Genomic DNA, 57,671 nt, shown 5'->3' on the forward strand with positions numbered 1-57,671 from the left:
TATCGACGAGAGAAGGAAGGGGATGAAGGGAAGGAAAGACGGCGCCGTGGCAATGGCGTAAGGCAGGAAGGAAAGGAATGGCAGGTCGTTTGCGGAGGCCGGGATATCCGTGATGCCGGAGCTGCTCAGGGCACGGCAATACGCGAGGTCTGCGTCATTGGTCTCTCGGTCTCCCACGATGGACCCGGATTGGAAGCCTTCGTCCATGAGCGCGTAGTAGCTCTCGGCAGAATCGAGAATGGCGGCGTCGGTTTGAGCGGCAAGGGCGGCGTTCGCGTATCTTGCAAGCTCCGCGTCAGCTTGCTGCTCTGGCGATAGGTCTGTGCCGCTGGCCTGGGGCGCGCGCGTATTGAATGCGTCGACAAAGCTCTGCATGCCCTGCTTCATAAAGAAGGGCCCGTAGATGGGTGAATTGAACGCAATGGGGACGGAAAAGGCTGCAGCGAGAACGAGCGTACAAATCCATGCGGCCCTGTCTCTTAGGATCAGTTTGAGAAGAAGTCGACAGTACATTTGGAAGCACCTACGTTCCTCAAAGAATCGTTAGATTAAAAGTAACAGACCGGATGAAGATACGTGCGACGGGGGCGAGGCGAATGGCTGAGCGGTATCGATACGCGGGTTCAACGGTATTATATTGACCACATAGATTTTTAACTTGCATTTCTACCCGCCCTTTTCGTAGAGTCGCCGATACGTGCTTAGCGCACCCTCGGCGCGTCCGGCAGGCTTTGCGAAATGGGATCCAGGAGACTTCGGCGCAGCATCATCTTGCGGAATGCTTCTAATGAGCCTCCCATCCTTCAAAAACAGAATCTCATCGCACAGCCTATCGACCGAATCCAAGATGTGGGATGACATGATGATGCACGTACCAGAATCGGCCAGCTTCCTGAGAATCTCGGAATGCAAGTCCACCCTGCTGGGGTCGAGCGCGTTCATGGGCTCATCTAATAGAAGGTACCGCGCGCCCGTCGCATACGCAATCGCCAGGGTAAGCTGCTGCTTCATGCCCTGGCTCAGAGTGCGGATCCTCATCTTCGCGAACTCGCCTATCTGCGTTTGTTCCACTATCTCTTCGATATCGCGAGCATGCGGCCACATATCGCAAACCATCTTGAGGTGATCTTCCGCACGCAATCCGGGATACAGCAGCGTCCCCTCACCAGGTGCATAGAAGATCATAGAACGGACCTCTCTCGCACCCGTACCCTGCACCTCATCCAGAACGATGCTCCCGTCCACGCGAGGACCCGGCAAACCTGCCATCGCACGCAGCAACGTCGTCTTTCCATGCCCGTTCGGAGCGACGAGACCGTAGACCGTACCCGGGGCAAACTCAGCGTTCACCGAATCTACGAGCACCTTCTTTCCATAAGAGATCGTCAGCGTTTGAAGGTCAATCATCGAGATCATCCCCTTTCGATCTTTGGAACACTCAGGCGCACCATCAACGGAGATACGGCGCCCAAGACCACCAGCAGAGCGCCCGATGCGCCGACGACCTCTCCAAAAGGCATCGCGTTCGTCCCTCGCCCAAGGAACCCAATCGTCCCCACCTGGGAAGCGGGATCAAACGAGGCGAATGGAGCCAGCAGCGCGACGCCCATGCCCACGCTTTCAACATGAGCGCTCAACGAACCCAACACCAAGAGAACCGCGCAAACCATTCCGGTGACAACGGGGTTGCGGCTAATCGCTGCTGTCAACGCAGCGACGACGGAAATCACGCCGTATGCCATGACCAGCAACGGAATACTGCACAACACCGCCTCCCCCACCATGGACGTTGTCGAAGCTCCCGCCCGAATGAGAGCGACGGGATACTCCGATCCACCCGCACCGTTCTTAATCACGGACACAACGACAGCGGGAACCATCGACACCAAAAGCAGCACCAAGCCAAGCAGGAGAGCCAGCGCAACAGCCGTCAGAAAACGCACATGCGCTGTTGCGGGGATCTGGAGAACCAGAAGGGAACGACACTGCAGGTGGGTGCACGCGAGCGATGTGACAACCACGGGCAACAGCAAAAATAAGGAGGGAAGCGCTGCCTGGAGATACGAAAGGAGGATTAATGGGGGCATCTTCGTACTTAACTCGTAAACCTTGGGGTCCGGCAAGCTCGCGATCGACTCAAGCAGAAGGGCGCGCGCCTCCGCACGAGAAGGAGTCTCCGGCTCGATTCCGATCGATTGCAGGAGAGTCGCATCTGCCGCGCCCAGCTCACCTCGAGCGCGCTCGTACGTCGCAAGGCTTCGAAACCCCTCCGCAGGCATAGGCGCGTACACGAAACCCGAAAGAGCATCCCGCATGTCTTCCAGGGCCGCTTTGCCCTCGACGTCCATATTCGCAGCGTTCTGCTCTAAATACCGATCTATTGAACGGAGCTCCCCATCCCTATACCGAACAGCGGAAACGTTATCAGCGTCAGGAAACATCTCGACCAGAGCCGGGGCCAGCATCGTCGTCGACATTGCAATCGCGCATACGGCGAGGGTAGGAGAACGCAGGAGCAGTTTCCCCATCGTTCTTACGTATGCAACGGCGGAGGCACAAGCGCTCGAACGAGTTGCCGTTCTCGATGCAGTGAAGGAACCTCTCTCAAGACAAATCGGGGATATCGGGCACGCGCAGCCGCTCTTTCCAGCAACGCAAAGCAGGCTAATTGCCAGCACCTCGATCCCGATTGCGCATACGAGGGCAATCGCGCCACGCTCGAAGCAAAGTCCAGGCAGATTCACTATCTGCGTTGTCGGGTACGGGCTATAGGCGCCGACGGTCAACTCAGTGTTCGCATACGTAAGGGGATTCAACAGGGCAAACTCACGTAAAGCGATGGATCTTCCGTAATACCCGGGAACCATCGTCACCCCCATCAGGGCACATACGAACACGATTCCAAGCGTAGGGTTATTGGCAATCTTCACGGCAAGGTGAACGACAAGCGAGATGAACGCTGCCACCAAGAATTGCAAGATGGCCGTCTGCGCGAACACCAGCCAAGCCGGTTTGATAACCGGAGTCGCATATTGAATGTAGCCTATCGGATAGAACGGCGAGCCCGGGCCATTCTTCACAAGCGCGGCGATTATCCCTGGAAGATTGATGGCGAGGACGGCAAGCATTGCAAAAACACTCGCCCATACGCTCGATGCAACAAGTCTACCCAGCTCGCCCATCGGTGCCTGGATGATGAGCTTTTCACGTTTGTTAAGACGCGCGGCAAGGAACGAGACGGCAACGGCCGTTGCGACCCATAGCAAGTACTCCTTCGATCCGTCATAATAGGTGTACTCTCCATCCGATATCTGCAGAAACGGAAGTAGGGGAGAGAGCGGTGCCAAGATAAGACGTCCCGCGGCAAGAGGGTACAGAAGCGCGGGCATGCTTGATGAAGAGGTATAGACACCGTCCTCCCCCGCATTCACAAGCGCATCCGCATAGGATGCTGACAATTCCTGCTCAACACGGGTTATTCCCGACTCGAGGTATTCGACCCGTCCGTCGATGCCAGCCGCGCTCCTGAAGACGGGCAGAGCACAAAGAACCATCAACGCAACAACGACAACACAGAGCGACCTGGAGGAGAGAAGCGACCTAAAGATCGCCTTCGAGATTTTGAGCATATTCATCGCCAACCTTAACCTCATCCAGTCGGAACAGAGGGGCCGAACAAAATGCTCGGCCCTTATTACTTGCCGGCAAAGTCAATTTAACATAAACTGTTAAAAAGTAACCTGAGTTTTTTAAATTCTTCGGAGGTTATTATGAGTTCCGACAATCGCACTCCCCGGCTTCATTCCTTCCGCATCGCATGTGCGATAGCCTCTGCGACCCTTTGCGCCACCGCCATCGCACAAGTGGCGTTCTCCTTAAAGCCAGCAATCGAAGTGCTCGACAACCCTGTAATTGCAGACTCCCCCGCGTATCCAGCCCTTGCGATCTCGACATTGGTCCCTGCCGTCATCGGTATCGCTACGACCATCCTCAGCGCCGTTCTCGTGTGGACGATCAAGAGCGGAGACCCCTTCAAGAAAGGGTCTGCGACATGCTTGAAGGTGCTCGGCATTCTCTTCGTTGTTCAAGCTGCCACCAGCCTCTACGCCGGCTCACTCAAAACCTCCGTTTCGATGTTTGGCGGCGAGGGGGCCGTCGGCGCCCAAGAGATCGCTTCATCATTCGATTGGACCTCTCTGGTTCTCGGCATCGTCCTGTTCATGCTTTCCCAGCTCTTCTTGTACGCCCGAGAGCTGTACCTCGACTCCGACGAGATTGCGTAAGGAAACGCCATGCCCGTAATTGTTCGCCTCGACAAGATCATGGCCGAGCGAAAGATTTCCTCGAACGAACTTGCCGAAAGGATTGGAACCACGCCCGTGAACCTGTCCCGTATTAAAAAAGGGCATATTCGCGGCATTCGCTTCAACACACTCGAGCAGCTATGCCTCGCCCTTCGTTGCCAACCCGGAGACCTTCTCGAAGTCATGAGCGAAGAGGATGCCCGAAAGGAGTTCGGATTCGATTGGTCCGCCGAGGATTAGAGGGCGGTCGTACTCGCCCTGCACACGGGGATGCGAATCGGCGAGGTCTGCGGCCTTCGGTGGTGCGATGTGGATTTCGAGACGGGCCTGATCTCGATCAGACACTCGGTGGCGTACGCGAAGGGAATGGGTTCGTTCATCAAGGACACCAAGACCCATGACGCCAGGGGTATCCCCATCGACCCGGTCGGCCTACTCCCCTTCCTGAAGGAGACCCACGAGATCGACTGCGGAAAGCTGCGCTTGCGCGGCCTTACCGGGGCGGTCGAGATCGGGGACTGCTACATCCTGTCGGAGCCGGGCGCGACCTTCGCGACGACAAGCTATATCCGCAGGGCGTTCAAGACGTTCTCGGAGACCAACGGCCTCATGGGCACCAACGACGAGCTGATCACGTTCCACGGCCTTCGCCACACGTTCGCAACGCAGTGGATCCGCCAAGGCGGCGATATCAAGGCGCTCCAATCGATCCTCGGCCACAAGGACGCCATGGCGACGCTCAACGTCTACGCCGACATCGAGCCCATCTCCAAAATCCATAACATGCTGCGCGCCACGCCGTGCCTTTGGCGCGGGCACCTCGGGCCGAGGGTCGATCCGGGTCCCATGTTCCAACAGAGGATCCAGGAGTCCATCGAGACGCTCCAGGCGTTCGGCTACGGCATCACCGAGCCGGACGACCGAAATATCGCCATACGCGACGTGAAGACGAACAGTTGGCTCTAGCTCACCGAGTACGCGGCAGTGCTGGGCCCATCCCAACTGAGGTCACGGTGGTCCGATAGGGGCGCCGCCCGCGGCATGCGCCGCGGAGCGGTATCCCCTACCGAAGGGCGGGGATGCCCTCCGCTTCCAGTTCGGAATCAGCCGTCGGAGGCGTTCGGCTGACTGCGGGAACGGCCTGTCCGCTCAATGTGTTCGGCTGAGATCGGAAATCAACCCAACACGAGCCGGACACGCGCCAGACGGCTCTTCCCCGTGCGGCCTTCCCCCTTACGCTCATGTTGCAGGCATGTAACGCCGCAGCGAGCGCGCCTTTTTTGCGCCAGACAGGTACAATGATGAACACTGTACCGTAGCGGAGCGCCCCGCGCGCGCCGCAATCACGCGAAAGGGTTTCCCATGGCCGAGATCTCGTCCTCCCGTATCGTCATCACCGTCCTTGGCAAGAACCGCCCCGGCATCGTCGCCGGCGTCACCCGTGTCCTAGGCGAGGCCAACGTCGACATCCGCGACATCACGCAGTCCATTATCGAGGACATCTTCACCATGACCATGCTGGCCGATACCGCCGAGTCCAAGCTCGACTTCGCCGAGCTGCAGAAGGCGCTGGCCGAGGCCGGCGAGCTTTCGGGCGTCAACGTGTCCATCCAGCGCGAGGACGTCTTCAACTTTATGTACCGCCTGTAGCGAGCAAGCCGCTGGGGATAGCCTGACGCGCGCATGCCCATGCAAGTCACCCCGATGCGGCCCGGAGAGGAGCGCGCATGGCCTACGACGCCAAGAAAATCTATTACCGCTTCGATGACCACTTGAGCCGCCTGGTTCTGGATTACGAAGCAAGCCGCCAGATTTCGCCTGAGAGCGAAAGCCTCTACCACGGCCTGCCGACCGACCCTTATGACGAGGGCCTATTTGTTGAGCACAATGTCAAGCGCGGCCTGCGCAATGCCGACGGCTCGGGCGTGGTCGCGGGCCTCACTCGCATCTCGGATGTGCACGGCTACAACAAGGTCGACGGAAAGGTCGTACCCGATCAGGGCAAGCTCACGCTTCGCGGCTACAGCATCGAGGATCTGGTCAACAATGCCCAGGCCGAGAATCGCTACGGCTACGAGGAAGTCGCCTATCTGCTTATCACGGGTTCGCTGCCCAACAAGGAAGAGCTCGACGGCTTTTGCGAGCGCCTGGGCGCCTTTAGACATCTGAGCGACGAGTACGTCAAAGAGTTCCCTATGACCACGGTGTCGTCGAGCATCATGAACGTGCTCCAGCGCGCCGTGCTGCTGCTCTACGCCTTCGATGCCGAACCAGACGTGATCACGCCCGAGCACGAAATCGACGTCGCCATTTCCATGCTCGCACGTCTCCCGCGCATCGCCGCCTTCGCCCACATGGCCTCGATTGCCAAGCTTCGCGGCTCCGAGGTTCACGTGCCGCACCCCACGCCCGGCCTCTCCACCGCCGAGACCATTCTGCAGGTCCTGCGCGGCGGCATGGCGTTCACCCGCGATGAGGCGATGCTGCTCGACGTGATGCTCATGCTGCATGCCGAGCACGGCGGCGGCAACAACTCCACCTTCGCTTGCCGTGTGCTGTCGTCTTCGGCCACCGACCCGTATTCCGCCTACGCCGCGGCTATCGGCTCGCTCAAGGGCCCGCGCCACGGCGGTGCCAATGCCAAGGTCGTGTCTATGCACGAGGACATCCGCGCGCATGTCTCCAACTGGGAGGACGAGGACGAGGTCGCGGCCTACCTGGGCAAGATCCTCGACAAGCAGGCCTTCGACGGCACCGGCCTCATCTACGGCATGGGCCACGCCGTCTATACGCTCAGCGACCCGCGCGCCGAGGTCTGCCGCCGTTACGCGCGCTCACTGGCAGCCAAGAAGGACTTGGGCGAAGAGTTCGCACTCATCGAGCGCATCGAGCGCCTGGCGCCCCAGGTCATGCGCGACCATGGCATGACCAAGCCCATCTGCGCCAATATTGACCTGTACACGGGCTTTATCTACAAGATGCTCGGCGTACCCGAGACGCTCTTTACGCCGCTGTTCGCCGTCGCCCGCATGGCAGGCTGGTCGGCGCACCGCATGGAAGAGCTCTTCTGCGCGCACCGTATTATTCGCCCGGCCTATCGTCCGGTGATCGAGCCGCTAGCGTACAAGCCGCTCGCCGACCGCTAGGACGCGAACCGTTATAGAACTCGAGCGTGGCCAGGGCATCGCCGCCCTCGGCCACGCTTTTTATGCCAGCAGAAAGGGCTGTATCAAATGATTGTGTTTTCCGATATGGACGGAACGCTGCTGACGAGCGATAAGCAAATGAGCGATGCCACCTGGTCGATGCTCGACGAACTCGCTCGACGCGGAATTGAATTTGTGCCCTGCACGGGACGTCCGCTGTCGGGCATCTTTGAGCCCATCCTCGCCCATCCCTCCGTGCACTATGCCGTCTGCGCCAATGGCGCCAGCGTCTGGCAGCTCGACGACGATGTGCCCAACGATGCCTCGCGCGCCACGCGCATTTTGAGCCGTCCGCTCGATCGCGGCATTGCTCATCGCGTCCATCGCATCGCCGCCGGCCACGATGTGACCTTCGATATCTTCGCGGATGGGCAGTGCTTCCTCCCCCGCTCGCTTTACGGGCGCCTGGATGAGTTCTGCGGCGGTGACCCCCACATCGCGGCTTCGCTCAAGCGCACACGAACACCGATCGACATGGATATCGACAGTAAGATCGACGGGGTCGAGACGCTCGAACGCATCGCCATGTACTGGCACGACCCGGCCGATCGCGACGCCATCGCGGCTGAGCTCGACACGCTCGGAGGCATTGAGGTCACACGTTCTTACGCCATGAATATCGAGGTCATGGGTGAGGGCGCCACCAAGGGAACGGCCCTCACGTGGCTATGCGAGCACCTGGGCGAGCGTCTCGTCGACGCCTGGGCGTTCGGCGACAACATCAACGACATTCCCATGCTGCAGGCAGCAGGCCACGGCATGGCCATGGTCAACGGCGAGCCCGAAGACCGCGACGCCGCCGACGCCATCACCGAGTTCGACAACGACCACGACGGCGTCGCCCGCACCATCATGGCCGCCCTCGCCTAGTCATTGGCCAGTCACTGGGGACGTTCTTGAATGACTAGTCGTTGGGGACAGTCTTCGCGAAAAAGCTGCAAGGACTGTCCCCCACTGCCGGCAGAAAAGGAACGTCCCCATCTGCCGGATTAAGCGAGACTCTCCAGCACGCGACGGAGCTCCTGCTGGACGGCGTGGTCGCGATTACAACCCACCACGCGATCGGCCACCGCCTTGAGCGCGGGGCGCGCGTTTCCCATCGCACAGCCCGTACCGACAAAGCGAATGATCTCGTAGTCGTTCATAGAGTCGCCAAACGCCATGACCTCGTCGCGTTCGACGCCATAGTGCTCCATGAGCTGTGCGATGCCCGAGGCCTTCGACACACCGGGCTGCATGGCATCGATCCACGCGTTGCCCGAAGGCGCAAAAGTAAAGAGCTGACCGAGTTCACGCTGCAGTACGTAAGCGCTGTCCATAACGGCACTGTCGTCGCAAAAGATACTCGCTTTGATGATATTTACGCTGGGATCGGGCAGCTCCCAAATACGCTCGGCATTGGGAAGGTCCTTATCGACCTCACGCACGAACTTGCACTCGTCATCGAGCAGGAAGGACTTGGTTCGGTCAAAGAGCGCAAGATGCAGATTGGGAAACGTCCTGACGGCTTGGGCGAGCCTTCGAATCGCCAGGTGGGAATACACCTCACGGTCTACCATCTTACCGTCGGCGTAGACTTGGGCGCCGTTAGCGGCGACAAAGTCCATCTTGTCGCGAACGGGCGCAAAGAACTCGCACAGGCGATCGTAGCGACGACCTGACGATGCGGCGAAATGCACGCCATGCTCGCGTAGCGCCAGAATCAGTTCGTAGGTCTCGGGAGGCACCTGGCCGTTTTCGTCAAGCAACGTGCCGTCCATATCGGATGCAATCAGTTTAAACATAGAAAAGCTCCCTTCGGGCTTGTTGGAATCGAACGTGTATCCGATTCCAACGTACCCAAAGGGAGCTCAAATAAGACTCCGCGGGCGTAAACGTTACAAGGACCTGGCAAATAGCTCACACATGCCAGAGGTCTCACGGTCGCGGCGTCAGGCGACACGCCAAAGAGTGTCCCCAACGACTAGTCGTTTAAGAACGTCCCCGATGACTAGTCGGCGTAGGTGAAGGTTGTAACGTCGAACATGCCCTCGGGGCGGATGCGGAGCGTCGGGATCACCGGCAGGGGCAGGAAAATGATGCCCATGATGGGGTCGAGCGGCGGCTCAATACCCATGGCGCGCGCCTTGACCATAAAGTCGTCGTGCTGCGCGGCAACGTCCTCGGCCGTACCCTCGCTCATAAGGCCACCGAGCGCCAGCGGAATGCGCGCCACGACCTCGCCGTTGCGCACCAGCACGTGGCCGCCCTGGCCCACGGCCTCAACGGCAGCCATCATATCCGCCGCATTGTCGCCCACCACGCACACGTTATGCGAATCGTGGCCGATCGTGGAGGCAATGGCACCACCGGTGATGGTGAAACCGCGCACCCAACCGCGACCGATATGCTTGCCGACCAAGCCCAGACCGGCGGGGCCGTCGCCGTCGACACCCTCGACCTGCAACGACACGCCACGGCCATAGCGCTCAATCAGCATAATGCGGCGCAAGTCCTCATCAGTCTCGGGGCGAATCATGCCCGTGATAGCCATGCCCGGGATCACATCGATAACGGCCTCGCCCGGCTTAAAGGCATAGTCGAACACATCGAGCGAAAGCTTCGGCAGCTTAACGGAGGCACGCAGCTCATCGGCAAGGGCCGCAACCTCGGCCATCTCGGGTGCAATCTCGCCCACAAAGGTGCCGTCCTGCGCCACCAGGGCACCGGCGGCATATACGCGATGCGGAGCCGTGGCAAACGTCAGATCATTGAGCACCAGCAGGTCGGCACGCTTGCCCGGGGCAATCGCACCGCGTAGCTCGTACGGGTCGCGGCAGCCGTGATCCAGGCCAAACGCCTCGGCCGTGGAGAGGGACGCCATAGAGATGGCAACCACGGGGTCAATGCCGGCCTCGATAGCCACACGGCAGGCGTTGTCGATCATACCGATCGAAAGCGCGTCGGAGGGAGCACGGTCGTCGGTCGCAAAGCAGCAGCGGCGGGCACGGGCGGGGTTTTCCAGCAGCATCGGCGACAAGTTGGCCAGGTCATGGCTGCACGTACCCTCGCGCAGCATCACATACATGCCGCGGGACAGCTTGTCGAGTGCCTCCTCGGGAATCGTCGACTCGTGGTCGGCGATAATGCCCGCCGCGGCATAGGCGTTGAGGTCCTTTCCGGCAACGAGCGGCGCGTGGCCGTCAACCTGCTTGGACGGCGTCTGGTTGGCAGCATCGATGCGAGCACAGGTCTCGGGGTCGCCCATAAAGACGCCCGGCAGGTTCATCATCTCACCCAGACCGAAGACATCGCCCGGATACTCGGCAAAAAACGCCTGCATATCGGCGGCGGTAATGACGGCACCGGCCTGCTCATCGGGCAGCGCGGGCACGCACGAGGGCATCATGTACTTGATGGAAATGGGCGCGCGACGGCCGTCCTCGATCATAAAGCGCAGGCCGTCCAGGCCGGAAACGTTGGCAATCTCGTGGCTGTCGGCAATGGCAGTGGTGGTGCCGCGCGTCGCCGCCATGCGCGCATACTCAGCAGGGCGGATGTTCGAAGATTCGATATGCAAGTGCCCGTCGATAAAACCGGGGGCAAGATAGCGGCCCTGGCAGTCGATGACTTCAGCCGCCTCGTAGGTGCCAGCAGCGTCATCGCGACCGTCGTAGAGCACGCCGACGATTACGCCATCCTTGACGGCAACGCTACCGGGCGCCACGCGCTGGCCATATACGTCGACAATCTGCGCATTGGTAAACAGCGTGTCGACGGGCACGCGACCCTCGGCAGCGTCGATCACAGACCTCATGACCTCAACGGACATACATACTCCTTTAACCGTAGAAAAAAGCTGCGGGGCGGACAGACCTTCACCGCAGCAAACCAATAGCCATTGTATGCCCAAACGATGGGTCAACAATACGCCTCTCCGCTTAACGGCACACGCCGCTTGGCGCAATGGAGACAGGTTGCTTTGCACCAATGACAAGGAGTGTCCCAAAGTGCCAACAACGGCAGCGCCGATATTTTGGCAACGCCAGCGAGCGGGCCGCATTTGAGGCAAGGTGACGCGAAATCAAAACCACCCCTAGAAGGGGTGGTTTGCTCTTAGGGTGTAACCCTTGGATTTCCGGCACGCGTCTAAAGGCGCCGGCCCTCACGGGGTTCGGGCCGCACTGCAGATTGACCCGTGACGGGCCGGTCAAACCGGCGCTATTTACGCCCCGGCCCCCTATCGAAGGGGTCCTCGTACTCCTTGGCGCTCAGCCGGTCGAGCGCGATGTCGGCCTTCTCCTGCTCCCGGATGTACTTCGCGATCGTGGCCTCGTTCAGGCCGACGGTGGACACGCAGTGGCCCTCGGCCCAGAACTTCCTGTTGCCGAACTTGTACTTCATGTTCGCGTGCCTGTCGAATACCATCAGCGAGCTCTTCCCCTTCAGGTAGCCCATCACGCTCGACACGCTGTACTTCGGCGGTATCGCCAGCAGCATGTGGACGTGGTCGGGCATCAGGTGCCCCTCGATGACCTCTATCCCCTTGTACTGGCAGAGCTTCCTGAAGATCTCCCCAAGGTCGGACCTTATTTGGTTGTAGATGACTTTGCGCCTATACTTCGGCGTGAACACGACGTGGTACTTGCACGTCCACTTCGTGTGCGACAGGCCGTAGGCCTTCTGGGCCATACGCCACCACCGCCCTCTCGACTCGGATTCCTTGCGGCCTGAACAATCGCAAGTGTCCGGCGAGGGGGCGGCTTTGTAAAGCCGTTTGGCCCCACCCGCATAGCGGGTGGTTTCTGATGCGGCGCGCTGCGCGCCCCGCACAGGCTAAAGCCTGTAAACGAAAGGGCGCTGACCTTCTGGTCGCGCCCTTGAAGTTGAACGTCAGATTGTCCAAATGCGGCCCGCGCAGCGTCGGCCGGTCCGCCGTTCGTTAGAACGGCGGAACTAAATCAACTTGAAGCCCTTGCGCTTGCCCACGGAGAGGGTGTCGCCCAGCTTGAGCGCGCTGGGGTCGATGTTGTAGCTCTTGGGAGCCACGGCCTCGCCATTAATCTTGACGCCGCCGCCGTCGATATCGCGACGGGCCTGGCCGGCGCTGGCCGAAAGTCCCAGATCCTTGAGCAGGCCGGCGAGGTAGATCTGACCCTCGTCGTTGACGGTCAGCTCGACATGCTTCTCGGGGAAGTCGGCGAGCTGGCCTTCCTTGAACACGCGGTCGAACTCGGCCTGAGCCTCGTCGCCGGCACCGGCGCCGTGGTAGGTGTCGCACAGGTCGCGGCCCAGGGCACGCTTGAGCTCATAGGGGTCGGCAGAGCCATCGGCCAAAGCGGCGTCGATCTTGTCGACCTCGGCCGGGGTGAGCGAGCTGGCCAGACGATAGTACTTGCCGATCATCTCGTCGGGGATGGACATGGTCTTGCCGAACATATCCTTGGGGGCGTCGGTCAGGCCGATGTAGTTGCCATAGGACTTGGACATCTTACGAACGCCATCGGTGCCCTCGAGCAGCGGCATGGTGAGCGCGATCTGGGGCTCCATGCCCATCTTCTCCATGAGCTCGCGGCCGGCGAGCAGGTTGAAGAGCTGATCGGTGCCACCCATCTCCACGTCGGCCTTGATCTGCACAGAGTCGAAGGCCTGCATCACGGGATACAGGAACTCATGCAGGGCGATCGGCGTCTGAGACTGGTAGCGCTTGGTAAAGTCGTCGCGCTCAAGGATGCGGGCAACGGTGAACTTGGAGCACACCTGCAGCAGACCGGCCAGATCCATCGACAGAATCCAGTCACCGTTGTGCACGATGGTGGTCTTCTCGGGGTCCAGGATCTTCATGGCCTGGCTCACGTAGGTCTCGGCATTGGCCTCGATCTGCTCCTGCGAAAGCTGCGGGCGGGTGGAGTTCTTGCCCGAGGGGTCGCCGATCAGCGCGGTGCCGTTGCCGATGATAAGGGTGACGTTGTGGCCCAGGTCCTGGAACTGGCGCATCTTGCGCAGCGGCACGGCATGGCCCAGGTGCAGGTCGGGGCTGGTGGGGTCGACGCCGAGCTTGATGTTGAGGGGCTCGCCCTTCTCAAGCTTCTTACGAAGGTCGGCCTCGGGGACGATCTTCGCAGCGCCCGAGGTGATGATACGCATTTGCTCGTCAACAGACAGCATTGGGTATCCTCCTTTTGCTATAGCACCCTCACCGGATACGGCGGTGCTGGAAGTCCATAAACTCTCATATGATAACAAACTGACGCGACGCGGCACCTACGACAGGAAAATCCTCGTCCTGCCGCACGCGTCAACGGCGACCGGCAGACGTGTACCGTCACGCTCGACCAGATAGCGTACCTGCCGACGACGCAAGCAGTCGCGGCAACGGACCTGTCCCGTCGCATCGGTAGCGCAGACGCCCTCGGCGGTCAGCAGGCAGTGCTCGCACACCATAAGCTCGGGACGATCGGCGTCGACCGGACCCCAGACGCCGGGTTCAGCAGCCAGTTCGGCAATACGCTCCGCATCATTGCCGAGCAACTCGGCCGGCAAGTACACCCGCCCCGCACCGAGTTCGCGCAGCCAGGCAAGCGTGGCCCGATTCGCGCAGAACACCGGCGCCGCCACGTCAAACGTCACGCCCAGCTCGCGAGCGATCACCACCTGTCCTAGGTTGCGGCAGACGACGCGCCCGGCACGCTGTGTCAGTGAGCGGGTCCGGTCAGCGTCACCCGTGCGGCACACCTCGTCAAGCACCACAGCGGCGTCGGACAAATCGAGTTCTCCGCGCGGGTCGGCATCCATCAGCTGCCAAGCAAAAACCATGCGAGCGGGAGCCGTGCACTCCACCAACTCCGTCGACGCACCGCCATCCACCGCAACGTCCTCAAAGGGCAGTACCTCAACGGCACGTGCAACGGGCGCAATCGCATCTGCCTCGGCCCGCATGCGCTCCAACACCGTTGCCGTTTGCCCCAGCACGCCGGCACTGCGAATCAGGTACACCTCGCAGCCCGCGTCCACCTTACGCTTGCAATGCACGACGACGCGCTTCCCCGCTGCGGCATCCACCGGGCAGGGCACCTGCGGCCAGCGCTTGGGCACATCGGGACGCGCGTCGGCACCCGGATAGAACCGAATCTCGAGCGTGTCACCCGCCGCCACGGCGGCATCGAGCTCGACGGTCACTTCCTCGTGGCCAACGGCCACCAGGCGTCCCACGCGCACACCTTGGTTGATCGCACGCTCAAAGCTCATAAGCTCGGCGCCCGAACGCCCCCGCAGATACGCGTCGGTAAACCCGCGGTTGAACGACCGGCCCAGCTCGCGTTCAAGCTCTTCCACGGCGCCGGGGTCCCACGCGCCGTCGCACAGCATATCGAGCGCCCGGCGCCACACCCGCACCACGTTAAAGACGTAGTCGGGATTCTTCATGCGCCCCTCGATCTTGAGCGACGCCACGCCGGCATCTACAAGCTCGGGCAGATGCGCAATACCCAGATAGTCGCGCGGGCACAGCAGGCGATCTCCCTCGACGGCGACAACGCTCTGTCCCGCCTCGTCCACCAGGTCGTACGCCAGACGGCACGGCTGTGTGCATTCCCCGCGCATCGCCGAGCGCCCGCGTCTCAGGGCTGAGAACTCACAAGCACCCGAGTAGCCAATGCAGATGGCCCCGTGGCAGAACACCTCGATAGGCACGCCCGTACCGCACAAGGAGGCAATCTCGTCGACCGTCAGCTCGCGTGCCGTCGTCACGCGTTCGACCCCCAGCTCATCGGCGGCAAGCCGCACGGCGCCTTCGCTATGAGCGCCCGCCTGCGTGGACAGGTGAATCTCGACCCCGGGAATCGCCGCGCGCAGCGCGCAGGCCAACCCGGCATCGGCGACAATCAGAGCATCGGCGCCCAGCTCTAGTGCATGAGCTCCCAACGCCACCGCGTCGGACAACTCGTCGTCAAATACGAACACGTTGAGCGTTACGTACACACGCACGCCATGGGCATGCGCCACGGCGCAGCCGCGTGCAAACTCGTCGTCGGTAAAACCGTGCGCACTCACACGGGCGTTAAAGCCGCCCAACCCCGCATAGATGGCATCGGCACCCGCGGCGATGGCCGCAAGCATCTGGTCGAGCCCGCCCGCCGGCGCCAGCAGCTCGGGCAGCGCCGCACCGGCAGCATCCAATCCAGTCTCGTATTGTCCGCTCGGCCCCATCGTCCGAATCGCCATCGACAAACTCCTTACCAAGGTATGCATTCACTCTGAAAAATGCCGTCTTCCAGCATACACGAGGCCTCGCGCGCCCCGTTTGGTTTATCGTGTAATAACTTATGTCCATCCTGCCCCGACGGCACATCCACCGTCCGGCACGACATACCTGGAGGTCAATATATGGGTCCTCGCCAACGACAGGGACGCAGCCGTTCAAAGACGCATGCTCTGCCCATAATCCTGCTCTCGTTTTTGGGCTTTTTGCTTATCGCGGGCGTGGCATTTGGCATCGGCATGGTCGGCAACGTCAACCGCTGGCTGTCCGATCTGCCCGACTACACCGACGCCAACGCGTATCTGGTGAGCGAGCCCACCGAGATCGTCGACTGCAACGGCAACAAGATTGCGAGCTTCTACACGCAAAACCGCAAGTCTATCACCAAGGACGAGGTCTCCCCCTACGTGCTGCAGGGCACCGTTGACGTCGAGGACGAGCGCTTCTACGAGCACGGCGGTATCGACCTGTGGGGTATCGCGCGCGCTGCGGTGGCAACCCTCGGCGGCGGTCACGAAGGCGCCTCGACTATCACCCAGCAGCTGGTGCGCAACACCATCCTGCAGGAGGAGCAGTTCGACTCGACCATCGAGCGTAAGGTGCGCGAGGCTTACATCGCCGTCAAGATGGAGGATATGTACTCCAAAGACGAGATCCTCATGATGTACCTCAACACCATCTATTACGGCCACGGCGCCTACGGTATCGAGGCCGCCGCCGAGACCTACCTATCCAAGAGCGCCGCCGACCTCACCCTGAGCGAAGCCGCGCTGTTGATCGGCCTTCCCAACTCGCCCTCGCAGTACGACCCCACGGTCAACCCCGACCTGGCGCTGTCCCGTCGCAACAAGGTCCTCGACAACATGTTGCGCCTGGGCCACATCACGCAGGAGGAGCACGATGCCGCACAGGCCGAGCCCATCACCCTCAACGTGACCGAGATTTCGGGCAGCGGCGTCGACGTATACTCGCAGCCCTACTTTGTCGCCTATGTTAAGCAGCTGCTGGAGCAGGAGTTCTCGACCGACGTGCTCTTTAAGGGCGGTCTGACCGTCAAGACCACCATCGATCCCACGATGCAGCAGGTGGCAGAGAATGCCGTTCGCGAGCAGCTCGACACGCTCTCGCTCGACGGCCTGGACATGGGCATGGTCGTCGTCGACCCCAAGACCGGCTACATCAAGTGCATGGTGGGCGGCTACGACTACAACGCCGACGAGAACCACGTAAACCATGCCACGGCCAAGCGTCCCGTCGGCTCCACCTTTAAGGCCTTTACGCTGGCAACTGCCATCCAAAACGGCATGAACCCCAACGTCACCCTCAACTGCAACTCGCCGCTCAAGGCCAAGGGCACCACGACCGAGGTCCAAAACTACGCCAACCATAGCTATGGCAACATCACGCTTAAGCAGGCGACGGCATACTCCTCCAACACCGGCTACATCCAGGTGGCGGAAGCCGTCGGCAACAGCAAGATCATCTCGCTCGTCAAAAAGCTCGGCATCGATCCCGCCAAGGACAACATCGAGGACGTTCCCGTCATGACGCTCGGCACCGGCTCGATCTCGCCGCTCGAGATGGCCGCCGCCTACGCAACGTTTGCCAATGGCGGCTACTATCGCCAGCCGATCGCCATCACCGAGATTGACTCTCGTACCGGCTCGGTGCTGTACCAGCACACTGACAATCCCTCACAGGTGCTTACCGAGGGCGAGGCCGCCGCGGTCACCGATGTTCTGTCCGGCGTCATGCAGGGCGGCGGTACGGGCGCTGCCGGTGCCCTAAGCGTCAACCAGCCCTATGCCGGCAAGACGGGCACCACCGACAACACCACCAACCTGTGGTTCTGCGGCTATACCCCGCAGCTGGCGTGCGCCCTGTGGACCGGCTATTCCGCGGGCGAGATCCCCATCCAAAAGTACGGCACGGACCTGCTGGGCGACAGCACCAACCTGCCTGTCTTTAAGCGGTTTATGAACACCGTTCTGACCGGTACCGAGCGCGAGGAGTTTGCGACCGGAACGGCGCCCACCTACAAGAACAACAGCGTCTGGAAGTTCTACGGCACCAACAACACCAAGAAGTCGGAGAACGACGACAAGGACAAGGACGAAGAGGAAGAGGAAACCACCACAACGACTACCACGACGACCACGACCACCGAGACCACGGGCGGCGACACCACCGGCGGCACCGGTACGACCGGTGGCTCGACGGGTGGCTCCACTGGTGGTTCGACCGGCGGCGATGGCGGCACGCCTACGCCTACGCCTACGCCTACGCCTACGCCTACGCCTACGCCTACGCCCACTCCCGACCCCTCGCCCACGCCTGACGATACGGTCGGCTAAGAAGTACGCGACTAAAGCCAACAAGGCCCCGAGCAGCTTATTGAACTGCTCGGGGCCTTTTAGTTTGAAGCGACCTGGTGGGCGGTCTTTATACCGGCAAACAAAAAGGGGTACCGACCAACGTCGATGCCCCTTACAAGCCACTATGTCAGCGCACACAATGCCGAGCGCACGACCCGCACACCTACTTGCGAGAATTGCTCAACTTATTGATCAGCGCCTCGAGACGCTCGCCGTCCTCGGCCGTCTGGGCAATAACCAAAATCGTATCGTTGCCGGCAAGCGAGCCAAGCACATCGGGTAACTCTGCCGCATCAACGGCGGCGGCGATGCCGGAAGCCGTGCCAGGCTGAGCCTTGATCATAACCAGATTATCAGTACGCAGAACGCCCGTTACGAGCTCGGAAACCATACGCTGCAGGTGCAGGTCCTCTGCCAGAACATAGATGCCCTCAGGGAGCTTACGCAGCCCCATATCGGCAATATCGCGAGAGACAGTCGCCTGCGTGCAATCAAAGCCCATAGCACGGAGCTCATCGACCAGCACGCGCTGCGTGCGGACATCCTTATTGCGCACAATATCTCTAATGGCATCCTGGCGCCCATTGCGTTTTTTAGCCATACAAACCCTCTCTCCAAAAGATGGCGGAGACAATCAATCAGTGATTGAATAGTTTAACGCTATTTGAAGGCTTTTGTGTATAAGAACGCATTTCGAAACAATTCTATGCAAGTTTGTTTCGTAATGAGCCGTTTAGGCGGTTTTTGCGCCCGTCCGGTTAAGAAAAGCTGCCAGATGCGTACACATCACGCAGCGCGCGGGCTTGGCGCTGGCGATCGGCCCAAACAACAGACCGAGTCCCCGATGGTTATCCTTGAGCGCGGCGACCATCTGACGGGTTCGAGGCGCCTCGAGCATATCACGCATGCGGGCGGAACGCTCGATTGACGACACCCCATGCGGGCTCAGACACAAATTCTCGATGCAGGCGACCAGTCCGGCAAAGTAGAACTTTTGGCTTGCCAGCTTGAGCCGACCACCGCTATCTGCTTCCGAGAGTGAGTCCGCAAGCTCGTCGAGCGCTCGAGTGTCATCGGATATCCTGGCATACATGGTGGGATCAAAGGCATCTGTAAGCTTAGGTGCCGCCGCGTGGAAACAAGCGTCGCCGCAGCCGGACACGAATCGTGCCTGCGAGAGCGCATAAGCCATAAACTCAACCGTACGGTACGCCTTGCCGCGCGACAGGCATGCCTCAAACAGCGGACGGCTATACATCACGCCAGAGGTCTGAGCGACTAGGCCGCCCAAAATCAACTGGGGCAGCCCAGTCACCATAGAAGACTCGTCTTCTATGGCAATAGAGGCAGCATCCAAGACGCGCGAATGACGCTCGCGATGCGCATCGTATCGATCGAGCGACACCGAGGGGAGCACAATGTCTGCCGCAGTATCGCACGCGATATCGACCATCTTGGAAAGGGCCTGCGGAGCAAACCACTCATCGGCGTTCATGGCGATGATTTGAGAGCCGCGCGAGGCATCAAAACCGGCACGAAGACAAGCGCCGCGCTTCGCGTCCTCGACGTCAATCAAATCAATATGGATGTCCCTGTCGGCAGCAACTTGAAGCGAATGGCGCACACCGGGCGCAGCATCGCGGCAGACAACGACAATCTGCAAATCGTAGAGGTCTTGGTTCTGGATACTCTCGAGCGCACGCATCGCATAGCTGGGCGAACCTTCTACCACAAGGATCACCGAAAGTCGCGGATGCGAACCACGTCGAACCAAATTATCCGTCCTCTCGACAGCAATGAATCAAACCGTGGTTCATGGTACACCCCGGCAATAAAAGCAATGAGACACCGGTTGCATTGCACGCCAAGAACAGATGTTGCACACGCGCAGCCCACAGATGACAGGTGTCGACGCACGACACGTCGAGCCCTCCCCTAGTCGAGCACGACAAGCTCGGCGGGATCGTAATCCACGCCCATAAACGCAAGGCCGCAGGCAGGAGCCGTGGGGCCCGCAGCGGTACGGTCGCAAGCATCGATAACCTCGCGCATCCACTCGGGTTCACGGCGATGCATGCCAATCTCGACAAGCGTGCCCACGATCGTACGGACCATCGAATGCAGAAACGCATTGCCCTCGATGGTAAACGTCAGGATGTCCTCGCCAAACGCAACCTCATGGCCAAATTCGGCACGAATCACGCAGCGATGCGTGGGCTTGCCAACGGCCGAGGCAACCTTGCAAAAGCTTTTAAAGTCCTGCTCGCCCAGCAGCGCGGGGCAGGCAGAAGACATAGCCTCAACATCCAAGGGATAGCGATGCCACCACACGGCACCGCGGGAAAGCACGGGGCGCGCATCGCGATCGGCAATACGGTATGTATACGTACGGGAATGCGCGTCAAAGCGTGCAGAAAAGCCTTTACGGGCCCTGTAGACCTCGTTTATGGCGATATCTTTGGGCAGCAGGGCATCCATGGCCCGCAGCCACCTACGGCGCGTCAGAGCGAGCTCAGCGTCCGTAACGGGCACGCTGATGTACTGAGCCACGGCATGCACGCCGGCATCGGTACGCCCCGCGCACGTCAGATCGATCGGGCGGCGAAGCAGCGTCTCGATGGCTCGACGTAGCTCACCAGCAACCGTCGTCTGTCCCGGCTGCTCGGCAAATCCGCTATACGACGAGCCATCATAGGCCACACGAAATACGAGTGTGGCGTCAAGCTCGGAAATCGAATTGAAATCAGACGGCGCAGTCATGGGCGCTCCCAACAAACAAGCAACGGTATCGCGACAAAAAAAGAGGGGTACGCGAACGTACCCCTCGAATATAGCCTATGCAGACGGAAAGTCTACTCAGCGGTCTCCTCAGCAGGAGCCTCCTCGACGGCCTCGACCTTCTTGGGAGCAGCGGCCTTCTTGGGGGCCGGAGCAGCCTTCTTGGCCTTAGGCGTGCAAGGCTCGGTGACGAGCTCCATGATAACGATGGGAGCGTTGTCGCCCTTGCGGTTGCCGAGCTTCATGATGCGGGTGTAACCGCCGTTGCGGTCCTGCCACATGCCCTGGGCAGCCTTGTCGAAGATCTCGGCAACGAGCTGCTTATCGCCGAGCTTGGCGATAGCCAGACGACGAGAGTGCAGGTCGCCCTTCTTGGCCCAAGTGATGATCGGGTCGACGACCGAACGCAGCGCCTTAGCGCGGGTCTCGGTGGTCTTGATGCGGTCGTTCTCGAAGAGGGCCTTGGCCAGGCTCTTCTTCATGGCCTTGGTGTGGCTCGCATCGGTGCCGAGCTTCAGGCCCTTCTTAACGTTGTGACGCATGGTCTAGTTTCTCCTCAAATATGCGAAGCATTAAGCCTTCAGGCTCAGGCCCATGGACTCAAGCTTGTCCTTCACTTCCTCGATCGACTTAACACCGAAGTTACGGATGTTAAGCAGATCGTTCTCCGAGAACTCAACGAGCTGACGGACCGAGTGAATGCTGGCGCGCTTAAGGCAGTTGTAGGAACGGACGGAAAGGTCCAGATCCTCGATCTGCTTGTCCAGCTCGGCGTTGTCGTTGGTGACCTCGGGAGCGAAGATCGAAGCCTCCTCCTCGACCTCGGGGGTCTCGGCAAGGTTCATAAAGGCAGCCATATGCTGGTTGATGATATTGGCAGCCTGGACCACGGCGTCGCGCGGAGCGATGGAGCCGTTGGTCTCGATCTCGAGGACAAGGCGGTCGTAGTCGGTGTGCTGACCGACACGGCAAGCCTCAACGAGCTTGGCGCAACGGGACACCGGCGAGTACAGCGAGTCGACGTGGATCACACCGATGGGATCGTTGTCGCGCTTGTTAGCCTCGCCAGAGACATAGCCGCGGCCATAGCCGATGCGCATGCTCATGGTGAGATGGCCACCCTCGGTAAGCGTAGCGATGTGCTGCTCGGGGTTGACCAGCTCAAACTCGGACGGAATAAAGAAGTCCGCACCGGTGACCTCGCAGGGGCCGTCAACAGAAATGGTGGCGGTCGCCTCGTCGGTCGTGCCGAGAGCCCTGAAGACAAGACCCTTGACATTCAGGACGATGTCGGTGACATCCTCGACCATGTTAGGGATGGTCATGAACTCGTGCTGTGCACCATCGATCTGAATAGCCTCGACGGCGGCACCCTCGAGCGAGGACAGAAGTACGCGACGAAGGGAGTTACCCAGCGTATCGCCGTAGCCACGCTCGAGCGGCTCGACGGAGACACGAGCAGACGTCTCGTTGATCTCTTCGACCTGAACCTGAGGCCTAATGAATTCTGACATGTATTACCTCCAGCCTCAGCAGCCCGGATGGACTACTTAGAGTAGAGCTCGACGATGAGCTGCTCGTTGATATCACCGCTGATCTGCTCACGCGTCGGCAGAGCGAGCACGTTACCAGACAGCTTCTCGATATCGACCTCGAGCCAGCCAGGGACCTCAAAGCGCTCGGAGGAAATCAGAGCCTCCTTGATGGGGAGGAGGTCACGGAACTTCTCGCCGACAGCGACGACGTCGCCGGCCTTGACGCGGTAGGACGGGATGTCCACGCGCTTGCCGTTCACGGTGAAGTGACCGTGACGGACGGACTGACGAGCCTCTTTGCGGGTGCGGGCGAAGCCAAGACGGAAGACGACGTTGTCGAGGCGAGACTCAAGGATGATCATGAGGTTCTCACCGGTGACGCCGTTCATCTTGCGGGCCTTGTTGAAGTACCCGTGGAACTGCTTCTCCAGAACGCCATAGATGAACTTGACCTTCTGCTTCTCGCGCAGCTGCATGCCGTACTCAGATTCCTTGCGACGGCGCTTGGGCTGACGGATAGATTCCTTCTTGCTGCTGTAACCGAGCTCAGCGGGATCGATCCCGAGCTGACGGCAGCGCTTAAGAACAGGAGTCCTGTCGATTGCCATATTGATACGATCCTTTCAGTTACACGCGGCGACGCTTCTTGGGGCGGCAGCCGTTGTGCGGAATGGGGGTCTTGTCCTGGATGCTCGAGACCTCGAGGCCAGCAGCCTGGAGGGAGCGAATGGCGGTCTCACGACCGGAGCCGGGGCCCTTGACGAAGACGGAAACCTTCTTCATACCGTGCTCCATGGCCTGCTTGGCAGCAGCCTCGGCAGCCATCTGGGCAGCGAACGGCGTGGACTTACGGGAGCCCTTGAAGCCCACCTGGCCAGCCGACTTCCAGGAAATGACGTTGCCCTGGGGATCGGTGATCGAAACGATCGTGTTGTTGAACGTAGAACGAATGTGAGCCTGGCCCACGGAAATGTTCTTACGGTCCGCGCGCTTCAGACGGGCAGCGCGAACGTTCTTCTTAGCAGTAGCCATCTATCTAGCGCTCCTTATTTCTTCTTCTTAGCACCGATCTGACGCTTCGGGCCCTTACGGGTACGAGCGTTAGTGTGGGTGCGCTGGCCGCGGACCGGGAGGCCCTTGCGGTGACGAAGGCCGCGGTTGCAGCCGATGTCCATAAGGCGCTTGACGTTCTGGTTGCGCTCACGGCGGAGGTCGCCCTCAACCATGATCTGGTTCTTATCGATATAATCACGGATGGCGTTAACCTCATCCTCGGTGAGGTCCTTAACGCGCGTATCCACGTTAACGTTGCACTCGACGCAGATCTTCGTCGCAGTGGTGCGGCCGATGCCGTAAATGTAGGTCAGACCGATCTCAACGCGCTTCTCACGCGGGAGGTCGACACCATTAATACGGGCCAACGTAGTCTCCTCTCTTAACCCTGACGCTGCTTATGACGGGGGTTCTCGCAAATGACGAGGACCTTGCCATGGCGCCTAATGATTTTGCACTTATCGCACATCTTCTTGACCGAAGGACGTACCTTCATCGTTCTTCCTTTCGGTAGCGCTCAAACTACTTCCCTACTATCTACTCGCCCAGCCGCAGGCGTTTAAAACTATGGCTGGTCTTCACACACAATCCGACCGTAGGTTGAGCTAAGCCTGCAGTCGGAAATGGAGTGCGCGTATCCGTGCCGCTATTTGTAGCGATAGGTGATGCGGCCGCGGGTCAGGTCGTACGGGGAAAGCTCCACGACAACCCTGTCACCGGGGAGAATACGGATGTAATTCATTCGGATCTTGCCAGAAATGTTGCACAGAACCGAATGACCGTTCTCGAGCTCGACCTTAAACATGGCATTGGGCAGCGGTTCCTTTACCGTACCCTCGAGCTCAATTGCGTCTTCCTTCTTCACAAGCAATCATCTTTCTCTAGAAAACGACAGCGATTGAGTATTCTACAACACGTATGCACGCATCGTAATAACTTCGTAATGGCTCCACAACTAAGTGGAACTTGTTACATTTCTCCGCCTTGGAGCGAACACCAAGCACCTTGGGCATCCGTGGTGATAATCACCGGACCGTCATTGGTAATGGCGACGGTGTTCTCGTAGTGTGCGGCGGGCAGGTGGTCGTTGGTCGTAACAATCCAACCGTCGGAGCCCGTGCTCACATGGTTGGAACCCATCGTAACCATCGGCTCGATGGCAATGACCATGCCGGCCTGGAGGCGAACGCCCCTCCCCTTCTTTCCATAGTTAGGAACGTTGGGGTCCTCGTGCATCACGCGGCCAATGCCATGGCCCACATAGTCACGAAGCACGCCGTAACCGTGAGACTCGGCGAGGGACTGAACGGCGTAACCAACATCCCCGATATGGTTACCGGGAACAGCCTGCTCGATGGCAGCCTTAAGGCAATCGCGCGTGACCTCGCACAGGGCCTTGGCCTCGGGCGTGGGTGTGCCGACAAAAAACGTCCAAGCGTTATCGCCAACCCAACCGTCGACAACGGCTCCCGTATCGATGGAGATGATATCGCCATCGCGCAGGATCATGTCGGGGTTGGGAATACCGTGGACCACGGCATCGTTAATCGATGCGCAAATGGTACCGGGGAACCCGCCGTAACCCTTAAAGGCCGGGGTGCCGCCATGCATACGGATAATCTGCTCCGCGAGCTGATCGAGCTCAAAGGTCGAAACACCAGGGCGCACCATGGCTCCAACGTGGCGGAGCGCCATCTTAGATAGCGCTCCTGCCTTCTTCATCTGCTCGATTTGCGTTGCAGACTTAATCTTGATCATAGACCGAGAGCCTCTTTGACATCCCCGTACACGGTCTCGCGAGCCTGGTCACCGTTGACCGACTTGAGCAGACCCTGGCCACGATAGTAGTCGACGAGCGGGCTCGTGGACTTCTCGTAGACGTCGAGACGGTTCTTGATGGTCTCGGGCTTGTCGTCGTCGCGCTGATACATCTCGCCGGCGCACTTGGGGCAGGTAGCATCGGCAGCGGTGCCGGTGTAACCGCAGGCGCGGCAAGTGCGACGCGAAGACAGACGAGCGATGATGACCTCGGGGGCCACGTCGACCAGAAGGGCGCAGTCGATCTCGCGACCCATGGCGGAGAGCTCGGAATCGAGCGTCACAGCCTGGGCGGTGTTGCGCGGGAAGCCGTCGAGGATGAAGCCCTGCTGGGCGTCATCGGCAGCAAGGCGCTCCTTGACAAGGTCGATCACGAGCTGGTCGGGAACGAGCTCGCCAGCGTCCATGTACTTCTTAGCCTGAATACCAAGCTCGGTGCCACCCTTGACGGCAGCACGCAGCAGGTCGCCCGTGGAAATGTGAGCGACGCCAAACTCGGCGACGAGCTCCTGTGCGACGGTGCCCTTACCGGCACCCGGAGCTCCGAGCAATACGAGGTTCATGAGCAATCCTCCTCTAGCCTATTTAAAGAATCCATCGTAATCATACATCTTGATCTGGCCTTCGAGCTTATCGACCGTGTCGAGCACGACGCCGACCATGATGAGGATGGACGTGCCGCCAAATGCCTGGATCAGATGGTTACCCGTGAAGGAGAAGATGATCGAAGGCACGATGGCGATGAGCGCCAAAAAGACAGCGCTGGGAAGCGTGATCTTGTTGAGCGCGTTCTTGATGTAGGCCGCGGTAGCCCTACCCGGACGGACGCCCGGAATAAAGCCACCCTGCTTCTTAAGGTTGTCGGCCGTGTCATCGGGGTTGAACACCATGGAGGTGTAGAAGTACGCGAAGAACACGATGAGGACAACGTTAAGCACCCAGTTGAGCCAACCGGTCGAAAGCGCAGAGGCAACTGCCTGAATCCAGCCGATGCCGGGGAAGAACACGGCAATCTGAGCCGGGAAGTACAGCAGCGCCGAGGCAAAGATGATCGGCACGACGCCCGCGGTGTTGACCTTGATGGGCAGGTAGGTGGTCTGGCCACCCATCATGCGACGGCCCACGACGCGCTTGGCATAGGAGACCGGGATGCGGCGCTGGCCGCGCTCAAGGAAAACAATCAGCGGGATAACCAGCAGGATGATGGCGCAGATGATCACCATGGTGATGATGCCACCGGCATTACCCTCGGTGCTGGAGAAGATAGCCTGCGGAAGGCCGGCCATGATGTTCGCAAAGATGATCAGCGACATGCCATTGCCAATACCGCGCTGGGTGATGAGCTCACCAATCCACATGATCAGCATAGCGCCTGCGGTGAGCGTACCGACGATCATGAGGTCGAAGATGATCTCGGGAGCGCCGGCGCCATTGAAGCTGATGCCGAAGCTCTTAAAGAGGAAGAGGTAACCCACGGAGTTGAGGATTGCCAGAGCCAGGGTGAGGTAACGCGAATACTGCGTAATCTTGGTCTGACCGACCTCGCCCTCGCGGGCAAGCTCATGCAGGGAAGGCACGACGGCCTGGAGCATCTGGAGGATAATCGAGCTCGTGATGTACGGCATGATGCCCAAAGAGAACACCGAGACATAGCTCAACGCGCCGCCAGAGAAAAGATTCAGGAGGGCCATAGCACCTGCGGCGACCGAATTGTTATCGGTCGAGAAAAGGCCCAGCATCCCCTGGAAGGGAATGCCGGGCACAGGAACGTGCGCACCAATGCGGTACACGACGAGCATAGCTATGGTAAAAAGAATCTTTTCGCGCAGTTCTTTGATGCGGAAAGCATTCTTAAGACCATTTAGCACGGCAGCTCGACCTTTCCGCCGGCGGCCTCGATCTTGGCCTGCGCAGAAGCGCTGACCTTGTCGACCTTGACCGTGAACTTCTTGGTGAGCTCACCATTGCCGAGCACCTTGACGGGCTCGAACTCGCTCTTGGTGATGCGAGCAGCCTTAAGAGCGGCACCGTCGATTACAGCGCCGTCCTCGAACTTACGCTCGAGACGCTCAACGTTGACAGCGGTGTACTCGATACGACGGGGGTTGCGGAAGCCCGGAAGCTTGGGCAGACGCATAGCCAGCGGAGTCTGGCCACCCTCGAAGCCGGCACCCTTGGTGCCGCCAGAGCGGGAACCCTGGCCCTTCTGGCCGCGGCCAGAAGTGGTGCCGTGACCCGAAGAATTGCCACGGCCGACGCGCTTGCGGTTCTTGGTGGAACCGGGCGCGGGAGTAAGATCGTGAAGCTGCATTTGCTACTCCTCTACAATCTCGACAAGGTGCTTGACCTTGAAGATCATGCCGCGGACGGACTCGTTGTCAGCAATCTCGCGAACCTCGCGGATCCTGTGGAGACCGAGGGCACGGACAGTACGGACCTGGTCCTGCTTGCAACCGTTGGTGCTGCGGACCTGCTTGATCTTGATGGTGTCAGCCATGCTTAGTTCTCCTTACCGACGAACATCTCGGAGACCGTCAGGCCACGGCGAGCCGCGACGTCCTCAGGGCTGGAGAGCTCCTTGAGGCCCTCGACGGCAGCCTTGATGATGTTAAGGCCGTTGTCGGTACCGAGGGACTTGGACAGGACGTTCTTGATGCCAGCAAGCTCGAAGAGGGGACGCACAGCGCCGCCGGCGATAACGCCGGTACCCTCGACAGCGGGCTTGATGATGATGCGGCCGGCACCAAAGTGACCGAGAACCTCGTGTGGGATGGTGCCCTCTTCGGTCACCGGCACGTGGAACATGTTCTTCTTGGCATCGAGAGACGCCTTGGAGATGGCCAGGGGCACCTCAGCGGACTTGCCCATGCCAACGCCGACGTTGCCCTTGCCGTCGCCAACGACGACGAGAGCGACGAGGCTCATGCGACGACCACCCTTGACGGTCTTCGACACGCGGTTGATGTAAACGACGCGCTCCTCGAACTCGGAGGCCTCGCGCTGCTGCTTCTGATTACGAGCCATGTGCTACATACCTCCTAGAACTCGAGACCGGCGGCACGAGCACCGTCGGCGAGGGCCTTGACGCGGCCATGGTAGATTCGGCCACCGCGATCGAAGGCGACCTTGGTGATGCCGGCCTCGATGGCGCGCTTGCCAACGAGCTGACCGACCTTCTCCGCAGCCTCCTTGTTCGAGGTGTGGGTGCCCTTGAACTCGGCCTCGAGGGTCGAGGCGGAGACGAGCGTCAGGCTGGAGCCCTTGCTGTCGTCGATGATCTGGGCATAGATGTTGGCGTTAGTACGGGTCACGCGAAGACGCGGACGCTCGGCGGTACCCGAGACCTTGCCGCGAACACGACGCTGACGACGCTTGAGGCCTTCCAGCTTCGCCTTATGCTTGTTCATACGTAAACTCCTAAAAAGGTTGATCTTGCCAGCACCTGACGGGGTGCTGGTCTTATGCGAGTGAGTCGGTTACGACTACTTGGCGGCCTTACCCAGCTTGCGGCGGATGTGCTCGCCAACGTAGTGGATACCCTTGCCCTTGTAAGGCTCGGGAGGACGATGGCCGCGGATCTCAGCGGCGATCTGACCGACCTGCTGCTTGTTGATACCCTTGACGTTCACGTGGGTGTTGTCGGGAACCTCGAAGGTGATGCCCTCGGGAGCCTCGACGATCACGGGGTGCGAGAAGCCCAGGGAGAACTCGAGGTTCTTGCCCTTCTGCTGCACGCGGTAACCGACGCCGGCGAGCTCGAGCTTCTTCTCGAAGCCCTCGGAAACGCCAACCACCATGTTGTGGATGAGGGCACGGGTGAGGCCGTGGCGGGCACGGGTCTCACGCTCGTCGTCGGGACGGGAAACGGTGAGGACGCTGTCCTCGACGTTGATAGCGAGCTTCTCAAAGACATCGAGCTCGAGCTGGCCCTTGGGGCCCTTGACGACAACGTTGTTGCCGTTGACTGCCACTTCGACTCCGGCGGGAATCTGGACAGGCTTATTACCGATACGAGACACGGTGATCTCCTTTCCTTCTACCTACCGAGCGAATTACCAGACGTAAGCGATGATCTCGCCGCCGACGTTGTGCTTGCGAGCATCGCGGTCGGTCATGACGCCATGGCTGGTGGAAATAATGGCGGTACCAAGGCCACCGCGGACGCGGGGCATGTCGGCAACGCCGGTGTACTTACGCAGGCCCGGCTTGGAAATGCGGCGGATGCCGTTGATGACCTTAGCCTTCTTGGGACCATACTTAAGCGTGATGTGCAGAGTCTTCTGGGGAACGGTGTCCTCGACATCGTAGCCCTCGATGTAGCCCTCCTCGTGCAGAACACGAGCGATCTCGACGAGCTTCTTGCTGCTCGGCATGGAGACCGTGGCCTTGTTCACAGAGTTAGCGTTACGGATGCGCGTAAGCATATCTGCGATCGGGTCTGTAAGGTTCATACAGATTCTCCTTCGTTCTTGATGAACACGTGCTCTTGGTTCTTCGCCGCCCTTAACGGCAAAGCCTTTTTAGCGCGTTTTCCCTGTTCCAAACTGATGCTTGAAACGCTGGTAGTGACTTACCAGCTGGCCTTCTTAACGCCGGGAAGCTCGCCCTTGAGTGCAAGCTCGCGGAAGCAGACACGGCACAGGCCGAACTTGCGGTACACAGAGTGCGGACGGCCGCAGCGCTGGCAGCGCGTGTACTCACGAGTAGAGAACTTCTGCTTGCGATTGCACTTGACGATCATCGATGTCTTAGCCACTTATATCCTCCTCACATAGAGTATTGTTCGCCCCAAGCGCCGCCCCCTTCTGGGAACGGCGCTCATAGGGCAGGTGAACCTATTTCTTGAACGGGAAACCGAAGGCGTCCAGAAGGGCCTTGGCCTCCTCATCGGTGTTGGCGGTGGTCACGAAAGTGATGTCCATACCACGCTGGTGATCGACGGAGTCGAAGTCGATCTCGGGGAAGATGAGCTGCTCGGTGACGCCCATGGAGAAGTTACCACGGCCGTCGAAGCTCTTGGCGGAGATGCCGCGGAAGTCGCGGATACGGGGGATCGCGACGGAGGTCAGACGATCGAAGAACTCCCACATACGGTCGCCACGCAGGGTAACCTTGCAGCCGATCGGCATACCAGCGCGCAGGCGGAAGGTAGCGATGGACTTGCGGGCACGGGTGATCATCGGCTGCTGACCGGTGATGGCGCGCAGGTCGCGCACGGCACCGTCGATGGCCTTGGAATCGGTAGCGGCCTCGCCGACACCCATGTTCACGACAATCTTCTCAAACTTGGGGATCATCATGACGTTCTCGTACTGGAACTTGTCCTGAAGCTGCTGCTTGACCTCGTTGTTGTACTTGGTCTTCAGACGTGGCACATACTTCTCTTCTGCCATTGTTCACTCCTTCTTGGGGTTTTAAGCACGGGGCGTGGCCACGGTGGGTTGTCCTCGTGCCTCCTGGCTGCATCCGCGCCGCTCATGGCATTTCGCGGTTTGGACTCGACGCAGCAGGAGCCGACAAAACAATCGGTACTATACGCGCATTGGGTGCGTATTTCCAGAAAAACCTCGTCTGCCTGCACAACTCCACAACTCCCCCGCACAAATGGGTCCCAAAAAGCAGTTGCGGTGAAATAGGGACTGTTTGACGGCCTAACAGGCTTAAACAGTCCGTATTCCACCGCAACTCATATATGGGGCGTTATTTTTGGTGGGGCAGGACCAGGTTGAGGACGACGGCGACAAGCGCGGCGACGGCAATAGAGGATCCGCCAAAGACGGTGCCGACCCATGCGGGGAATCCAGCGCCAGCAAGCGCGCCGGCCGTGCGCTCAATGCCCGTGCCAAAGGCGATAGAGAGACCCATGAGCGTGGTATCGCGCTGAGACAGGCCGTGGCGGGCAAACATGACCACACCGTTCATGCCAATGGTCGCGAACACGCCGATCGTGGCGCCGCCGATGACCGGCTGCGGAATGGACGTGAGCACTGCCGCGCACTTGGGCAGCAGGCCCGCGATGAGCAAGATGGCGGCGGCAAGCGTAAAGACCATGCGGTTGACGACCTTGTTCTCGGCGATAATGCCCACATTCTGGCCAAAGGTTGCCGTGGGGACGCCGCCCAAAAAGCCTGACAGCATACCGACCAGGCCGTTGGCGATCAGGCCACCCGAGATCTAGCTATCGGTCGCAGGGGTATCGAGCGCAGCGGACGACACGGCGGCAAATTCGCCCATGACCTGTACTGCGTTGACAATGGCGACAACGCCCACAACGGCGCACGCGGCCGGGTCGAACACAAGGCGATGGGCGCCCAGGGCCGGCGGGGCGAACCAGCTGGCGGTCGCGATGGCCGAGAAATCGACCGTGCCCAACACCGCAGCCAAAACAAAGCCCGCGCAGATACCGGCCAGGATGCTGCCCAGCCTAAGCGCGCCCTTGCCGTAGTTGCCGGCCACAAAGGTGACGACAAACGTCACGAGCGCGACGGCCCAGTTGGTGACACTGCCGAAATCGGCAGCGCCCTCCCCGCCCGCCATAGAAGCCACAGCGACCGGGCACAGAGACAGGCCGATCACAAAGATGACGGTACCGAGCACCGGGGCCGGAAACAGAAAACTCACGCGCCTAAACAGTAGGCCGAAGAGCGCGACGAGCGCGCCGCCGATTACCTGGGCGCCCAGCACGGCCTCAAAACCAAGCTCAAGACCGACTGCCTTGAGCGCCGGCACGAAGGTAAAGCTCGCACCCATCACAATGGGCAGGCCCGAACCGACGACACCTTTTATGGGAAACTGTTGAAGGAAAATGTCAAGCGCCGAGAGGACGAGCGACGCCTGGATGACGGCGGCCTCCTCCTGAGGGGTAAAGCCGCAGACCGACGCAATGATGATGGCGGGCGTGACGATACCCGCGAATGCCGCCAGCACATGCTGCAGCGCATGGGGCAATACCTGCACAAACGAAACTTTTCCCGTTCGCTCGAACAGGGCATCCCCTGCTGCCGACTCTGCCATTTGCGCCTCCCATACCCTAGGCAGCGGCCCCATGCCGCTCAACGGTCGAACATTATAGGGCATATGGCGCAGGTAGCATTTTGACCCGTATGCGACAGAGGGCTGGGGTAGCTAATTTGGGACGGGGCTAGCGCTTGCGGGGGACGAGTTTGGTGCGGCGCAGGTGGATCATCTCGGCGGCGATGGAGATGGCGATTTCCTCGGGGTCCTCGGCCTCGATGGCGACACCGATCGGCAGGTGCAGCTCGTCGATTTGCTCCTGCGTAAAGCCCTCCTGCTCCAAGCGGGCGCACACAAAGGCCGTCTTGCGGCGCGAGCCCAAGCAGCCCAGATAGGCGGGTTTGGCGCGCATGGCCTGAATCACCACGTCGATATCGGACTTGTGACCCGCCGTGGCGACGACCACCAGGTCGCGCGGGCCGATGGGACACAGCTCGCTCAGGTTCTTATAATCGACCAGACGACGGTCGTAGACGCCGGGCACCCATTCGGGGGTCAACGTGCCGGGGCGGTCGTCGCAAGCCACGACGGCAAAGCCTGCCGCCGTGAGCACCCGCGCCGTCGCAGCGCCCACGTGGCCGCAGCCAAAGATATAGGTCAGGCCCTCGGGGCAGAGCGTCTCGATGTGCGCCGGGGGAATCTCGGAGGCGGCGTTGGTGTAGGTGACCTTACTCCCCTCCTCCACCAGCGAAAGCTCGGGGCAGCCGGCAATGGTATGGCGCGATGTCTCGCCATGGTACTCAACCACATCGCCCTCGAGCGCGCTCGCGATAAACGGCTCAAAGTCGATGACGAAGTCGCCGATGCGCCGATAGGCCAAGACGTCGGCAACCGACTGGAACAACGGTGCCTGAGTCGCATCCAAATGCAGGTAGCACAGGCAGATGGCTCCGCCGCAGATCATGCCGGTATCGGAGTTCTCGCCGCCCATGGTGTAGCGGACCAGACGCGACTGTCCCGCGCTCAGGAGCTCGCGCGCCTCATCCAGCGCAAAGAGCTCAATCTTGCCGCCGCCGATAGTGCCCGCCTGGCTGCCATCGGCAAAGACGGCCATCCAGGCGCCCACACCGCGCGGGGACGACCCCGCCGTACCGGCCACGACCACCAGCTCGCACGTCTCGCCAGCACGCAGGGCGGCAAGCGCCGCATTCACAACATCGAGCTTTTCCATTGCCGCCTTCTATCCTCTAAAGACATCGGTGAGCATAGCGAGTGCCTCGAGCACGCCGCCGCCGACCGACGTCGCTTTGTCCGAAATGTAGTTGATATAGCTGGCATCGCCGCGCGGGTCGACATCGGCGCATTTAAAGCCCTCAGTCACCTGCACGCCGTTCGCCAAAAGCCCGCGCAGACAGCCATCGATCTGCGTGCACATGGGCGTATCGCCCGCGTAGCCAATCACGTCTCCGGCGCTCACGATGTCGCCGATTGCGCGGTCGGACCGAAACACGCCGGCGGCGGGGCTGTGGATAACACGTTCCTTGCCATAGCCGGCGATAATGCCCGGCACGCCCGTGTTGGGCTGGGGCGAACCTTGGGTAATGACACGGCCGAGAAAATGCCCGCGCATGGTCTCGACCACGGCGTCGCAGTCAACCGGCGCGGTAAAGCCCGGCCCCACAGCGATGACGGCAGGCGCCATGTCGCGCGTGGTGCCCAAGTTGCGCTTAGCCAAAATCGCGTCGACCACAGCCGCGGGTTTCAGCTCGCCGAGCATCTTGGCCTGAGGGTCCACCACAACGGCGACGTCTCCAGCCTCGGAAATCGCAAGCGCCTCAGCCGGCGTCTGTGCCAAGCGAGCGCGAATGCCTTCGACCTCGACCTCGCCCAGGCGAATGGCCTCGCAAAAACAGATTGTGCGACGGATGCACGTGGGAACCGCGATATCGGCCATAACGACCGACACGCCGGAGCGCACCAAGCGAGCGGCGACGCCCGTGGCGATATCGCCGGCGCCGCGAACATAAACGAGCATTCCCGGGGCACCTCCCTGTGCTACGGTTTGAGCAGAGCAAAAGCGGTTCGACCGCTACTCTGATGATTATTTATTATCACAGTATTATACGGCGGTGAACAGATGGAAACGGTTAGCGGCAATCTTGCCTCGGCGCTCAGGATCGAGCCGGGCATTACCGCGATTATCGGCAGCGGCGGCAAGTCGACGTTGCTGAAGACGCTGGGTCTTGAGCTCATGCGCGCTGGCGGCCGCGTGCTCCTCTGCACCACCACGCATATGTTTCCCGTCGCCGGCGTGCCATGGGACGGGTCGAATCGTCGCCTGGACGCCGCGCCTTGGAAGCCGGGCGCCGCGCATGTCCCCGGTTGCACCTGCGAGGCCTGCACGGGCCTTGTGCACGGAAGCATCTGCCAGGCAGGCGTCTTGGACCCGGAGACAGGCAAGCTCTCCGCCCCCGCCGAGCCGCTCGGCGAGCTGGCACGGCGCTTTAACTATGTGTTGGCCGAGGCAGATGGCAGCAAGCGACTCCCGCTCAAGGCGCATGCCGCCTGGGAGCCGGTAATTCCCGCCGCCACGGCAAACGTTGTCTGGGTCGTCGGCGCCTCGGGGCTGGGCAAGCCCGTCGCCGAGGTTGTCCACCGCCCCGAGCTCTTCTGCGAGCGCTGCGGCTGCGAGCCTACCGACATCGCCACGCCCGAGCGCGTCGCCCAGGTGCTCAATGCCGAGATGCAGATGCTGAACCTAAACAATGCCCGTATCATGCTCAACCAAGTCGACACGCTTGCCGATCCAACGATGGCAGATCGCTTCGAGGCGGCCCTCGGCCGCTCCCTCATCGCCACCAGCCTCAAGGGGTAGCTAAAAGAGCCCCGTCCCAAATTAGCTACCCCGGCGGTCTTCCCGTTAGCGGGGCACGTAGCGGCCGGGTTGGGCTCCGGTGGGCTCGCCGTCGCGCGCAGCCAGCACGCCGTTCACAAACACGGCCTTGGCGCGGCCGTGTGCCTCAAAGCCCTCGAGCGGCGTATAGTCCACGGCCTGATGCTGCGTCGCCGCGCGAATGGTCCAGCGCGCCTTGGGATCCCACACGCACACGTCGGCATCGGCGCCCTCGGCAAGACAGCCCTTGCGCGGATACATGCCAAAAACGCGCGCCGGATTCTCGCTCATCAAGCGGCACAGATCCTCGGGACCCAGCTGTCCCTCAAAGCTCGTGGCAATCGCAACGGGACGATGCTCCACGCCGGGCCCGCCGTTGGGAATCGCGCGGAAATCATCGCGTCCTCGGTCCTTTTGCCCGTGCAGGTTAAAGCTGCAATGATCGGTCGCAATAGTATCGATCTCGCCAGCCACAAGCGCCTCGCGCAGCGCGGCACGGTCACCGGCATGGCGCAGCGGCGGGCTCATCACGTACTTGGCGCCCGCAAAGCCGTCCTCGCCCTGCTCCAGATAGCAGGTGTCGTCGAGCATCAGATACTGAGGGCATGTCTCGACATAGATGTTCTTCTGCCCGCGCGCTTTGGCAGCGCGAATGGCCTCGAGCCCCAGCTTGGTCGAAAGGTGCACCACGTTGACCGGAGCGTCCCCGGCCAAGTGCGCCAGATACAGCAGGCGGCTCACGGCCTCGGCCTCACACACGTCCGGACGGCTGAGCGCATGGCCCTCGGGCCCGTGGATACCCTGCTCAAACACGCGCTTCTGCAGCGCGTTGACCAACGTGCCGTTCTCGCAATGCACGCACAGGATACCGCCCACGCGCTTGAGCTCCTCCAGCACCTCGAACGTCTCGGCATCGTCCAGGCGCAGATGGTCGTAGGCAAAGTAGGTCTTAAACGACGACACGCCCGCCTCGCGCATGGCCGAAAGATCGGCGCGGTTGCGCTCATTCCACTCGGCAAGCGCCATATGGAAGGCATAGTTGGCGGTGCAGGTGCCGTCGGCGCGATGATGCCACTCGACCAAGGCATCGGGCATGGTCACGCCGCGATCGGCCGTCGCGTAGTCCACAATGGTCGTCGTGCCGCCGCAGGCAGCCGCGCGCGTGCCGGTCTCAAAGCTATCGGCCGTCCAATCCATGCCAGTCCAGCACTGCATGTGCGTGTGGCCGTCGATAAAGCCGGGAAACACCCAACAGTCGGTGGCGTCCTCGACGGTATCGCCCTCGCCCGGCTCGATTGCCGCGGCAATCCGCACAATCTTGTCGCCCTCCATGGCAAGATCGGCGCGGCGAAGCCCCTGGGGCGTCACGAGTGCGCCGTTTTTGATGATGATCATAATTGCTCCTTATTGATTGATGCAGTTGGCCACGCGATCAAAATACGAGCAGGCGGCGATATGCTCCGTTATGCGTCGCTGTCCCTTGACGGTATCGACGTCCCACAGCTCGTAGGCACGCGCCTCGACCAGCACCACGTCGGTACGGTCCTTGAGGATCGAACCGCCGCCGTCCTTACCCCCAAGACACATAAGTGCATCGAACAGTTCCGCCGGAAAGAGCACCGGGCTCGAAGGCTCACCGTTGCACGCAAGACGCACCGGATGCTTGCGGCCACGCTCGTCAAATGCACGAACCATAGCCTCAAAAGAATCTGAACTCACGAGCGGCTGGTCGCCCGGCAAAAAGAGGCAACCTTTCCAGTTGCGTTCGACTCCCCACGAAAGGCCCGCACGGACGCTTTCGCTGCGCAGCTCGCCATCGTGCAGCACGCACGGGCAATGCTTGTCCTCGCAAATCTGAGCGACCTCGGGCCAACGCGTCGAAACCACAACGTCAAAGCCCCGGGGAACCGAATCAATGGTCCGGGCAATCAGCGGCTCGCCATAGATATCGGCGAGCATCTTGTTAGAGCCAAATCGCTTGCCCTCGCCCGAAGCCATAATGACGCAACCAAGTTTCATGGCGATACCTCCCCTGAAACCATCGTACCCATAACTCGCGTCGCGGGGCATCTACATCGAAAGCGCTTATCCCGCACGCCCACGATGCAAAAAGGGGCACCCCGCCGGTTGGCAGAGCGCCCCCTTTACATGGCTTACCTCAACCCAGCTTTAGGCCTGGAACCAACGGGCGGTGCTGCGCTCGTCGAGGGCCTTGAGGGTAGCGGCGGGATCGGCAACCTTCTGCAGGAACATCATGGCTGCGATGGCGTACGGCTTGTAGCTGGCCTCCTTGTACATGCCCACGCGGTGCATGTCGAAGACGTCGGCGTTAACCTCGCCGTGCTCGCAGGAGACACCGGAGATGTCGGCGGGCAGCGGGTGCATAAAGATGGTGTCCTGACCGTTGGCAGTCTTCTCCATGAGCTCGGTCGTGGAGCACCAGTCCTGATGGGTGGCGTTCTGGGCGAGCAGCTCCTTCTCGAGTGCAGCGATGCCGGCGTCGTCGCCCTCGGCGTACAGGTTGGTGCGCTTCTCCATGGCGGCAAACGGAGCCCAGCTCTTCGGGATCACGATGTCGGCGCCCTCGAAGGCCTCGGCCATGGTGTTGACCTGCTTAAAGGTGGTGCCGGACTCGGCGGCATAACCCTTGGCGCGCTCGACGACCTCGGGCATGAGGTCGTAGCCCTCGGGGTGGGCCAAGGTGACGTCCATGCCAAAACGGGGCAGCAGGCTGATCAGCGACTGCGGGCAGGACAGCGGCTTGCCGTAAGAGGGCGAGTAGGCCCAGGTGACGGCAACCTTTTTGCCCTTGAGGTTCTCAAGACCGCCAAACTCGTTGATGAGGTAGAGCATGTCGGCAGAGGACTGCGTGGGGTGATCGGAGTCGGACTGCAGGGAGATGAGCGTGGGACGGTGATCCAGAACGCCGTCCTCGTAGGCCTGCTGGACAGACTCGGAGACCTCGGCCATGTAGGCGTCGCCCTTGCCGATGTACATGTCGTCGCGGATGCCGATGACGTCGGCCATGAAGGAGATCATGGTAGCGGTCTCGCGGACGGTCTCGCCGTGAGCGATCTGGGACTTCTTCTCGTCCAGGTCCTGCAGCTCAAGACCGAGCAGGTTGGCTGCCTTAGAGAAGGAGAAGCGCGTACGGGTGGAGTTGTCACGGAACAGGGAGACGGCCAGACCCGAATCGAAGATCTTGGACGAAACGTTGTTCTCGCGCAGCTCGCGCAGGGCGTCGGCGACGATGTAGAGCGCCTTGAGCTCATCGGTGGTCTTATCCCAGGTGTGCAGGAAGTCGCTGCCGTACATGCCCTTAAAATCGAGGCCGTTCAGCTGCTCGACGAGCTCGGTAAACTTGGCGTCCATGTAAATATCCTTTCCAAAGATGAAACGATTGCAATGAGTAGATGTGCTCCGGCATGCGCGTGTGGCTAGAACATGCAGAGCACTATGACGAGGACCCGCTACCGTTGAGGAAGCATGGGAGATAACGACCGCGGGCCCCAAGTCAACAGGGGGTGCCGGGGACACGAGCTGTCCCCGGCTCAACAAGATCGAGGAATGGGACTAATCGATCTTGTTGTTGGTCAGACCGGCGCGGAACACGGTGGCGTCGCCATCGGCCTGGCTCGGATCGTAGAGGTTCAGGGCAGCCACATACATGGCGGCAGCGGTGACCAGGTCGTCCTTGTAGGTGACCTCGTTGGGAGCGTGAGCCTGAGACTCGGCACCCGGGCCGAAGCCGACGCAGGGGATGCCATAGCGGCCCTGGATGGAAACGCAGTTCGTGGAGAAGGTCCACTTGTCGCACAGCGGACGACCGGTGCGCTTGTCCATGCTGGGCTCGCAGCCGATGCGCTCGTCACCGAACATGGCCTTGTGGGCGTCGACGAGGGCCTTGACGTGCGGAGCGGTCTCCTTGTTGATCCACGTGGGGAAGTAAGCCTCGGTCTCGTAAACCTCGCCGGTCCAGGACGGACGGTCGTACATGTACATGGAGACCTTCACGTCGTCGCCGTACTTCTTGGCGGCCGGCAGGTTGCGAATCTCGTCCAGGCAGGACTCCCAGGTCTCACCGGCGGTCATGCGACGGTCGATGGAGATGGCACAGGAGTCGGCCACGGCGCAACGGCTGGGGCTGGTGTAGAAGATCTGGCTGACGGTGCAGGTGCCGCGGCCCAGGAAGCGGGCGTCCTCGAAGTGCTCGGGGTTGTACTTGGGGTCGAGCATCTTGACGAGGCCCTTGATGTCGGTCGACTCGTCACAGCCGTTGTTGTTGAGGGCGCGGACGTCGGCGATGATGTCGGCCATCTTGTAGATGGCGTTGTCGCCGCGGTCGGGAGCGGAGCCGTGGCAGGAGGTGCCGTGAACGTCGACGCGGATCTCCATGCGGCCGCGGTGACCGCGATAGATGCCGCCGTCGGTGGGCTCGGTGGAAATGACGAACTCGGGCTTAATGCCGTCCTTGTTGTAGATGTACTGCCAGCACATGCCGTCGCAGTCCTCTTCCTGGACGGTGCCGACGACCATGATCTTGTAGCCCTCGGGGATGAGGCCCATGTCCTTCATCATCTTGGCAGCGTAGGTAGCAGAAGCCATGCCACCCTCCTGGTCGGAGCCGCCGCGGCCGTAGATGATCTCGTCGGTCTCGTAGCCCTCATAGGGATCGGCATCCCAGTTCTCGATGTTGCCGATGCCGACGGTGTCGATGTGGGAGTCGATGGCGATGATCTTGTCGCCCTCGCCCATAAAGCCCATAACGTTGCCCAGGCCGTCGACCTTGACCTCGTCATAGCCAAGGCTCTCCATCTCGGCCTTGATGCAAGCGACAACCTCACCCTCCTCGCAGGACTCAGAGGGATGGGAGATCATAGCGCGCAGGAAGCGAGTCATATCAGCACGATGAGACTCAGCCGCAGCCTTAATGGCATCAAAATCGAGTTCTTTAGTCATAACAGTCAACCTTTCTACAAGGGTTTACCTACAGGTAGATATTTCAGATAGATCACTTGTGCCAAGCGGCGTGAGGTTGAGCACCCCACAAGCAAGTAACCATAGGAGGCGGACGGAGGACTTTGCTCCGTCGCGAGTTCCGCACGAGCCGGAGAGCACTTAATGTGCTCTCCGTGCGAGCAGGACTGTCCGAGCAGGGAGTAAAGTCCTCCGGCTGCCTCCGGACAGGTCAGTCTGCTAGCAGGTCGGATACTCGCCCTCCCAGACGATGCGACGGTACTGATCCGGATCGGTGTCGCCCTCGGTGGAGAAGCAGAGCACGGAGCTCGTCTTGTCCAGGCCGATGAGCTCCTTGAGCTCGGCGTACTCGGGATCGAGCATAAGGGTCTCGACCAGACCGGTGGTCACGGCGCCGGACTCGCCGGAGATAACGCGCGGGTCGCCCTTCTCGGGAGCGCCCAGGGTGCGCATGCCGCGAGCGGTGACCCAGTCGGGGCAGGACACGAAGGCGGTGGTGTGGTTGCGCAGGATATCCCAACCCAGAATGTTGGGCTCGCCGCAGCACAGACCGGCCATGATGGAGGGCATGTCGCCGTCCACGATGCGCGGGTCGCCGTCGCCGGCGGCAGCGCCCTTGTACAGGCAGGCGGCCGGTGCGCACTCGACCACGACGAAGGTGGGCGGGTTATCGGGATACAGGTTGGTGAAGTAGCCCACCACGGCGCCGGCGAGCGAGCCTACGCCAGCCTGGACAAAGACGTGCGTCGGGCGGTTGATGGCCATCTCGCGCAGCTGCTCGGCAGCCTCGGAAGCCATGGTGCCGTAGCCCTCCATGATCCAGGACGGGATCTTCTCGTAGCCCTCCCAGGCGGTGTCCTGAACGATGACGCCGCGCTCGCAGGCGTCGGCCTCGGCGGCGGCCATGCGCACGCACTCGTCGTAGTTGACCTCTTCGATGGTCACCGTGGCGCCCTCGGCGGCAATGTTATCGAAGCGGGGCTTGGTGGAACCCTTGGGCATGTGCACGACGGCCTTCTGGCCCAGCTTGTTGGCAGCCCATGCCACGCCGCGGCCATGGTTGCCGTCGGTGGCGGTAAAGAAGGTAGCCTGGCCAAAGTCCTCGGCCAGCTGATCGGAGGTCAGGTAATCGAAGGTGCAGTCGGCAACGTCCTTGCCGGTCTCGTCGGCAATGTAGTTGGCCATGGCAAACGATCCGCCCAGGACCTTAAAGGCGTTGAGGCCAAAGCGGTAGCTCTCGTCCTTAACGCACAGGTTGGACAGGCCCAGGCGCGCGGCCTGGCCATCCAGGCGGGCAAGCGGAGTGACGGTGTACTGGGGGAACGACTGGTGGAAGGCGCGGGCCTTCTTCACGTGGTCGAGGCTCATGATTCCCAAGTGCTTATCATCGCTCTTGGGCATCGTGTTGCCCGCCCACTGGATCTTATCGGCCATACGGTGAACTCCTTAAGTTCTCTCTTGCCGGCCCCCGCATACGCGTTTCAGCCCGATCCCATTCACACGGCTGAACTTTTATGTGGATGCCAAACAAAAAGTTTGTTAGCACTGTTCTATCACACTTTTTGATTGGAAAACCTAACAAATTGTTTGTTGCCGTAATCGGTACCTTTTCGCCGCCGAACGGTCACATAACACAGCGACGCTTTCGTTATTTGCGAACAAGTGGGGTTTATGGCACAGTGAGCCCAAACTAATTTTTAGGAAGGCACCCATGACCCCCGCACAGATTGAGTTCTACAAGCGCCTTGCACACGGCCTGGCGCTCCAATTTGGCCCCAACTGCGAAGTCGTCGTCCACGACCTGGAGACCGAGGACGTGGACCGCTCCATCGTAGTGATCGAAAACGGCCACGTCAGCGGGCGCAAACTGGGTGACGGCCCCAGCCATATCGTGTTTGAGTCCATGCACGAGGGCACCGCCGACGTGCACGACCGCAAGCCGTACCTCACCAAAACCGCCGATGGCAAGCTGCTCAAGTCCTCGACGATCTTTATCCGCAACGATGAGGGCAAGCCTGTCGGCATTTTGGGCATCAACTTTGACATTACGCTTATGAAGGCTTTTGAGCGTTCGCTCGACGCCTTTACCGGCACCGGCGGCACGGGCTATACCGAACCCGAGCCCATTACCAAGAACATCGGCGACCTGCTCGAAGACCTGCTGCACGAGTGCGAGCAGTTTGTGGGCAAGCCCGCGGCACTCATGACCAAAGACGAGCGCATTCGTGCCATTGGCTACCTCGACCGTCGCGGCGCCTTCCTCATTTCCAAGTCGAGCGAACGCGCCTGCGAGTTCTTTGGCATCTCCAAGTACAGCTTCTATAGCTACCTCAATGAGGCCAAGGCGGCGGCCGACGACAAGTAGGCACTCGCCTAGATTGTCCCTCCCCTTTTGGGCGCGAGTTCTGGAAAGCTCGAATCCAAGACCGAGCCGCTTGGGAAGTTCCATATAATCGATGTCATTAGTATTTCGAAAGGGTGGAACAGAATGGCGTTGAGCAAGGCATCATGCACCGGTCGCGGATTGATTCCGGCAATTGGTGGACATGTGCACCGCATGTTCGATGAGGGTGAAGACGACCTGTTTTCGCTGAGCCTTGACGACGTGATGGATGATCGCCCGTGGACCGCCGACGAACTCATGGGCGGTGGGGCTCGCCCGTCAAGCCCCAATCCCGCACTTGCGCCTAAGCCCGCATCTGCGCCAACTCCTGCGCAGCCGCCTGTTTCGACGCCCGCGTCTACGCCCGCACCCATTTCGGCGCCCACGCCCACTCCCCGCCCCGCAAGCGACCCATCCGAGACGGCGGCATTTCTCGCTGCAGCGACGCAGGGCAAATCGGCCGACAGCACCGTTATGTACAGCGCCCAGCAGTTGCCTGTTCCTGCGGCACGCAAGCCTCCGGTCACAAGGCTCGATGAGCCCGTTGCCCATCAGGTTGCCTACGATTCCTGGGCTGCAGCCGATCTGGATGAGACCTCTACCGGCATGCCGGCGCTCGACGTTCCAGTTAACCCGCTTTTTGCCGCCAACACGAACGCCGCGGACTATGAGGGCGGTGCGGCATATTCCGATTATTCCGATGGCTATGCTGGCACCGATCGCATCGAGACCGAGGATTATGGCAACGCATCGAGCGATTATCTCAACGACCCGTACGCTGCCACGCCTGCACCGGAATATGACCCGGAGGCCGCGTCCGCGCCGGCGTATACCAAAAGCACGGGCGAAGAGCGCTTCGCCGATTATTACGCCGAGGAAAAGGCGCTGCGTTTCTCGGAATTTCCGCAGGGAGTCAAGGTTGCCTTTATCGCCATTGTCATTGCCCTGCTCGGCGTCATTGCGTTTGAGGGATTCCGGCTGTTCTCCGGCCCCACCCAAGCGGAGTCGGAGACCCAGCAAAAAGAGGACGATAACGAGTATCTGGACATCAACACCCTCAAGGGCGACCCCAACGACGGAGACGATGAGTAGCGAGAGCTGAAGGCGGCCGCAGGATCCCGCATCCAGCACCGGCTTCTAAGTGCTGTTTTGTCATCCAGCTACACTTTTCCGAAGTTTTAAGGTGCCTATTTCGACACTTTTCCGTACTTTTACACGGCTGATTTCGACACTTTTCCGGATGAAAGCCGAATAATCACTTGGGAAACCAACGCCGTTCACGCGTCATTTCGCAGGCGGCGCTTGATTTCTGTCCGTACACGTTGATAGACTTCCTCTTGCCCGCAAGGAGCGGGCGCATTTTATCCAGAGTCGGGGTAGAGAGTTGGCTCCACGATCCCGACGCCAACCGGCCAAGAGGCACGGTGGCCCTGCCAACATCGATGAAAGGAGTCCGTATGGACAATTTCTCCGTGCGCAGCGAGCGTAACTTCCACAACCTGATCGTCAAACCGAATCACATGCATCTTCTGGATAAGCCAAATGGCTACGCCTCGGCCATGATCAAGAGCAGCCTCTCCCACCAGATGCGCTTTACGGTGCAGGTGCTCTAGGAAGAACTCTGCGCCGCCGGCAGCCCGCACGTGCTGCAGATCAAGCTGCTTGGAGACGACTCTCGCGAGCCGTCTAGCTGGAAGCTCTTTGCTGACGGCATATGCGTTGCGGACGGATCCGGCGCCTTTGCCCGAGAGTGCTTCTGCGAGGGAGCCGAGGCATTCCTGGACCTGTGCCGCGACGCCGTACGCACGGCCGAGCTGTACTAGTGGAGCCAGAGGGAGTATGAGCTGTTGAGTGCGGCCCGCGGGATTGCGGGGGCGTAGGCAGACAGGCCAGACAGCTCGTCATACTGGTTGACGCTTCGATTCAAACAGCAGGGCGGGCTCGCGCTTACAGCCCCGCCATGCCAAACCGAATGGCGTTCTCAAAAGGCCTACCCCCTCCGCCTTCAGCTTTAGCAGCAGGTCGCCCAGCTCGGAGCACTTGCTGGAAAGGCGCGTCTGAGCTCGCTCGCCCATCCCCCACCGTTGACGGACCTCCTGGGCGCGCGGGCTCACGCGGTAGTCCCCGTCCATCATCTGCTTGAGCAGCTTGGCGGTCACGCGCGCATCGGCTAGGGCGCTGTGGGCGTGACCCGTCGACTCGTCGAACTCGATGCCAAACCACGTCGCTGCGTCACTCAAAGAGACGCACCCGTGGCTGCTCATGTCCATGATCGAGGTGTAAAACGCCTGCAGGTCGGCCCAGTCCGTAGGAAATGCGGAAAGATCGATGTGCTTTGCTTGGCACTCGATCAAAAGCTGTCGACGATCCGCCCCGCTCCAACAGACCACCTGGGCGGAGTAGCGCCCGATCCAATCGCTGAGCCTTTTGATCACCATGTAGAGCGGATCGGCCATCGCGGTGCCCACGGCCGATATCCCTGTGAGCTCGCGAACGGGGAACGCAACGCCTTCGGTAAATTCCGTCTGTACAAACTGCGAGAACTCGCCCATAACGTTGCCGTGGTAATCGAGCTTGACGGCGCCGGCCTCGATAATCTCATTGCACAGTCCACGGCGCTGACGCTGCTTTGGCACCGGCGCAAACTCAAAGTCCAGCACGATCTGGCGCGCAAAGTTCGTCGTATCGATAGCCGAGACACCCGGCATCTTTTCAGCTGACACGGTTAGGGCCTCTCTCCGTTGCTTGCCGCTCGTTTCTCGAACGGTCATATCACAGCAAGTGTAGCTGCCCGTGCGGACACAAAATTGCGCGGCGGCGCCGTTGCGGGTCCTGGAACGCATGTTCCATTTGAGGCTCTGCAGCGCATCCCATTCTGAGCGCCAATTCCGGGACGCAGTTTCCGCTCCAAACAAAAGGCCCCGGCTCGCGATGGAGCCGGGGCCAAAGGCGCAGCGTATGCAGTTGATGCTGAGCATGGACAGCCCGTCAGTAATGGCCGTCCGCGCTCTACTCTACCCGCGGTGACGAGCGCGGCTGTACGGCGTATCCACCATGGGCAGATCCGGACGCAGCTTGCCGTCGAATGCGCGGTAGGCGTTCTGCACGGCGGGCGCCGTGGGGATCGTTGCGATCTCTCCAATGCCCTTGCCGCCGTATGCCACGGGCAGCAGCTCGTCCTTCTCCACGTAGATGGCGTGGATATCCGGAATCTCGGGCGCACGGAACAGCCCGAGCGTGCCGTACCTTGCCTGGGGTACGCAGTCCTTGAGCGGCCAGTCCTCGGTCAGCGCATAGCCCATACCCATGAGCACGCCGCCTTCGATCTGACCCTGGATGGAGATGGGGTTGACCACCTTGCCGGAATCGTGTGCGGCATAGACCTCGCTCACGCGGCCGTCATCATCCAGAATGACCACATGTGTGGCAAAACCGTAGCAGATGTGGCTCTTGGGGTTGGGAACATCGGCGCCCAGCTTGTCGGTCGGCTCCAGATACACGTAGCCAAACTCGCATCCCTCGAGCGCCTTGATGGTGGCCGCAGGGTCCTGAGGATGCATACCCTGGCCGGCGACGAGTTCCTGTGTGCGCAGCTGGTAGGCGCGACCGTCGTCGTACTCGATCTTGACGCCGTCGCCATGCGCGCTCACCGGAGCGGCGGGCGCAGGCTTGCCGGCCTCGATGCCAACCATGGCGTCGCGCAGCAGGAAGGCGGCGCCGCGCACGGCCTCGCCGGTCACGACCGTCTGGCGCGAGCCAGACGTGGTGCCGGAGTCGGGAGCGTTCTCGGTGGAGCACTCGCCGTTGGCAATGCAGCTCAGCGGCAGACCGCACGCCTCGGCAACGTCCTGCAAAAAGACCGTGTTGCAGCCCTGGCCGATGTCGGACGTGGCGGCATAGACCACCGCCACGCCGTCCTCGACGCGAATCTTGCAGCGACCGGCGTCGGGCAGGCCCACGCCCACGCCGGCGTTCTTCATGGCGCAGGCGATACCGGCGTGTCCGGGATGCGCGTAATAGGCATCCTTGACCTCGAGCAGCGTCTCCTTAAGCGCCGTGGAGCAGTCGGCAATCTGGCCGTTGGGCAAAACCTCGCCCGGCTCGATGGCGTTTCTATAACGAATCTCCCACGGGTCCAGACCGACCTTCTCGGCCAGCAGGTCGATCAGGCTCTCGAGCGCAAACTCGGACTGGCACACGCCAAAGCCGCGGTACGCGCCGGCGGGCGGGTTGTTGGTGTAGTAGCCAAAGCCGCGGATGTCGGTGTTCTGGTACTTGTAGGGGCCGACGGCATGCGTGCAGGCGCGCTCGAGCACCGGGCCGCACAGCGACGCGTAGGCGCCGGTGTCAAAGTTGATCTCGCAGTCCAGACCGGTAAAGTTGCCTTCGGCGTCGCAACCCAGCGTAAAGGTGCCGTCCATGGCATGGCGCTTGGGATGGAACGCGAGCGACTCGGCACGCGTGAGCTTGCACTTCACAGGACGCTGGAGCTTATAGGCAGCAAGCGCGGCCAGGTGCTGGATCGAAACGTCCTCCTTACCGCCAAAGCCGCCGCCCACGAGCATGGTCTCGACGACCACGCGCTCGGGCTCGTTGTCCCAGCCAAACATGTGGGCACACTCTTTGCGCGTGTCGTAGGCACCCTGGTCGGTCGACTGCACCTTGACGCCGTTCTTGTACGGGAAGGCAACGGCGCACTCGGGCTCCAAGAAGGCATGCTCGGTAAAGGGCGTGGTAAAGCGCTGCGTCACGGTGAACGCGCTTTCGGCCAGCGCCTTGGCGGCGTCGCCGCGCGTCACGTGGCGGCTCTGACACACGTTGTCCTTGAGCTCCACCGTGTTGCCAAAGGCAAAGAAGCTGTCGTGCAGGCGTGGGGCGTCGGCGGCCCTGGCCTCGACAATGTTACGCACGGGCTCCAGCGGCTCGTAATCAATCTTTACGAGCTTCTTGGCCTTCTCGAGCGTCGCCTCGTCCTCGGCAACCACCAGCACAATGGCATCGCCCACGCAGCGGGTGATATCGCCCTGGGCGATCATGACGTCCCAGTCCTGGATAAGGTGGCCGACTTGGTTGACCGGCACGTCCTCGGCGCGCAGGATGCCCACCACGCCGGGCAGGGCCTCGGCCTTGGAAGTGTCGATGGAGAGCACGCGGGCGCGCGGATACTTGGAGCGCACGGCGCTGGCGTAGGTCAGACCTGGCTGATCGAGCTCGTCGATGTCGTCGGGGTACTTGCCCTCGCCGAGTACCTTCTTGCGCACGTCGATACGGAAGGCACGCTTGCCCACACCGTAGTCGTCGCCGCGCTCCAAGTCCTCGTCGATCTGCTTTTCGCCGCGGAGCACCGCAGCTGCCAGCGAAATACCCTCGATGATCTTCTTGTAGCCGGTGCAGCGGCAGACGTTGCCACGGATGGCGTACTTGATCTGCTCCTCGGTGGGCTCGGGATCCTCGGCGATGAGCGCAGCGCCCGCCATGACCATACCGGGGATGCAAAAACCGCACTGCACGGCGCCCACGGCGCCAAAGGCGTACACAAAGGCCTCGCGCACGTCCTGGGGCAGGCCCTCAACAGTCACGATGTTGCGGCCGGCGGCAAGAGCGGTGGTTAGCACGCACGCCTTGACGGCCGCGCCGTCTACATGGATGGTGCAGGTACCGCAGGCGCCCTCGGAGCAGCCGTCCTTAGCGGAATGGATGTGCAGGTCGTCGCGCAAGTAGCGGAGCAGCGGCTTGTTCTGAGTCGTCGTGCGCTCGACGCCGTTAACGGTAAAAGTGAATTCCTGTGCCATGGTGATTCCCTTCTACACGCCGGCGGCGATGCCGGTGCGGTCGTGGATGGCGCCATGCGGGCAGACGACAGCGCACATGCCACACGACAGGCAGTCCGCGCCGTCGATATGGGCGCAGTTGTCCTCGATGCGGATAGCGCTGGCAGGGCACTTTTTGGCGCACATGCCGCAACCGATGCAGCTCGTGTCGCAGATCTTGCGCGCAATGGCGCCCTTGTCGGTGTTGTTGCAGCGCACCAGAATGTTCTGGTAGCCGGGAACGAAGGCAATCACGCGCTGCGGGCACGCCATGCCGCACAGGCCACAGCCCGTGCACTTTGAGCGATCCACGCGGGCGATGCCATCGACCAGCGCAATGGCACCGTGGGGGCAGGCCGTGACGCAGGCGCCACAGCCAATGCAGCCTTCGCTGCAGCGGGCGTCGCCGCCTGCGGAGGCGCAACCGCTTCCGCAGGCAACGTAGGCCACGTTATGTTGAATGGATTTGGCCATAAGAGACTCGCCTATTTCTTAAGGAGGTACGGATAGTTGTCGCGCACAGCCCTGATGGTCAGGCGGACGGCCTCGGGAAGGCCGGTGTTGACGGCATCGACCGAGACGGTGCGGACCGTGCCGGCGACGCGGACCTTAAAGTGGTCCTCGTCCACGGCCAGGAAGCCCTCGTTCTCGGAGTTCTCCATGTCCTGCTCGCTCCAGAACAGGGTGAGCTTGTCCTTGTAGGGACGGCCCTCCTGGTAGGGGCAGAACACAGCGCAGTTGCCGCACTCGTTGCACATGCCGTCGACGTGGACGACCTGATGCTTGGCCAGGCCCGGCACCTTAATTGCCACGTTGGCGCGGTTGGGGCACACGTCGCAGCAAACCTCGCACACCGAGCCGCAGCCCAGGCAGCGGGTCTTGGTGCAGCTGCGCTTGTCGCGGCACAGCGATCCCTTGCGCTCGTAGCAGGTGTCCTCGCGACCGGCCTGCTCGTTGCAGTCGGCGTACTTGTTAAAGTCCACGCCGGCGATGGCACGGGCGACCTCGGCGGCGTCGGCGATAGCCTCGACCACGGTGGCAGGACCGCGGCGGCAGTCGCCCGCAGCCCAGACGCCCTCGACGCCGGTGGAGGTGGCGGCAAGGCGACCGCGACGGTCGTGCTCGACGCCCGCGGCATCGTACAGGCTGGCATCGATACCCTCGCCCACGGCGCAGATCACCGTGGTGGCGGAAAGCTCGACGGTCTCGCCCGTGGCGACGGGGCTGCGACGGCCGCTTGCATCCGGCTCGCCAAGCTCCATGACGTCGCAGGTCAGCACGGCGCCGTTGAGCGCCTTGGGCGCCAGCAGCTCGCAGAACTCAACGCTATCGGCAAGAGCAAGATCGAGCTCTTCCTCGTCGGCGGGCATCTGCTTCTTGGTGCGGCGATACACCAGGCGCACGTTCTTCACGCCTGCCAGGCGCTTGGCCACGCGGGCGGCGTCCATGGCGGTGTTGCCGGCACCAATGACCACGACGTCCTCGCCCAGCTCAAGCTTCTCGCCCTTCTTGGCGGCCTCGAGGAACTCCAGCACGTCGAGCTCGGCACCCTCGCCCAGGCCCGCAGAGCCGGGCATCCAGGCACCAGTGGCCACGACTACGTCGGTAAAGCCCTGGGCCTTGAGCTCGTCAATGGACTCCACGCGGGCGTTGAGCTGCACCTTGGCGCCAAAGGCCAGACAGAGCTCGGCATCGTGGGAGATATCGTCGCTCGCGATACGGAACTCGGGGATCACGTGACGGACCACGCCGCCGAGAGAGTCGCGGGCCTCGAAGATAGTGACGGGCACGCCGGCGCGCGTCAGGAAGAACGCCGTCGCCAGACCGGCCGGGCCGCCGCCGATAACGGCAACGTTGCGCTCGGCGTCGTTGGCAATGGCCTGGGCGCGCAGCTTGGGCAGCACGGCGGTCATGGCCTCGCGGGCGGCCTTGAGCTTGCTGGCGCGAATCTGGGCGCCCTCGGGCTCGTAGAATGCACGCTCGCAGGCACGGCCGCAGGGATGCGGGCAGATGGTACCGGTAATGAACGGCAGGGCGTTGCGCTCGATGATGATGTTGAGCGCGTCCTCGTAGCGGCCCTCGTCAACAGCCGCCAGATAGGCAGGGATATCCTGCTGGATGGGGCAGCTCGTACGGCACGGCGTGGTAAAGCAGTCGGAAAGCGGGCTCTTGCCGGCGACCTTGCGGTCGGGCAGCGGACGCAGCGGCTTCTTGTAGAGCGGGTTGGTGAGTGAGTCGGTCTGGATCGCGGTCACGGCCTCGAGAGAAACGCCCGCGAACGACTTGCCGTCCAGATCGGTAAACTCGCCGGCCATCTGGCTAAAGCGCTCGTAGCCACCGGGCTTGAGCACGTCGGTCGCCAGGGTAACGGGCCAAATACCGGCATCGTACAGAGCGCGGATGTTGTAGACCGTGGCACCGCCGGAGTAGCTGATGCGCAGCTTGCCATCGAACTGCTCGGTAATGCGGCGGGCGGCCTCGATGGTCAGCGAGAACAGCGAACGGCCGGACATGTACATCTCGGTGGAGGGCAGCTCGTCCCTGGTCACGTCGACGGGGAACGTGTTGGTCAGCTTGACGCCAAACTCCAGGCCGTGCTCGGCGCACAGGGCAATCAGGCGCTCGAACATGGGCACGGCGTCGGCCCACTGCAGGTCCTCGCGGAAGTGCGTGTCATCGAAGACGATGTAGTCAAAGCCCAGCTCGTTGAGGCGCTGGCGGGCAAACTCATAGCCCAGCAGCGTGGGGTTGCACTTGATGTAGGTATTGAGGCCCTTCTCGGTGATGAGGTAGGTCGCGATGCGCTCAATCTCCGCCGGCGGGCAGCCATGCAGCGTGGACTCGGTAATGGAGTTGGAGACGCGCGACGGGATGGACTCGACAAACGCGGCATCGACATGCTCAAACTTGTCCAGGTTAGCGAGCGCCCACGTGCGGCACTCGTTCCAAACCTCGGAGCCGCTGGCGTCCTTCATGCCCTCAATGTACGCATCGACCTTGGGGCTCTTAATGCCCTCCAGGTCATAACCCACGGACATGTTGAAGACAAAGCCGTCCGGGCTGCCCAGACTATACTCGCGAGCGATCAGGTGGCAGGCGAACCATGCCTTCACGTACTCGGCAAAGGCCTGCGGAACCTCGAGCTCGGTCGACCACTCGCAGTTGTAGCACTCGTCCTGCGCCACGATACAGGGTTTGTTCACACACTTGGAGAGCTCCTCGCCGTCCATAACCTGAACGGTCTTAAGCTCAAAGAAGCGGGAACCGGCCACATAGGATGCCACGATGTTCTGGGCAAGCTGCGTGTTGGGACCGGCGGCCGGGCCAAACGGAGTCTCGATGCGCTCGTCAAAAATGGGAAGCGCACCCTCCTGGTTGGTCGTGGCCATCTTGCGCACGCCAAAGATGGCGTCCTGGGTCTTGTGCTCCTCGATGATCCAGTTCATCAGCTGCGAAAACGGGATCGGCCTCATGATGTCGCTCATAATGAGCTCCTCTCTGTAACGCCCGGCGAGACCGCGCGGCGGGCGCAAATACGGTGTAGCGCTAGCACAGCGCCGGCGACCCCGCGGAGGCCGCCTATACGCGCGTCGGATGTGGCGAAACATCCGACGCGCGTGAATCTACTTGTAATTAGTAGGCGCGATCGTTGAGCGTGCTCCAGAGCTTCTTGGACTCAGCCATGGTCCACGCGTTGATCTTGTCCTCATCAATACCGACAAACTCGCGATCCTTGTACAGGACGCGGCCGTTGATGATGGTGGTGCGGCAGTTTTTGCCCATCATGCCAAAGAGCATGTGGCCGTCGATGTTCTCCTCGCTCAGCGGCGTAAAGGGCTTGTAGTCCATGACGATGACGTCGGCGGCAGCGCCGGCCTCGAGCACACCGAGCTTGCGATCGAAGTACCTGCTCGCCATCTTGGCGTTGTTCTCAAACAGCATCGTCATGGCCTCGCACCAGCCCACGTTGGGCATGGCGGCGTTGTGGCGCTGAATAATCAGGAAGACCTTGAGGCTCTCGAGCATGTCGTGGGTGTAGGCGTCGGTGCCCATGCACACGGGGATGCCGCGGCGGAAGAACTCGAGCACGGGAGCGCAGCCCACGGCATTGCCCATATTGGATTCGGGGTTGTTGACGAGCCAGGTGCCGGACTCCTTGACGATATCCATCTCGGCAGGCGTCACGTGGATGCAGTGGCCGAGCATGGTGTCGGGACCGAGCAGGTTGTGCTGCAGCAGGCGCTCGACGGGGCTGATACCACCGCGGTTGAGGCGGGAGTCCCACACGTCGTTCATGCCCTCGCACACGTGGATGTGGAAGCCGGTCAGGCCGTTGTTGGCCTCGGCCATCTTGTCCATGGTCTCGTCCGAAAGCGTAAAGGTGGCATGTCCGCCAAACATGGCGGCGATCATGTGGTTGTCGTTATCGCGACGCTCCTTGGCGGCCCACTGGGCAAATTCGGCGTTCTCGGCAATGGCCTGGTCGCATTTTTCCTGGCCGCGGCGATCGGAGACCTCGTAGCACAGGCACGAACGCATGCCCAGCTCCTGAGCTGCATCCTTAATGGTAAAGAGGCTTCCCGGGATCTCGCAGAAGCTTGCATGATGATCGAAGATCGTGGTGACGCCATCGCGGATGGAGTCCAGAATCGTGGCATAGGCGCTGGCCTTGGTGCCGGCGAGGGTCAGGTTGTCGTCGATCTTCCACCACTGCTGCTCAAGATTCTCCAGGAAGTTGGTGGGGTTGCAGCCCTTGATGGCAAGGCCGCGGGCCAGACCCGAGTAGATGTGGGTGTGGCAGTTGATGAGTCCGGGCATGATGAGGTTGCCCCGGGCGTCGACGTACTCGGCATCCGGGTACTTGGCCTTGAGCTCGCACTCGGGGCCCACTTCGACGATCGTATCTCCGTCAATGGCGACCGCACCGTTTGGAATGAACGGGGTCTGAGCGTTGCGAGTAAAGACGGAACCGTTAGCGACCAGAAGCATGGATGCTCCCTTCAACATCAGGGGCGGGGTTTGACACCTCTGACATAGCGGAGTGCGAAGCGCCGGCCTACACCGGAAACGGGCCCTCTCCCGTCAACGCTTCACCAAAGGGACAAACCCTTTGAAGTGCGGCTTGACGCCGCATGACGTCGGCGGACGAGGCGATGCGTCCGCCGACGAATAGCACCGAATTGGTTACTTCTTGCTCTCGGGCAAGACCAGATCCACGGCAGCGTCCTTGGCAGCATCGATGTGCTGAGCCACGACCGGCGTCTGCGGAAGAATCAGGTTAAGGACGATGGCCATGATGGCGGTGGGGGTTACGGCATTGGAGCCGATGACGGTGGACACCCAGGCGGGCATACCCTCGCCGGCAAGGCAACCGCTGGCCATCCAGATACCCAGGCCAAAGACGACGGAGGTACCGACGATGGTGGTAGTGCGCTGCGTGAGGCCCTCGCGGGTGAACATGCGCACGCCGTTCATGGTAATGGTGCCAAAGACGCCGACGGTCGCGCCGCCGATGACGGGCTGCGGGATAGCGGAAAGGACGGCAGAGAGTTGCGGGAACAGACCGGCGATGGCAAAGACGGCCGCGATGATCACAAAGACCCACTTGTTGACGACCTTGTTGGAGCAGATGATGCCCACGTTCTGGCCAAGGGCGCTGGTGGGAAGACCGCCCAGCAGGCCGCCGACCATAGAGGTGAGGCCCTGGGACACGATAGCGCCGGAGAGCTCGCGCTCGGTGGGCATACGGTCGATGGAGCCCAGGCAGGCGGCGGAGACGTCGCCGATAACCTGGATGGCAACCATGGGGAACACGACGGCGAGGGTAATGCAGACCTCGGGATCAAACTCGAGCGCATAGGGCATGAGCTTGGGAAGGGCGAAGACCTGAGCGGTGGCGACGCTTGAGAAGTCGATCATGCCAAAGGGGATGGAGACGATCATGCCAACGATCATGCCAAAGAACACGGATCCCAGCTTGAGCGTGCCCTTGCCAAAGTTGGCGAGCGCAAAGACCACGGCGAAGGTGATAAGAGCGACGCACCAGGCCTGCGGGGTGCCCCATAGCGGCGTACCCATACCGCCGGCCATATACTTGACGGCCGTGGGATACAGCGAAACGCCGATGGAGAAGATGACCGTACCGGTCACGACGGGCGGGAACAGCCACTTGATCTTGCTGTAGGCCAGACCAAAGAGGACCGCGACGGCGCCGCCGACGATCTCGCCGCCCAGCAGCGCACCAAAGCTAAAGCCCGAGGCACCCATGGCCTGCAGGGCCGGGAGGAACGCGAACGAAACGCCCATGACGATGGGCAGGCCGCCGCCGATGCGACGGAAGGGGGCAAAGGCCTGAAGGGCCGTGTCGATCGCCGAAAGAATGAGCGCGACCTGGATGATGTCGGTGCTCTGCTGGCTATTAAAGCCGTAGACGCCGGCCATGATGACAGCCGGGGTGATGATGCCGGCAAACGATGCCAGTACGTGCTGAAGGGCACACGGGATCATTTCCTTAACGGGAGGCATGCCTTCACGAGTGAACAGGGCTTCAGTGCCGTTCTTAACCGTCTCCTGGGTCATTTGACCACCAATCCTCGAAATAGTTGTTTTCGCATCTAACGCTCTATTGTGACGCAGTGCGGGGTTGAGGTTGTGCCTTCGTTGCATATCGTATTAAAGATGATTCTCATTCTCAATAATAATTTTTTGTTATCAGACTATTCTTCAGCTGAGATAATGCATTTCCGCAGGTCAGGAAAGTGTCTGTTCAAAATAACATCTAACTTTTCTTTTGGTCGACCGTTTACCGCCAAATACCTACCGCTCATCTGTATTACGCAATGTACCTGCGAATATGTGAGTCAATAGACACCGTGTTACCATGAGAAAAAATTGTTATGATCATTTCCGATTTCACCCAAAGGAGTTGCCCGTGAACGAGACCGTACGTCGCTTTTTGCCGATGGTCGATTTTCTGGAGCAGATACTCGGCAAAAACAGCGAAATCGTGCTGCACGATTTCTCGGATCCCGACCACGCCATCGTCGATATTCGCAACGGCATCGTGAGCGGCCGCAAGGTCGGCGGTCCCGCCACCGATCTGGCACTCAAGATCATGCACGACGCCAAGTATCGCGACCTGCCGTTTATTACGGGCTACGAGGGGCGCGGTGCCGGCGGCAAGACGTTGGAGTCAGCGACGTACTTTATCCGCGAGAATGACGAGATCGTCGGTATGCTCTGCGTCAACACCGATCTCTCGACCGTGCGCTCCATCAACGCCATGGCGCAGCAGCTCATGGCGTGCTTCGACGCGGCGCCGACGCGCACGGAGCCCGCCCCTATCGAGGTCGAAAGCCTTTCGGAGTCCACACAGGAGCTCATCGACCGCAGCATTGCCGAGTTGCTGAGCGCGCGCGGGCTGGATGTAGCGTCGCTTGGTCAGAGCGACCGCGTGGACGTCATTCGCCACCTCAACGGCAACGGGGTGTTCATGCTCAAGGGCGCCGTGGCCTGCGCCGCCACCTCGCTGGGCATCTCGGAGCCCAGCGTCTACCGCTACCTGCAAAAAGTCCGCAAGGAGGGCTAACGAGCAAAATGGAGCGCGGCTCCACAAGCGATTCGTCACCTGACAAAAGACCCTGCAGCTCGCACGCGCTGCAGGGTCTTTTTGCATGTCATGTTTAGTTGTGGTCAACGCCTTAGAGAGCGGCGACGACCTCGATCTCGACCAGACCGCCAGCCGGAAGGGCGGCAACCTGGAAAGCGCTGCGCGCGGGGAACGGAGCCTCGAACTTGGAGGCGTAAATCTCGTTCACGGCGGCAAAGTCGGCGATGTCGGCCAGGTAGACCGTGGTCTTGACGACATCGGCAAACGTGGCGCCGGCAGCGGTCAGCAGAGCCTCGACGTTGGCGAGGGACTGCTTGGCCTGGGCCTCGACACCCTCGGGCAGCTTGCCGGTCGCGGGATCGATGCCCAGCTGGCCGGACAGGAACACCATGTTGCCAGTCTGGATACCAGGGGAATACGGGCCGATGGCTGCGGGTGCGTTATCGGAAGACACGACGGTCTTGCTCATGTTTTTCTCCTTACAAGTAAAAGGGAACGGGAGCGCGGCGTTCACACCGGGAGGCACAGTTCGGTCTGAACACCGCGCTTGATTGGGATAGTACTCAAGGTTTCCGCGCGATGCAAGATTATTATCACGTTGCGAGAATATTTTATCGCCCAACGGTTTCCCCGGACCGCTGAACGGTTCTCATGTGGAGCAGCCAGTCCAAGCTACTGAAGACTTTATCCCGCTTAGAGCACGGGCATCGCCTGCCGCGACGGCACCACTATACTTTTGAGTATCTGAGCATTTTGAAAGGCAGGATATGACCGCAACCGCCAGTCGAACCACCAACCGCAGACCCGAGCTTTTGGCGCCCGCCGGAGGGCCCGAGCCCTTTGCCGCCGCACTCGCCGCCGGGGCAGACGCCATCTACTGCGGCATGGGCAGCTTCAACGCCCGCCGCAAGGCCACCAACTTTACCGACGAGGCCTTTGAGCAGGCCTGCCGCGCCGCGCATCTGGCCGGCTCGCGCGTCTACGTCACGGTCAACATCGTCATCAAGGAATCCGAGATGAGCGATGCGCTGCAGCTCATCCATCGCTGCTCCACGCTGGGCGCCGACGCCTTCATCATCCAGGACTGGGGCCTGTTCTTTGAGGTCAAGCGCACGATGCCCGGCATCGAGACGCATATCTCGACCCAGGCGAACATCCACGACGACCGCGGAACCCTTTGGTGCCGCGAGCAGGGCGCCGACCGCGTGACCCTCTCGCGCGAGCTTTCCATCGACGAGATTGCCGCCATTCACGATGCCGCGCCCGATGTGGACCTTGAGGTCTTTAGCCATGGCGCCATCTGCTTTTGCTACTCTGGCCTGTGTCTGCTTTCGAGCTTTGCCATGGCGGGACGATCGGCCAACCGTGGCATGTGCGCCCAGCCCTGCCGCTTGCCCTACGAGCTGATCGACGAGAACGGGCGCTCGCTCTCCCCTGCCGGTCGTGAGCGCGCGCTGTGCCCGCGTGACACCAACACTTCACAACTTGTTCGCCGCCTGTATGACGCCGGCGCCGCGTCGCTCAAGCTCGAGGGCCGCATGAAGGCGCCCGATTACGTGTATTCCATCGTCGACGTGTATCGTCATCAGATTGATGACATGCTGGCCGGAACCACCGTTGCCAAGGACGAGAAAGACGCCCGCCAGCGCCAGCTCAAGCGCTGCTTTAACCGCGACTTTACGCACGCCTATCAGGACGGCACCTCGGGCGACGAGATGATGAGCTATGAGCGTTCCA

General features: G+C 61.0%; 57 protein-coding genes, 1 pseudogene and 1 riboswitch (1 of these 59 running past the window's edge). Of the genes and pseudogenes, 14 read left to right on the forward strand and 44 right to left on the reverse strand.

The window, feature by feature from the left end:
- The 3 genes from DW024_RS02035 to DW024_RS02045 form a co-directional block, all read right to left on the reverse strand.
- The coding region (locus tag DW024_RS02035) for a hypothetical protein (RefSeq protein ID WP_147352038.1) at positions 1-387 on the reverse strand (387 nt) is incomplete at its 3' end.
- Between the two features lie 279 nt (positions 388-666).
- On the reverse strand, positions 667-1,407 hold the full coding sequence (locus tag DW024_RS02040) for an ATP-binding cassette domain-containing protein (protein WP_117769450.1): 741 nt from the start codon (positions 1,405-1,407) through the stop codon (positions 667-669).
- 5 nt (positions 1,408-1,412) lie between these two features.
- Positions 1,413-3,635, reverse strand: coding sequence for a hypothetical protein (locus DW024_RS02045; RefSeq protein ID WP_117734371.1), 2,223 nt, complete (start codon positions 3,633-3,635; stop codon positions 1,413-1,415).
- Between the two features lie 135 nt (positions 3,636-3,770).
- Here DW024_RS02045 and DW024_RS02050 point away from each other — a divergent pair, with 135 nt between their 5' ends.
- The 6 genes from DW024_RS02050 to DW024_RS02075 all read left to right on the forward strand — a co-directional run bounded on the left by DW024_RS02050 (position 3,771) and on the right by DW024_RS02075 (position 8,380).
- Entirely contained in the window at positions 3,771-4,283 is a 513-nt protein-coding gene (locus DW024_RS02050) for a DUF2975 domain-containing protein (RefSeq protein ID WP_006235293.1), read from the forward strand.
- Positions 4,284-4,292: 9 nt separating this feature from the next.
- Entirely contained in the window at positions 4,293-4,544 is a 252-nt protein-coding gene (locus DW024_RS02055) for a helix-turn-helix transcriptional regulator (RefSeq protein ID WP_117638121.1), read from the forward strand.
- 18 nt (positions 4,545-4,562) lie between these two features.
- Positions 4,563-5,270 carry a site-specific integrase gene (locus DW024_RS02060; protein ID WP_255360342.1) on the forward strand — a complete coding sequence of 236 codons (708 nt, stop codon included), beginning with the start codon at positions 4,563-4,565 and terminating at the stop codon, positions 5,268-5,270.
- A 396-nt stretch (positions 5,271-5,666) separates the two neighbouring features.
- On the forward strand, positions 5,667-5,954 hold the full coding sequence (locus tag DW024_RS02065) for an ACT domain-containing protein (RefSeq protein ID WP_006235289.1): 288 nt from the start codon (positions 5,667-5,669) through the stop codon (positions 5,952-5,954).
- 77 nt (positions 5,955-6,031) lie between these two features.
- Entirely contained in the window at positions 6,032-7,450 is a 1,419-nt protein-coding gene (locus DW024_RS02070; RefSeq protein ID WP_117583032.1) for a citrate synthase, read from the forward strand.
- Positions 7,451-7,537: 87 nt separating this feature from the next.
- Positions 7,538-8,380, forward strand: a complete 843-nt coding sequence (locus DW024_RS02075) for a Cof-type HAD-IIB family hydrolase (RefSeq protein ID WP_118376871.1) — start codon at positions 7,538-7,540, stop codon at positions 8,378-8,380.
- A 119-nt stretch (positions 8,381-8,499) separates the two neighbouring features.
- On the opposite strand, the gene DW024_RS02080 is transcribed toward DW024_RS02075, so the two are convergent.
- From DW024_RS02080 to DW024_RS02100, 5 genes are all read right to left on the reverse strand, one after another.
- Complete coding sequence (locus tag DW024_RS02080; protein ID WP_118376872.1) at positions 8,500-9,294, reverse strand: Cof-type HAD-IIB family hydrolase; 795 nt, start codon at positions 9,292-9,294, stop codon at positions 8,500-8,502.
- A gap of 206 nt (positions 9,295-9,500) precedes the next feature.
- A complete protein-coding gene (locus DW024_RS02085) occupies positions 9,501-11,321 on the reverse strand; it encodes an adenine deaminase (RefSeq protein WP_118376873.1) in 1,821 nt (606 codons plus the stop codon).
- Positions 11,322-11,710: 389 nt separating this feature from the next.
- Positions 11,711-12,181 (reverse strand): IS200/IS605 family transposase, encoded by a 471-nt coding sequence (gene tnpA / locus DW024_RS02090; protein ID WP_117583303.1) that lies wholly within the window; start codon positions 12,179-12,181, stop codon positions 11,711-11,713.
- A gap of 264 nt (positions 12,182-12,445) precedes the next feature.
- A complete protein-coding gene (gene tyrS / locus DW024_RS02095; protein WP_117758837.1) occupies positions 12,446-13,657 on the reverse strand; it encodes a tyrosine--tRNA ligase in 1,212 nt (403 codons plus the stop codon).
- A 96-nt stretch (positions 13,658-13,753) separates the two neighbouring features.
- Entirely contained in the window at positions 13,754-15,712 is a 1,959-nt protein-coding gene (locus DW024_RS02100; RefSeq protein ID WP_158572129.1) for a U32 family peptidase, read from the reverse strand.
- Positions 15,713-15,874: 162 nt separating this feature from the next.
- Between DW024_RS02100 and DW024_RS02105 the strand changes: the two genes are divergently transcribed.
- Positions 15,875-18,103 carry a transglycosylase domain-containing protein gene (locus DW024_RS02105; RefSeq protein WP_118376875.1) on the forward strand — a complete coding sequence of 743 codons (2,229 nt, stop codon included), beginning with the start codon at positions 15,875-15,877 and terminating at the stop codon, positions 18,101-18,103.
- 184 nt (positions 18,104-18,287) lie between these two features.
- On the opposite strand, the gene DW024_RS02110 is transcribed toward DW024_RS02105, so the two are convergent.
- The 24 genes and pseudogenes from DW024_RS02110 to yqeB form a co-directional block, all read right to left on the reverse strand.
- Positions 18,288-18,725: an arginine repressor gene (locus DW024_RS02110; protein ID WP_006235280.1), complete on the reverse strand. Its 438-nt coding sequence runs from the start codon at positions 18,723-18,725 to the stop codon at positions 18,288-18,290.
- A gap of 132 nt (positions 18,726-18,857) precedes the next feature.
- Positions 18,858-19,856: a glycosyltransferase gene (locus DW024_RS02115; protein ID WP_128620365.1), complete on the reverse strand. Its 999-nt coding sequence runs from the start codon at positions 19,854-19,856 to the stop codon at positions 18,858-18,860.
- 203 nt (positions 19,857-20,059) lie between these two features.
- Entirely contained in the window at positions 20,060-20,884 is an 825-nt protein-coding gene (gene truA / locus DW024_RS02120) for a tRNA pseudouridine(38-40) synthase TruA (protein ID WP_118376876.1), read from the reverse strand.
- Between the two features lie 92 nt (positions 20,885-20,976).
- Positions 20,977-21,444, reverse strand: coding sequence for a 50S ribosomal protein L17 (gene rplQ, locus DW024_RS02125; RefSeq protein WP_006235277.1), 468 nt, complete (start codon positions 21,442-21,444; stop codon positions 20,977-20,979).
- Positions 21,445-21,474: 30 nt separating this feature from the next.
- Entirely contained in the window at positions 21,475-22,416 is a 942-nt protein-coding gene (locus DW024_RS02130) for a DNA-directed RNA polymerase subunit alpha (RefSeq protein WP_006235276.1), read from the reverse strand.
- A gap of 32 nt (positions 22,417-22,448) precedes the next feature.
- A complete protein-coding gene (gene rpsD / locus DW024_RS02135; RefSeq protein ID WP_006235275.1) occupies positions 22,449-23,045 on the reverse strand; it encodes a 30S ribosomal protein S4 in 597 nt (198 codons plus the stop codon).
- Between the two features lie 19 nt (positions 23,046-23,064).
- Complete coding sequence (rpsK, locus tag DW024_RS02140) at positions 23,065-23,469, reverse strand: 30S ribosomal protein S11 (protein WP_006235274.1); 405 nt, start codon at positions 23,467-23,469, stop codon at positions 23,065-23,067.
- Positions 23,470-23,483: 14 nt separating this feature from the next.
- Positions 23,484-23,858, reverse strand: a complete 375-nt coding sequence (gene rpsM, locus DW024_RS02145) for a 30S ribosomal protein S13 (protein WP_022094275.1) — start codon at positions 23,856-23,858, stop codon at positions 23,484-23,486.
- Between the two features lie 14 nt (positions 23,859-23,872).
- The gene (gene rpmJ, locus DW024_RS02150) at positions 23,873-23,986 is read right to left on the reverse strand and encodes a 50S ribosomal protein L36 (RefSeq protein ID WP_006363204.1); all 114 of its coding nucleotides are present in this window, start codon (positions 23,984-23,986) and stop codon (positions 23,873-23,875) included.
- 150 nt (positions 23,987-24,136) lie between these two features.
- Complete coding sequence (gene infA, locus DW024_RS02155) at positions 24,137-24,355, reverse strand: translation initiation factor IF-1 (RefSeq protein ID WP_035137443.1); 219 nt, start codon at positions 24,353-24,355, stop codon at positions 24,137-24,139.
- Between the two features lie 104 nt (positions 24,356-24,459).
- Positions 24,460-25,248 carry a type I methionyl aminopeptidase gene (gene map, locus DW024_RS02160; RefSeq protein ID WP_117564184.1) on the reverse strand — a complete coding sequence of 263 codons (789 nt, stop codon included), beginning with the start codon at positions 25,246-25,248 and terminating at the stop codon, positions 24,460-24,462.
- The gene (locus DW024_RS02165) at positions 25,245-25,871 is read right to left on the reverse strand and encodes an adenylate kinase (RefSeq protein WP_117564183.1); all 627 of its coding nucleotides are present in this window, start codon (positions 25,869-25,871) and stop codon (positions 25,245-25,247) included. Before DW024_RS02165 ends, map begins: the two co-directional genes overlap by 4 nt.
- Positions 25,872-25,889: 18 nt before the next feature.
- On the reverse strand, positions 25,890-27,176 hold the full coding sequence (gene secY / locus DW024_RS02170; RefSeq protein WP_035137447.1) for a preprotein translocase subunit SecY: 1,287 nt from the start codon (positions 27,174-27,176) through the stop codon (positions 25,890-25,892).
- Positions 27,170-27,619, reverse strand: a complete 450-nt coding sequence (gene rplO / locus DW024_RS02175; RefSeq protein ID WP_006235267.1) for a 50S ribosomal protein L15 — start codon at positions 27,617-27,619, stop codon at positions 27,170-27,172. The genes secY and rplO overlap by 7 nt, the downstream gene beginning before the upstream one ends.
- A 3-nt stretch (positions 27,620-27,622) precedes the next feature.
- The gene (gene rpmD / locus DW024_RS02180; RefSeq protein ID WP_006235266.1) at positions 27,623-27,805 is read right to left on the reverse strand and encodes a 50S ribosomal protein L30; all 183 of its coding nucleotides are present in this window, start codon (positions 27,803-27,805) and stop codon (positions 27,623-27,625) included.
- Between the two features lie 2 nt (positions 27,806-27,807).
- The gene (gene rpsE / locus DW024_RS02185; RefSeq protein WP_118270230.1) at positions 27,808-28,332 is read right to left on the reverse strand and encodes a 30S ribosomal protein S5; all 525 of its coding nucleotides are present in this window, start codon (positions 28,330-28,332) and stop codon (positions 27,808-27,810) included.
- A gap of 14 nt (positions 28,333-28,346) precedes the next feature.
- Entirely contained in the window at positions 28,347-28,715 is a 369-nt protein-coding gene (gene rplR / locus DW024_RS02190; RefSeq protein ID WP_055252235.1) for a 50S ribosomal protein L18, read from the reverse strand.
- Between the two features lie 75 nt (positions 28,716-28,790).
- Positions 28,791-29,327, reverse strand: coding sequence for a 50S ribosomal protein L6 (rplF, locus tag DW024_RS02195; RefSeq protein ID WP_118266245.1), 537 nt, complete (start codon positions 29,325-29,327; stop codon positions 28,791-28,793).
- Between the two features lie 33 nt (positions 29,328-29,360).
- The gene (gene rpsH, locus DW024_RS02200) at positions 29,361-29,759 is read right to left on the reverse strand and encodes a 30S ribosomal protein S8 (protein ID WP_006235262.1); all 399 of its coding nucleotides are present in this window, start codon (positions 29,757-29,759) and stop codon (positions 29,361-29,363) included.
- Between the two features lie 119 nt (positions 29,760-29,878).
- Entirely contained in the window at positions 29,879-30,064 is a 186-nt protein-coding gene (locus DW024_RS02205; protein ID WP_022094280.1) for a type Z 30S ribosomal protein S14, read from the reverse strand.
- Positions 30,065-30,143: 79 nt separating this feature from the next.
- Entirely contained in the window at positions 30,144-30,701 is a 558-nt protein-coding gene (rplE, locus tag DW024_RS02210; RefSeq protein ID WP_006235260.1) for a 50S ribosomal protein L5, read from the reverse strand.
- Between the two features lie 307 nt (positions 30,702-31,008).
- A pseudogene (locus DW024_RS10235) lies at positions 31,009-32,385 on the reverse strand (uracil-xanthine permease family protein).
- Positions 32,386-32,449: 64 nt separating this feature from the next.
- Positions 32,450-33,493 carry an XdhC family protein gene (locus DW024_RS02225; protein WP_089573560.1) on the reverse strand — a complete coding sequence of 348 codons (1,044 nt, stop codon included), beginning with the start codon at positions 33,491-33,493 and terminating at the stop codon, positions 32,450-32,452.
- 9 nt (positions 33,494-33,502) lie between these two features.
- Entirely contained in the window at positions 33,503-34,297 is a 795-nt protein-coding gene (gene yqeB, locus DW024_RS02230) for a selenium-dependent molybdenum cofactor biosynthesis protein YqeB (protein WP_118376879.1), read from the reverse strand.
- Positions 34,298-34,399: 102 nt separating this feature from the next.
- Here yqeB and yqeC point away from each other — a divergent pair, with 102 nt between their 5' ends.
- Entirely contained in the window at positions 34,400-35,137 is a 738-nt protein-coding gene (yqeC, locus tag DW024_RS02235; RefSeq protein ID WP_118376880.1) for a selenium cofactor biosynthesis protein YqeC, read from the forward strand.
- Positions 35,138-35,182: 45 nt separating this feature from the next.
- Here yqeC and hydA read toward each other — a convergent pair whose 3' ends face one another.
- From hydA to dpaL, 5 genes are all read right to left on the reverse strand, one after another.
- Entirely contained in the window at positions 35,183-36,550 is a 1,368-nt protein-coding gene (gene hydA, locus DW024_RS02240; RefSeq protein WP_118376881.1) for a dihydropyrimidinase, read from the reverse strand.
- Between the two features lie 9 nt (positions 36,551-36,559).
- Complete coding sequence (locus DW024_RS02245) at positions 36,560-37,174, reverse strand: nucleotidyltransferase family protein (RefSeq protein WP_158563758.1); 615 nt, start codon at positions 37,172-37,174, stop codon at positions 36,560-36,562.
- Between the two features lie 150 nt (positions 37,175-37,324).
- On the reverse strand, positions 37,325-38,527 hold the full coding sequence (gene ygeW / locus DW024_RS02250) for a knotted carbamoyltransferase YgeW (RefSeq protein WP_117778533.1): 1,203 nt from the start codon (positions 38,525-38,527) through the stop codon (positions 37,325-37,327).
- Between the two features lie 201 nt (positions 38,528-38,728).
- The gene (locus DW024_RS02255; RefSeq protein ID WP_099432046.1) at positions 38,729-40,114 is read right to left on the reverse strand and encodes a YgeY family selenium metabolism-linked hydrolase; all 1,386 of its coding nucleotides are present in this window, start codon (positions 40,112-40,114) and stop codon (positions 38,729-38,731) included.
- A 237-nt stretch (positions 40,115-40,351) separates the two neighbouring features.
- Entirely contained in the window at positions 40,352-41,566 is a 1,215-nt protein-coding gene (dpaL, locus tag DW024_RS02260) for a diaminopropionate ammonia-lyase (protein WP_117583046.1), read from the reverse strand.
- A gap of 277 nt (positions 41,567-41,843) precedes the next feature.
- Here dpaL and DW024_RS02265 point away from each other — a divergent pair, with 277 nt between their 5' ends.
- The 4 genes from DW024_RS02265 (at position 41,844) to DW024_RS02275 (ending at position 44,338) form a co-directional block, all read left to right on the forward strand.
- On the forward strand, positions 41,844-42,497 hold the full coding sequence (locus tag DW024_RS02265; protein ID WP_118376882.1) for a transcriptional regulator: 654 nt from the start codon (positions 41,844-41,846) through the stop codon (positions 42,495-42,497).
- Positions 42,498-42,620: 123 nt separating this feature from the next.
- Positions 42,621-43,607, forward strand: a complete 987-nt coding sequence (locus tag DW024_RS02270; RefSeq protein WP_118376883.1) for a hypothetical protein — start codon at positions 42,621-42,623, stop codon at positions 43,605-43,607.
- Positions 43,608-43,873: 266 nt separating this feature from the next.
- A riboswitch (SAM riboswitch) is annotated at positions 43,874-43,964 on the forward strand.
- Positions 43,965-43,972: 8 nt separating this feature from the next.
- Positions 43,973-44,128, forward strand: coding sequence for a hypothetical protein (locus DW024_RS10045; protein WP_158549261.1), 156 nt, complete (start codon positions 43,973-43,975; stop codon positions 44,126-44,128).
- 30 nt (positions 44,129-44,158) lie between these two features.
- Positions 44,159-44,338: a hypothetical protein gene (locus DW024_RS02275; protein WP_117639623.1), complete on the forward strand. Its 180-nt coding sequence runs from the start codon at positions 44,159-44,161 to the stop codon at positions 44,336-44,338.
- A 78-nt stretch (positions 44,339-44,416) separates the two neighbouring features.
- Here DW024_RS02275 and DW024_RS02280 read toward each other — a convergent pair whose 3' ends face one another.
- The 6 genes from DW024_RS02280 to DW024_RS02305 form a co-directional block, all read right to left on the reverse strand.
- Positions 44,417-45,238, reverse strand: coding sequence for a 3'-5' exonuclease (locus DW024_RS02280; RefSeq protein ID WP_158572135.1), 822 nt, complete (start codon positions 45,236-45,238; stop codon positions 44,417-44,419).
- 291 nt (positions 45,239-45,529) lie between these two features.
- Complete coding sequence (gene xdh, locus DW024_RS02285; RefSeq protein WP_118376885.1) at positions 45,530-48,307, reverse strand: selenium-dependent xanthine dehydrogenase; 2,778 nt, start codon at positions 48,305-48,307, stop codon at positions 45,530-45,532.
- Between the two features lie 12 nt (positions 48,308-48,319).
- Positions 48,320-48,799 (reverse strand): 4Fe-4S binding protein, encoded by a 480-nt coding sequence (locus DW024_RS02290; RefSeq protein ID WP_117758825.1) that lies wholly within the window; start codon positions 48,797-48,799, stop codon positions 48,320-48,322.
- An 11-nt stretch (positions 48,800-48,810) separates the two neighbouring features.
- A complete protein-coding gene (ygfK, locus tag DW024_RS02295) occupies positions 48,811-51,810 on the reverse strand; it encodes a putative selenate reductase subunit YgfK (protein WP_118376886.1) in 3,000 nt (999 codons plus the stop codon).
- A 148-nt stretch (positions 51,811-51,958) separates the two neighbouring features.
- Positions 51,959-53,314 (reverse strand): putative aminohydrolase SsnA, encoded by a 1,356-nt coding sequence (gene ssnA / locus DW024_RS02300; protein WP_118376887.1) that lies wholly within the window; start codon positions 53,312-53,314, stop codon positions 51,959-51,961.
- A gap of 195 nt (positions 53,315-53,509) precedes the next feature.
- Positions 53,510-54,904: a uracil-xanthine permease family protein gene (locus DW024_RS02305; protein WP_089572468.1), complete on the reverse strand. Its 1,395-nt coding sequence runs from the start codon at positions 54,902-54,904 to the stop codon at positions 53,510-53,512.
- 352 nt (positions 54,905-55,256) lie between these two features.
- Here DW024_RS02305 and DW024_RS02310 point away from each other — a divergent pair, with 352 nt between their 5' ends.
- Entirely contained in the window at positions 55,257-55,913 is a 657-nt protein-coding gene (locus DW024_RS02310) for a transcriptional regulator (protein WP_233506701.1), read from the forward strand.
- 112 nt (positions 55,914-56,025) lie between these two features.
- Here DW024_RS02310 and DW024_RS02315 read toward each other — a convergent pair whose 3' ends face one another.
- Positions 56,026-56,403, reverse strand: coding sequence for a RidA family protein (locus tag DW024_RS02315; protein ID WP_089572469.1), 378 nt, complete (start codon positions 56,401-56,403; stop codon positions 56,026-56,028).
- A gap of 298 nt (positions 56,404-56,701) precedes the next feature.
- Here DW024_RS02315 and DW024_RS02320 point away from each other — a divergent pair, with 298 nt between their 5' ends.
- Positions 56,702-57,671, forward strand: the 5' end (the start) of a protein-coding gene (locus DW024_RS02320; protein WP_118376888.1) for a U32 family peptidase. The gene runs 1,523 nt beyond the window's last position; 970 of the gene's 2,493 nt are visible here — the first part of the coding sequence; the start codon lies at positions 56,702-56,704; the stop codon falls past the right edge of the window.

It is taken from the genome of Collinsella sp. AF37-9 (assembly GCF_003475115.1).
Taxonomy (GTDB): domain Bacteria; phylum Actinomycetota; class Coriobacteriia; order Coriobacteriales; family Coriobacteriaceae; genus Collinsella.

Excerpts from the sequence above, each read along its gene's own strand:
- DW024_RS02225 (WP_089573560.1), bottom strand. The coding sequence starts at position 33,493 with ATGGAAAAGCTCGATGTTGTGAATGCGGCGCTTGCCGCCCTGCGTGCT.
- rpsE (WP_118270230.1), bottom strand. The coding sequence starts at position 28,332 with ATGGCTCGTAATCAGAAGCAGCAGCGCGAGGCCTCCGAGTTCGAGGAG.
- rplE (WP_006235260.1), bottom strand. The coding sequence starts at position 30,701 with ATGGCAGAAGAGAAGTATGTGCCACGTCTGAAGACCAAGTACAACAAC.
- rplQ (WP_006235277.1), bottom strand. The coding sequence starts at position 21,444 with ATGCGTCACAACGTTAAGAAGGGCCTGAAGCTCGGCACCGATGCGAGC.
- DW024_RS10045 (WP_158549261.1), top strand. The coding sequence starts at position 43,973 with ATGGACAATTTCTCCGTGCGCAGCGAGCGTAACTTCCACAACCTGATC.
- DW024_RS02085 (WP_118376873.1), bottom strand. The coding sequence starts at position 11,321 with ATGTCCGTTGAGGTCATGAGGTCTGTGATCGACGCTGCCGAGGGTCGC.
- dpaL (WP_117583046.1), bottom strand. The coding sequence starts at position 41,566 with ATGGCCGATAAGATCCAGTGGGCGGGCAACACGATGCCCAAGAGCGAT.
- DW024_RS02065 (WP_006235289.1), top strand. The coding sequence starts at position 5,667 with ATGGCCGAGATCTCGTCCTCCCGTATCGTCATCACCGTCCTTGGCAAG.
- rplR (WP_055252235.1), bottom strand. The coding sequence starts at position 28,715 with ATGAACAAGCATAAGGCGAAGCTGGAAGGCCTCAAGCGTCGTCAGCGT.
- DW024_RS02255 (WP_099432046.1), bottom strand. The coding sequence starts at position 40,114 with ATGACTAAAGAACTCGATTTTGATGCCATTAAGGCTGCGGCTGAGTCT.
- ygeW (WP_117778533.1), bottom strand. The coding sequence starts at position 38,527 with ATGGACGCCAAGTTTACCGAGCTCGTCGAGCAGCTGAACGGCCTCGAT.
- rpmJ (WP_006363204.1), bottom strand. The coding sequence starts at position 23,986 with ATGAAGGTACGTCCTTCGGTCAAGAAGATGTGCGATAAGTGCAAAATC.
- DW024_RS02040 (WP_117769450.1), bottom strand. The coding sequence starts at position 1,407 with ATGATTGACCTTCAAACGCTGACGATCTCTTATGGAAAGAAGGTGCTC.
- DW024_RS02100 (WP_158572129.1), bottom strand. The coding sequence starts at position 15,712 with ATGGCGATTCGGACGATGGGGCCGAGCGGACAATACGAGACTGGATTG.
- rpsH (WP_006235262.1), bottom strand. The coding sequence starts at position 29,759 with ATGAACCTTACAGACCCGATCGCAGATATGCTTACGCGCATCCGTAAC.
- rpmD (WP_006235266.1), bottom strand. The coding sequence starts at position 27,805 with ATGGCTGACACCATCAAGATCAAGCAGGTCCGCAGCACCAACGGTTGC.
- tyrS (WP_117758837.1), bottom strand. The coding sequence starts at position 13,657 with ATGCTGTCTGTTGACGAGCAAATGCGTATCATCACCTCGGGCGCTGCG.
- DW024_RS02245 (WP_158563758.1), bottom strand. The coding sequence starts at position 37,174 with ATGAAACTTGGTTGCGTCATTATGGCTTCGGGCGAGGGCAAGCGATTT.
- DW024_RS02050 (WP_006235293.1), top strand. The coding sequence starts at position 3,771 with ATGAGTTCCGACAATCGCACTCCCCGGCTTCATTCCTTCCGCATCGCA.
- DW024_RS02070 (WP_117583032.1), top strand. The coding sequence starts at position 6,032 with ATGGCCTACGACGCCAAGAAAATCTATTACCGCTTCGATGACCACTTG.
- rpsK (WP_006235274.1), bottom strand. The coding sequence starts at position 23,469 with ATGGCTACTGCTAAGAAGAACGTTCGCGCTGCCCGTCTGAAGCGCGCG.
- hydA (WP_118376881.1), bottom strand. The coding sequence starts at position 36,550 with ATGATCATCATCAAAAACGGCGCACTCGTGACGCCCCAGGGGCTTCGC.
- DW024_RS02315 (WP_089572469.1), bottom strand. The coding sequence starts at position 56,403 with ATGAGCAAGACCGTCGTGTCTTCCGATAACGCACCCGCAGCCATCGGC.
- xdh (WP_118376885.1), bottom strand. The coding sequence starts at position 48,307 with ATGGCACAGGAATTCACTTTTACCGTTAACGGCGTCGAGCGCACGACG.
- rplO (WP_006235267.1), bottom strand. The coding sequence starts at position 27,619 with ATGCAGCTTCACGATCTTACTCCCGCGCCCGGTTCCACCAAGAACCGC.
- DW024_RS02045 (WP_117734371.1), bottom strand. The coding sequence starts at position 3,635 with ATGAATATGCTCAAAATCTCGAAGGCGATCTTTAGGTCGCTTCTCTCC.
- yqeC (WP_118376880.1), top strand. The coding sequence starts at position 34,400 with ATGGAAACGGTTAGCGGCAATCTTGCCTCGGCGCTCAGGATCGAGCCG.
- yqeB (WP_118376879.1), bottom strand. The coding sequence starts at position 34,297 with ATGCTCGTTTATGTTCGCGGCGCCGGCGATATCGCCACGGGCGTCGCC.
- DW024_RS02305 (WP_089572468.1), bottom strand. The coding sequence starts at position 54,904 with ATGACCCAGGAGACGGTTAAGAACGGCACTGAAGCCCTGTTCACTCGT.
- DW024_RS02130 (WP_006235276.1), bottom strand. The coding sequence starts at position 22,416 with ATGTCAGAATTCATTAGGCCTCAGGTTCAGGTCGAAGAGATCAACGAG.
- DW024_RS02270 (WP_118376883.1), top strand. The coding sequence starts at position 42,621 with ATGGCGTTGAGCAAGGCATCATGCACCGGTCGCGGATTGATTCCGGCA.
- DW024_RS02080 (WP_118376872.1), bottom strand. The coding sequence starts at position 9,294 with ATGTTTAAACTGATTGCATCCGATATGGACGGCACGTTGCTTGACGAA.
- map (WP_117564184.1), bottom strand. The coding sequence starts at position 25,248 with ATGATCAAGATTAAGTCTGCAACGCAAATCGAGCAGATGAAGAAGGCA.
- DW024_RS02075 (WP_118376871.1), top strand. The coding sequence starts at position 7,538 with ATGATTGTGTTTTCCGATATGGACGGAACGCTGCTGACGAGCGATAAG.
- DW024_RS02290 (WP_117758825.1), bottom strand. The coding sequence starts at position 48,799 with ATGGCCAAATCCATTCAACATAACGTGGCCTACGTTGCCTGCGGAAGC.
- tnpA (WP_117583303.1), bottom strand. The coding sequence starts at position 12,181 with ATGGCCCAGAAGGCCTACGGCCTGTCGCACACGAAGTGGACGTGCAAG.
- DW024_RS02055 (WP_117638121.1), top strand. The coding sequence starts at position 4,293 with ATGCCCGTAATTGTTCGCCTCGACAAGATCATGGCCGAGCGAAAGATT.
- DW024_RS02110 (WP_006235280.1), bottom strand. The coding sequence starts at position 18,725 with ATGGCTAAAAAACGCAATGGGCGCCAGGATGCCATTAGAGATATTGTG.
- ygfK (WP_118376886.1), bottom strand. The coding sequence starts at position 51,810 with ATGAGCGACATCATGAGGCCGATCCCGTTTTCGCAGCTGATGAACTGG.
- DW024_RS02105 (WP_118376875.1), top strand. The coding sequence starts at position 15,875 with ATGGGTCCTCGCCAACGACAGGGACGCAGCCGTTCAAAGACGCATGCT.
- truA (WP_118376876.1), bottom strand. The coding sequence starts at position 20,884 with ATGACTGCGCCGTCTGATTTCAATTCGATTTCCGAGCTTGACGCCACA.
- DW024_RS02265 (WP_118376882.1), top strand. The coding sequence starts at position 41,844 with ATGACCCCCGCACAGATTGAGTTCTACAAGCGCCTTGCACACGGCCTG.
- rpsD (WP_006235275.1), bottom strand. The coding sequence starts at position 23,045 with ATGGCAATCGACAGGACTCCTGTTCTTAAGCGCTGCCGTCAGCTCGGG.
- DW024_RS02165 (WP_117564183.1), bottom strand. The coding sequence starts at position 25,871 with ATGAACCTCGTATTGCTCGGAGCTCCGGGTGCCGGTAAGGGCACCGTC.
- ssnA (WP_118376887.1), bottom strand. The coding sequence starts at position 53,314 with ATGCTTCTGGTCGCTAACGGTTCCGTCTTTACTCGCAACGCTCAGACC.